A 57,671-nucleotide genomic window follows, 5' to 3' on the forward strand; every position below is an offset into this window, starting at 1 on the left:
ATTTTTATGGAATTGCACTGACCGAATGAGTCCCATAAATTAATAATGTTAGCAATAACTTTTCCCTTTGTAATTTGAGAATTTGTTTTTTGGGTTAGTAAAAAATTACCTATACATCTTTTGTTGCGAGAATTCTGCGACTCGACCAAAGCTCTTTTGCCATAGCCCTATTTTTTATGGAATGCATATTACGCTACTTGTATATTTTATATATTAGACCTCTTGCATAACCTAGAGACGGTTGGTAATTTTGTTGTCAAAACGCAGTCGAAGTTCCGCAACAAACAAGGGTACGCTACGGTACTCGATTTCGTTTTTCTTAAAAATTCCTCAACCGTCTCTAGGTTATGCAAGAGTCTAATGTCTTATCTAGATTCAATGCGGTTATGAGCTTTATTGCAAAACAATTTGATCTTGATCGATACCCTCGAAAATAGATCGCTTAAATGACCGAAGTTCGGTATGGGGATTTTTATACCGTATGCCTTCCATAAATCTTCTATATATCCGCTAATCTGTCTCAATCCCCAGTCAAATATACGATATAGCATGTAAATGAATTCTACATAAGCTTGTCATAGGTAGCCTGCCTCCCGGATAATCCTTGTTCATAAGGTCTGTCGTTGATAAATATCGATTCTATATCCTCCTTAGGAAAATAAAGACTAATTTTATCCCTTCCGAACAAAGCCTTTCTACGGAATAATCCTATTCGAGTTAGCTATAACGCTTCTCTAAAATTTTCTAGTAAAAAAATCTATAGTTGCATTTAAATTTTTATTGTATTAATTTGCACTCTCAATTATAACCCTAAACAGATAATCAATCTAAGGTTAAATTAAGATGAATTTTAATATAGATATAGATATAGCAATCTTTTTTATCTTCTTGGCTGTAAACCTCATAGCAGGATTGTGGCATGGTAGAGGAGTAAGAACTATAGAAGATTACTCACTTGGCGGTAGAAATTTTTCTACTGGTACTATTTCTGCAACTTTGACTGCAACCTGGATTGGTGGTGGTTTTTTTTCTTTCTTAATTTCTAAAACCTATAGTAATGGAATTTATTCTATAATCCCAATATTGATAGATTATTCAGTAACATTTTTTATTATTGGTTTTTTCTTATCTGCGCGAATGGGAGAGTTTTTAGGTAGTGTTTCAGTAGCAGAGGCAATGGGATCTTTATACGGCAAGGCTGTTAGAGTAATAACTGCAATAGCTGGGATATTAGCAATTAGCGGTTTAATTGGAATACAGTTTAAAATTTCCTCATCATTATTTAGTCATTTTCTAAATATATCGACTAATTGGGCAATGTTTGCTAGCAGTATGGTAGTAGTATTATATTCGGCTTTTGGTGGTATTAGATCAATAACCTTTACGGATATTCTGCAATTTTTTACTTTTGGCACGGTAATTCCAATAATTGGGCTAATAATTTGGCAAGATGTTGCCAGTATGGATGATATTTTAACGGTGCTAGCCGAGGATAAAAATTTCCATTTTACTAATATGGAGTTTACCAATCCACAATTTTTGGAAATGATTCAATTAAGTTTGATATTTGTGATTCCAGCACTGCACCCATCAATTTTTCAACGAATATCAATGGCTAAAAATGTTCGTCAAATAAAGAATTCTTTCGTTTTATCTTCGATTTCTGCAATGCTAATGGTGTTAGTGACGTGTTGGGTAGGTATTCTAATGTTGGTTGTGGATCCCAATTTAAAACCAGAGGGTTTATGGTTTCACATTATTGATCAATATACTAGTCCGGGTATCAGAGGATTAATTATTATTGGAGTTACAGCGATGATTATGTCTACTGCTGACTCGTATATTAATTCTTCTTCCATTCTTGCTTCTCATGATATTTATGCAGTTTTCTACCAAAAAATAACCAAAAAAAATGAATTATTGTTTTCTAAAGGAATGTCTTTTTTTATAGGTATCCTTTCTATTATATTGGCAATGACTACTACTGATATGTTGAGCCTTATGCTTTTAGCTAATAATTTTTATATACCGGTAGTGACAGTGCCACTGTTATTCACAGTTTACGGTTTTCGTAGTAGTACAAAATCTGTGTTAATAGGTATGGGAGCAGGGAGCGTTACTGTTATAATATGGCGCATATTTTTCATGGATAGTACAGGAATAGATAGTATTGTTCCTGGAACTTTAGCCAACGTATTGTTTTTATTGAGTACTCACTATTTATTAGATCAACCAGGGGGGTGGGTAGGGATAAAAGATCGTAAAGTATTAGATGAATTGAAAAAAGAACGTAAAAGAGCCTACTACAATATTTTTCATACTATTAAAAACTTTAATTTTATAACATTTTGTTGCAAAAATAGTCCTAAACAAGAAGTTACTTATCCTGTTTGTGGTTTATTCTATATAATTTCTACTTTTTCTTCAATGTACTCAATGCCACATGAATTACAGCAGGAATATGCTGAAGTATTAGAAATTATTTATCATTCTGTTTTGTTTGTTGCAAGTTGTTTCCTAACTTATCCAATCTGGCCAGTCACTTTTAAACAAGAAAAATTCATCTCTGTATTTTGGATACTAGGTACCTTTTATATTTTAGTTTTTAGCAGTACCTTGTTGATGATGATTAGTAATTTTGGGCAGTTGCAGCTAATGATTTTTATGGTTGATCTAATAATAATGGCGACTTTGTTAAGGTGGTATATAACTTTATTTATGATTATTAGTGGGATATGCATAAGTTTTGAGGTATATCAGTACGTATGTACCCATATTAGCATTGCTAACGGAACAACGCATATGGAGAACTTGCAGTTTAAAGTAATATATTTTCTGCTGTTAACTAGTAGTGTTTTATTAATTTTTCTTAAACCAAAAGAAGAAAAATATTTATTGACTGAAGAACAAAATTTACATCTTACAAAGAACGTAATGGATATCAAAGAAGAACTGTCGAAAATGATGGAAATAAGGAATGAGTTCTTGCGTAATCTGCAACATGAAGCTGTTACTCCTATTACAGGGATTACTAGCATGGGGCAGGTTCTGCATGAGAATTATGATAAATTTAATGAACAACAAAGACGCATAGCAGTAGCAGAAATATCTAAAAGCTCTGAAAGGTTAAATAGTCTTATTACTAACTTAGTTGATCTATCCAAATTATCTAGTATGGGATATCAGTTAAACCCAGAACAAGTTAATATTAGTAAATTGATCTATGAAAGAATAGATAAATGTAAGAAGTTATATGTGGAGTATAAAAATGAAGATTCACAAGAATTCATTACTGATATTGAAGATAATGTAAGTATAAATTGCGACCAGTACTACATAGCTAAAACAATCGATAATATAATAATTAACGCAATCCAGTATTGTAAAAGTGGTAGGATTACAATTAAATTAAAAAAAATAACAAATTTAGAAATAGAATTTGCTGTTTGTGACGAAGGTATAGGTATACCTAAAGAAGAATTATACGACGTTTTCGGTACTTTTGTTGTAAGTTCTAGAACAAAAACTTCCGCTGGAGGGCGTGGTATAGGTCTTGCAGTATGTAAAAAGGTAATTGAAGCTCACGGTGGTAGAATATGGGCAGAACAAAATATGAATGGTAAAGGAACTACCATTAAATTTATTTTGTCTAGCGTCTCTCTTTGAGTAGTTAATAAGTATAGTTAGTCAATGGTGATGACAGTAAATTTTAAAGATAAGAAAAAAGAAGCGCAGTTGGATTGCATAACTGAATCTTAAGAGCCTGTCAGATCAGTAGATATATAAGGGGTAATTTTGCTCACTCAAAACGCAGTCGAAGTTCCGAAACAAACCAAAAGACTGCTTGCGGTACTCGACTTCGTTTTTCCTAAAACTTCCTCTCTTATATCTACTGATCTGACAGGCTCTAAGAAATTGATTGTCATTATGTAATCATACGCATCAAGCTAAAGAAAGGAAACAATACGAACCGCCTTGCTTGGGCACTTTTTATCGGCTTTGAAGCAATCTAGAAAATAGCGAACTATTTATAAAAGCCCTTCTGGCTCTGTATTGCCACAGCAGCTATCTGCCTCGTAATGACAATTTTTAAAATTTGCGAACGCTCACCTTCTCTCGTAAAATCATTCTGGCTGGTGATTTTGTCGTTGAAACTTGTCTTCGATCCTCACGTACGTTTATGTACGTTGCAGTCCTTGCAAAAATATCTCAACCATTTTTGAGTTTGTGAGAGCCTATCAGATCAGTAGATGTAAGAGAGGAATTTTTAGAAAAAACAAAACCGAGTACCGCAAGCAATCCCTTTGTTTGCTGCAGAACGGAGACGAGTTTTAACGATAAAATTACCTCTTAGATGCGCGTGTCAGACAGGCTTCTGAGAGAAGTATATTATAAATTTAGTAGTAACCGCTCCGGATTCTCTATTGCTTCTTTTACTTTAATTAAGAAAGTTACTGCCTCTTTACCATCAATTATTCTATGATCATAGGATAGTGCAATATACATCATCTGTCTTATTTCTACTTTACCACCTATTGCCACAGGCCTTTCCTGGGTTTTGTGCAACCCTAAAATACCTGATTGCGGTGGATTAATAATAGGTGTAGATAATAATGAGCCATATACTCCACCATTAGATATAGTAAAGGTACCTCCAGATAAATCAGCCATTGATAACTTACCAGCTTTGGCTTTTTTACTTAAATTAACTATTTCGGTTTCTACTCCAGCAAAGCTTAAATCACTAGCGTTACGTACTACTGGAACCACTAATCCCTGTTCCGTGCCAACAGCTACTCCTATATCATAGTAATTCTTATAAACTATATCATCACCATCAATTTCTGCATTTACCGAAGGAATAGCTTTTAACGCCTCAACAGTAGCTTTAACAAAGAAAGACATAAAGCCCAGCTTTATCCCGTGTTTTTTTTCAAACTCTTCTCGATATTTTTGTCGAAGCGTGATGACATTGGTCATGTCAATTTCATTGAAGGTCGTTAGAATTGCGGCAGTATTTTGTGAATCTTTCAAACGTTGCGCTATAGTTTTACGTAGCCTTGACATTTTAACTCGTTCAACAGCTTTATTATTAGTAGTACTTGCTGATGATGGCATCGGTGATGAAGCAACTGGCGTAGGCACAGATAGAGCTTCAATAGCATCTCCCTTAGTAATTCTTCCACCTTTACCAGACCCACTTATATTTGCTGGATCAAGGTTATTTTCTGTAACTATTTTTTGCACAGATGGAGGTAAGGTATTTGCAGGATTTATTTTTTGCATGTTAACTTCAGCTATTTTATTATCGATATTCTGAGTTGTAACATTTTTAGTGGTAGCTGCTCCCACTGCACCCTCTGTAATATGTCCGACAATTTCTCCCATTGCTACCACATCACCCTGATTTTTGACAATTTTAGATAATACTCCTGATGCTGGACTACTAACTTCTAGGGTTACTTTTTCTGTTTCAAGTTCTAACAATAACTCATCGACGGCAACTGATTCTCCTGGCTGTTTATGCCATTTAGCAATTGTTGCTTCTGTTACAGACTCTCCTAAGCTTGGTACAATAATATTAATACTCATAAAACTCAACTCCTTATTCTTTCCTTGATTTTCTCTAAACATTGCACTAAAGCAGGGGTTAGTGTATGCATTATATTTAAATATTTAGCTGTAATTTCCGGCTGATCAGGATATTCGTGGGTTAGATGATTCCTAATCTCTGTCATCGATTGCCAATCATAAGCATTAGACCTTTCCCCAAACTCTACTTCTGCGGAAGATTTGTACGTCGAGCCGGTACTTAAATCCTCGCGTACCCAAAAGTACGCTGCGGTTTTGTGTTCCGTATCTCCTTCAAATCCTCTCTCAGAAGCGAGTTTTGAAAAAGGTCTATCTATAATCGCTAGTTTTTGTAACTCATTTATCTTATCGATAAGGCTCATTTGTTCAACATTTTTTCCCATTTGCTCTAAAAATAATGTAAAAATCTTATTACCTAGTATATACTTAGAATCGGCAATTCTTCTTCAGTGATATGCTCTAACAGCTTTACAGATATAGGAAAATATGAGGATAGCTTTAATCTGGCATAGTTTATTCTGATTACATGAATTTGGGCAATTTTAATACACTCAGTCAAAATCTTCATACTAGCTTTATACCTACCTTAGCAACTTCATATATGGGTAAATTATAATCCAACTTAAGTATATTGAGTATAATATCTATTTTTTGCTCACCTAGTAATTCCTGAAGTTCTGAGCAAAATGCAATTTTGCTATCAACAGCTATAGACACATCCTTATAAGTTGTTTCAATATAGAGATCAATATCACCACCACGTTTACTAGGATCAGCTCGTGAACCAAAAATCCATAAATGATCTTTATCAAGAAAATATTTAATAAATGATTGTTTTATAATCTCTAAATCTTGATCAGATAATCTGATACCTCTACTATTATGCATGTCTTACTTAACTACTTACATAACAAATTAAAGATGTAGACGAAGGTCAAAATTGAAGAAGTGCTAGGAGCATCGCAGATTCTTCAAGAACGACAACGCAATTCTCAATTTTAACCTAGTATACTTAATAGCTCTTCCTGCTGCTGATTATGCACTGATAAATAACCAACTGCCGGTGAAGAGGCTGGTTTGCGTCCAACATATTTAAACTGATGCATGATTTTCGCTTTGCGCAAACTATTATTCAAATACTCTTGGATATAATTCCAAGCACCCATATTTTGAGGCTCTTCTTGACACCATATAAATTCTGATACATTAGTATACCTACTTAAAATCGCTACTACATCTTCCTCTATAAATGGGTATAGCTGTTCCAATCTAATAATTGCTATATCTCTAATATTTTTTGCGCTGCGCCTTTCCAGTAAATCATAATATACTTTACCGCTACAAAATATCAGCCGTTTAATTTGACCATTTTTTATAGCATCATCAATTTCATCCAAAACCGGTAAAAATTTAGTGCCAGTATCCATATCCACAAACTTTGATACCGCTAATTTGTGTCTTAGTAGAGATTTTGGCGTCATCACTATCAATGGTTTACGAGTATTTCTTACTATTTGACGACGCAACAAATGGAAAAATGAAGCTGGCGTAGTAGGGTATGCTATAATCATATTTTCTTCAGCTGCCAGCGATAAAAATCTTTCTAGTCTGGCTGAGCTATGTTCTGGTCCTTGACCTTCAAAACCATGAGGCAGTAACACTACCAAACCACTAAACTGCAACCATTTAGTTTCACTACTAGAAATAAACTGGTCAAAAATAATTTGCGCACCATTACAAAAATCACCAAATTGCGCTTCCCATAATATTAAATGCTTTGGGTTGACTAAAGAATAACCATATTCAAAACCTAGCACCCCATATTCTGATAAATTACTGTCGGCAACAAAATACTTGCTTTGAGTTGCAGTTAAATTGTTTAATGGTATATACTTAGTGTCATCAACTTGGCTATGTAATACTGAATGACGATGAGAAAATGTGCCTCGTCCACTATCTTGCCCCGTTAGGCGTATCGGAATACCTTCAACTAACAAGCTGGCAAAAGCAAGTTGTTCTGCTGTTGCCCAATCTATATGAGTGCCATTATTTAAATTCGCTACACGTGCTTCAAACAATTTTTCTAATTTTGGATTTAAGGCAAAATCAGTTGGTATATTACATAATTTCAAACCCAACTCCTGTAACTGCTTGATCGCCACTCCTGTAGCTACCGGAGCAGCTCCAGTCCTAACATAGCCAGCCCACAACCCTTGCACCCACTTATTTTCTGGCTGATAATCTTTTACTAAGGAATATTCAAGATCAAGTTTAGTTTTAAATTCAGCTCGTAACTTGTCTGCATAACCTTGATCAATAATTCCTTGATCTATTAAAGATTGTGCGTAATAACTTGCTGGTGATTGTTTGTTTTTTATAATATTATACATAGCACTTTGAGTATACATCGGCTCATCGCCTTCATTATGCCCATATTTGCGGTAACATATTATCTCAATTACCACATCCTTACCAAAAGTTCGTTGATAATGTGTAGCAATATAAGTTGCGCGTAACACTGCTTCAATATCATCACCATTAACATGTAAAATTGGTGCGTCTATTAATTTTGCTATTTCAGTAGAATATCGACCAGTGCGTGTATCATCAGCATTTGCTGTAAATCCTACTTGATTATTAATAACAAAATGGATAATTCCACCGATCGTATAAGGGCGCAAGCTTGACATCGCTAAACATTCTGCAACTATACCCTGCCCACAAAAAGCAGCATCACCATGAATCAAAACCCCTAATACTTTCTTGCGTTCAAAATCGTTTATTAAATCTTGCTTTGCTCTAACTTTACCTGCTACTACTGGATTCACTGCTTCCAGATGAGAGGGATTAGGAGTTAAAGACAAATGTATTTTATTACCATTAATATCATGATCAGATGAATAACCCATGTGATACTTAACATCGCCTGAAACATCCATTCCTAGAGTAAAAGCACTATTACCCATAAATTCTGAAAATACAGCACGGTAAGGCTTATGCATCACTTTGGTTAAAGTACTTAACCTGCCGCGATGAGCCATGCCGATTACTACTTCTCTTACTCCGCAATTTGCTACGATATTTATTAGTTGATTTAAGGCTACTACTGAGCTATCACCACCTTCAATGGAAAATCTTTTGGCTCCTGGAAATTTAGTATGTAAATAATGTTCAAAACCTTCTACTTCTATCAACTCATTTAAAATGGATCGTTTATCTTGTGCCGTTATAGTAGAATTTAACTGACTATTTTCTATAGTTGTAAATAGCCACTGTAATTCTGATAGATTCTGTAGGCGTCCTATCTCAATAGCAATAGTGCTACAATAAATTTTATCTAGAGCATCAACAAATTCTTTTAAAGTACAATCAGGATAATTAATAACATTTTTATCAATATTAAGGTTATTTCCTAACTCTTCAGTAGTAAAACCAAAATGTTCAATATTTAAGTTCAACTCAGCTTTAGTACGAGCTTTTTCCATTCCTAGTGGGTCAAGTTTAGCAAGATAATGCCCTCGACTACGATAAGCATAAATCATAGCAGCTATCTTGAAATGATTATCACTTTTTGCTTCAATTATCTTCTTAGAGCTTTGACAATCTTGCTTTTTTTCTTCTGGTAAAATAACTTTTGCAGTAGTCTTAACTGATGATTGTGATAGATTTGATTCTTGAAAACTCTGAAAGAAACTATGCCAATTACTATCGACCGCAGTAGGGTTAGTCAAATAAATTCGATACAGCTCTTCTATGAATACTGCATTACCGGAAAATAATAGACTTGTTTGCGTAAAATCTTTGGTCATAATATATTCTCCTAACAAAAATCCAACTTGATTAGAGACCTAAATATTGAGAGTGTTCGCTGAATTGTGTATAAAATAAGATTTGTCATTGCAAGGACTGAAGCTCGAAATATAACCATAATTCAATCCGGCGATGGCCTAGTTCTATAGTCATGATTTTATAATTTAAGTTCGGGTTTTGGCGGAATAACTTTAATTTGCTCCATTAGACGATCTAACTCTATCTGACTACAGATGCCTAATAATACTGGATCACGTGGCCTAATATTTTTGATATTCCAATGACTACGGTCACGAATTGCAGCAATGGTAGATTTAGTAGTACCAAGTAATTTTATAATCTGATTATCTTGAATATCTGAACAATTTTTTAATAGCCAGTAAATAGCATCTGGTTTATCTTGCCGTCTGGCTATTGGAGTGTATTTGGATGGTTTCTTCTTTTTTGTTACCAACTCATACGCTACACTTGACGATATCTTCAACTTTGCATTTGGATCTTTGCTACAACGCTCGATTTCCTCTCTAGTTAATTGATTACTGACAGATACCGGATCAACTCCCATAATCCCTCCAGCTACGTCTCCATCAGCTATGCCTTTTACTTCAAGTTCATGAACTCCACAAAAATCAGCTATCTGCTTAAAAGTAAGAGTTGTATGTTCAACAAGCCATATAGCTGTTGCTTTTGGTAATATTGGTACTTTAGGATTTTGTTGCATGTGCATAACTTTAATTTTGAATATTTAAAACTTCAATAACGATATTCAGTTTCAATGCAAAAGTCAATAGACCTCTAATCTTCATGTAGTTGCTTAACAATCTCTTCTACTACTTTCTTAGCATCGCCAAACAACATTAACGTATTATCGTGGTAAAATAATTCATTTTCTATACCAGCATAACCAACAGCCATTGACCTTTTGATAAACAAAATAGTTTTTGCTTTTTCTACATCCAATATTGGCATACCGTAGATAGGACTATTGGGATCATTCTTGGCTGCTGGGTTAGTAACATCATTTGCTCCAATTACTAACACTATATCAGTATTAATAAAATCACGATTTATCTCTTCAAGTTCTAAAACTTTCTCATAATCAATATTTGCTTCAGCAAGCAAAACATTCATATGACCAGGCATTCTTCCAGCTACTGGATGTATTGCGAATCTAACTTCTATATTTCGACGCTCCAGTATATCCACCATCTCTTTAATTGCATGTTGAGACTGCGCGACAGCCATTCCATAACCAGGAACGATTATTACTGAATTTGCATTTTGCAGCATATAAGCAGCATCCTCTGGACTACTGCTTTTTGCTACTTTATCATGCTCTTGCTTAACATTACTATTTCCTTGTACTTGTAAAAATGCTCCAAAAATTACTTTAATCAACGAACGATTCATCGCTTTGCACATTATATAGCTAAGTATAGCACCACTACTACCAACTAAAGCTCCAGTAATAATTAATAAACTATTACCCAGAGTAAAACCAATACCTGCTGCTGCAAAGCCAGAGTAAGAGTTTAACATTGAGACTACAACTGGCATATCAGCTCCACCGACAGGTATAATCAACAACACTCCGAGCAACAACGACAAGAGTACTAACAAATTAAAATATAAAGCACTCTCTGTTTTTACAAAGAACATTATTAATACCAGTAATATTAGACCAAGGATCATACAAACATAATGTTGTCCTTTAAATTTCATTGGCGCAGATGTCATCAAACCTTGTAATTTCGCAAACGCTACTATCGAACCACTAAAAGTTACTGCACCAATTGCTGCCCCTAGTGACATTTCTATTAATGCAGCAGCTGCTACTTCGCCGCTAACGCCTACTCCAAAATTTTCAGGAGATAACATTGCTGCATAAGCAACCAATACTGCTGCCAATCCAACCAAGGAATGAAATCCTGCAACCAATTGTGGCATCGCAGTCATAGCAATCTTTTTAGCCATATATCCTCCGATTACACCGCCGGCTATAATTACCACCAACAAAGGAATCTTGTGAATAAAATTCGGTAAATAAAAAGTTACTAATAAAGAAACCGCCATCCCAAGGATGCCGATCATACTACCTTTACGTGCTGCTTTAGGCGAAGACAAACCTTTTAGCGCTAGGATAAAGCAGATCGCCGCTGCTAGATAAGATAATTGAATGAATTGTAATGACATATTATATTCCATCTGTTTCAGAATTATTTTTTCTTAAACATTTCTAGCATTCTTTCTGTAACAATAAAGCCGCCAAAAATATTTATTGCTGCCAGGAAAGCGGCAAAATATCCGCACACGCTGGACAAACTAAAACCTTCTGGGCTAGCTGCAATCATCCCACCAATAATTATAATACCCGAGATAGCATTAGTAATGGACATTAAAGGAGTATGTAATGCCGGAGTTACTTTCCAAACCACATAATATCCAACAAAACATGCTAATATGAATATCGTAATTGCAAAAACAAAAGGATCAACTCCAACATTGATTTGGTCGCTACCTTGCAACGCAATGTCTTTTAATATATCAGATAGATTTTGCGCTTGTTCAGCAATAGAGGATGCTTGTTTTACAGCTATAGGTAATTGGCTCATTTTAGGCTTTGCTCCAGTTAAGTGACTAAAAGTATTTTTAAAAAATATTTTAAAAGCGTTGTGTCATATAGTTCAGTTCTTTCGAGATAAATTTATAACTGTACAAAATAACAAACATTATGCATCTCAATGTCATCCTTGCATTAAACGTTACCGAACATCCCTAAGGTCATTCCGAACTTGTTTCGGGATCTCATCAGAACTTCATAAGATCCCGAAACAAGTTCGGAATGACCTTAGTTTATTCAGGATGATATTCTATGTTTGAGGACTGTAACTAGCCCTTCACCAACATTTGCTTTACTATCTCATCATCAAAATCAAATTTGCCATTTTTTATTGCATGTTCAAGAAAATTATAAAGATTTTTAGCATATAATTTCGAGCTATCAGCAGCAATTTTGCCGGCTAAATTAGACCAACCTATAATTTTCACTCCTTTACGAACCATAACTTCGTCTAGCTTCGATCCATCAACATTGCCTCCACTAGCAGTTGCCATGTCGACAATAACTGATCCTGGTTTTATCAAATCAAGCATCTCTGAGGTAATAAGACGTGGTGCCGGTTTTCCTGGTATTTGAGCAGTAGTAATAATAATGTCATAATTTCTAATAACACTAGCTAGAAATTGTTCCTGATCAACCTTATCCGCATCCGATCTTTCTTTGGCATAACCAGATTTATCTTCCATATCAGAGACCTGAATATCTGGAGCTATAAATTTCGCCCCTAAACTTTCTACCTGCTCACGAGTTGCACTTCTAACATCATAAGCAAATACCGCAGCACCTAGTCTCTTTGCTGTTGCTATAGCTTGTAGACCAGCAACACCAACTCCTAAAATCAAAACCTTAGCTGGTGATATAGTACCCGCTGCTGTCATCATCATTGGAAATATTCGATCAAAATTATACGCCGCTTCTAATACTGCCCTATAACCAGCAAGATTGCTTTGTGAAGATAGTACATCCATATTCTGAGCTCTGGTAATACGCGGCACTAATTCCATGGCAATTCCACACATCTCTTTAGCGGTCATTTTTTTTAAATAATCAAAGTTAGTGTGAGGTGATAACATTCCTAGAATAATTGCTCCAGCTCTTGCGTAATCTGTTTCGTTAATTTCACTTGATAATGGTGACGGTTGTACTTTTAGAATGATATCAGCATCCGCTAAAATCTCAAGTGCTGCTGATATTTGAGCTCCTGCATCAATATATGATTGATCAGCAAAGCCAGCACTAGTGCCTATATCTTTTTCTACTAAAACTACATGCCCTTTTTTAATGTATAATTTCGCTACTTCAGGCGTTATCGCTACACGCCTTTCTGATTTGGCACGTTCTTTTAATGCTACAATTTTCATATTATTTATTTTATAAAATTTTATCTAACAGTAGATTATGAGGTCTATTTGAAAAGAAGTCGATTGAAATTATAATTTTCTGCGACTAGTATGTAAAACAAAAAATATAACCAATGCTTAAACTAGTTTTATTTCAGTTGATCTTTTTGTATTTTGGTATAGCTACAGCTTGTGCCGGAAACAAAGAACAATCCACAATAAATCAATTTAAATCTTACTTACAGACAATAAAATCGATAGCAGTTGATTTCGATCAAACCGACTCAAATGGCACCAGTAGCAAAGGAAAACTACTAATTAGCAAACCTTATAAATTTCGCTGTAATTATTATCCACCATTTCCAATATTAATAATAGGCAACAAAAACTATGTTTCAGTTTATGATTATGACATGGAAACTGTTAGCCGTATTAAGCCCAAGGATAATATTTTTAATTTCTTACTAACTGATGATACAGATTTTGAGCAGCATTTTCAAGTATCGTCAGTTACTGAACAAGGTCGTCTATTGACTGTGAAACTTTATCATATAATTTCTGATCGTTACAGCAATATTACATTTAACAAAGATACTCAACAATTGCAGAAAATTGAGGTGTTTGAGGATGATAATATAATTACTTTAAAATTTGATCAAATGTATAAAGTATCAAATTTTGCTGAGGAATTATTTGAATTTAAAAATCCAGATATCTTTGGTCCACCTGATAGAATGACTAAAGATGAACTAGAAAAGCATATCGTACTACAACAATAAATATCATCCCTCAAATTTTATAACCCACTTAACCAATTTGTGATACTCTGACACTATGTCGACCGCCCTCAAATTTTGTACTTAGGAACTTATCAACCATTTCTAAAGCTAATTGCTCATCAGTGATTTTAGCGCCAAGTATAAGAATATTCGCATCGTTATGTGATCTTGCTCTTTCTGACATAAATAAATTAACACATAATGCTGCTCGAATACCAGAACTTCTATTGGCAGTAATAGACATACCAATCCCAGTGCCGCAAATCAAAATACCTAAGGAAGCAGTATCTTCTAGAATGCAAGTGACAACTTTTTTTGCATATATTGGGTAATCTACGGTATCTGTATTATGTGTACCAAGGTCATTTACTGAAATATTTTGATTAGTTAAATGATGAACTATTTTATCTTTTAGTGTATATCCAGAATGATCACTTGCAATTACAATATTATAAAGTTTCATGATAAAAGTTTTTGATAAAAATATGGTCAGATATATACTAAGGTTCTACGAATTCGTGAAACCTATAACAAACATTGTATTTGAATACTCTAATTTTTCTTTATTTAAACGCAAATAGGTGTTAAGTAAACTAAAACTCTTGTACATATATTTTATTCTTTAGAGATAGAGGTAATTTTGTTGTAAAAATTTAGTTGATAGCTGCAGTACTTTCAAAGTTGGTAAAAAAACTGATAAATAAAATAGCTTAAGGATAATAGTAATTATGAATAATATCTTGCTGTCATTACTTTTAATTTTCATGATTTGTGGTTGTGTCACTCAACAGCCAGCTCCTATTGAATACAAAAATACTAATAGTTATAATAAGGATAATCAAACTATTAATGCTAGTGATTGGAGTGGTGATCAAGACAAAACTATTGGAGCGATTAAAACTGAGAATGCAGTAATAAGCCAACCACTACCAATAAAACAAGAAGAATATGAGAAAATATCAGGTGAGTTGCATGACCCTTATCATGATGATGAAAGTATAGTCATGCCACAAAATTTGCCGGATCATAAACTTGATGGAACAGATAAACTTGCGCAAGAACAAAAACAGAATCTTACTAATAACGAATCTAATGATACTGGATATGACTATTTAAGGCCTGTAAAAGGTGAAATAATTACAAAATTTGGTGAAATTACTAATGGTAAGAAAAGTAACGGTATCGATATAGCGGCTGCACAGGGGAGTGCTATAGTATCTGTGGCTGCTGGAGAAATAGTATATGCAGGTTTCGATGAAAAGTTTGGTAATTTGGTGATAGTAAAATTAAATAATAATAATTTGTATGTTGCATATGCTCATATGAACGATTTGATGTTTAGTAAAGGAGAAATGGTAAAACAAGGTGATCTGATTGGTCATGTAGGTAGCACTGGTCATACTGATATGCCTAAACTTCATTTTGCAATAAGAGAAGGCAAGACGGCGGTAAATCCATTAAAATATATCCCTGAATAAAATCACAAGCTAATACTTGATTTTTTATTAAAATTATTTTATCATGGCAATGTATGTTAGAATATTTATGGTTAATCAATAAAATTAATCGTTAAGAGTTAAGCAAAAGGTGGGGTTAGCCCACCTTTTTTGTTTGTGTGGTATACTGGTAAAAATTGAGAATTGCGTTGTCGTTACTGGAAATCTGCGGTGCTCACGTATAAGCAACTGCTTGCGCTCATCGGTTCTATGACTCTTAGCACTTTTTCAATTTTGACCTTCATCTACTCAATATCTTTAACTTGTACGAAGTGTAAAAAAGTCTAAATTTTTAAGTTTGTTTGTATGAAATTTCAATGATGCAAAATCTAGAACAAAAATTATTTAATATCATTGAGGGTACAATAAACCAGCTTGGCTTTGAATTAGTGAAAATCACTTTGCAAAATCAGCCCAAAATGTTTGAAATTTTGATTGATAAGTATGATAATCAAAAAGTAAGTGTTGGTGATTGTCAATTGGTGAGTAAAAATATATCCATTTTACTTGATGTGCAGGATGTCATTAAAGATAAGTATTATCTAGTAGTCTCTTCTGCCGGTCTTGAAAGACCATTAATTACGTTTAAAGATTATCATAAATTTTTAGGTTCTGAGATTAAAATGAGGCTGAAATCAACGATTAGTGGCTGTAGTCATTATAGAGGCAAAATAATTAAAGCAGAAAATAATATAGTGTACTTAAAGAGTGATGATAAAGAAGTAGAAGTACCATTTGACTTAATTAAGAGTGCTAATTTAGTTCTTACTGACGATATGTTTAGAAAGTTATTAAACAAATGAAATATAGCTTCCCCAGTTGAATTATGGTACGCCAAATATGCTGCGCCTCGGCTGTGCGAAACAAAGTAATCACTGCTTGTGCAGCCGAAGCAAAAAATTAACGTACCATAATTCAACTGAGCGACGCTATAGTGTTTTGGTAGGAACGTTTAATAAACTGTCTATTAATAAACGCATACTCTGTGAACTACTTATTATGCTAGGCTTTTGAGCGTGACAAAGATCAATAAACTAGTGAATTACTTGATAATTTACAGATTTAACCAAGTATTATATACTTAGGTTGTTATTTAGAGGATTAAGGTATATGATTAATGTTGGTAATGTAAACGTAGAAATTTTACAAATAGTTGAAGCAGTATCGCGAGAAAAAGGTATTTCTAAAGATCATTTAATTACGGCTATGGAACAAGCGGTGCAAGTTGCAGGTCGTAGAAAATACGGTAATGAGCATAATATACGAGCAGAAATTAGTAGAAAAAATGGTGAAATTAAATTATTTAGAGTATTAGAGGTAGTGGAATTACCTGAGAATTATTTTACACAAATTTCATTGGCAGATGCACGTGAACGGAAGTCAGATGCTAAGCTAGGTGATGAAATTTATGAAAGTTTACCACCTATCGATTTAGGTAGAGTAGCAGCACAAACAGCTAAGCAAGTTATTATTCAACGGGTTAATGAAGCAGAGCGAGAAAAGCAATATCAGGATTTTAAAGATAGAAAAGGTGAGATTCTGAGTGGGACAGTTAAGAGAATAGAGTTTGGTAATGTTATAGTTGATCTTGGTGGCCGAGCTGAGGCAATCATCAAAAAAGATCAATTGATTAAAACTGAAAATCTTAAAGTTAATGACCGAATTAAAGCGTATGTGCAAGATGTTAAATTTGAACCAAAAGGACCGCAAATTTTTCTTTCTAGAGTAGATGATAACATGTTAGCCAAATTATTTGAGCTAGAGGTGCCTGAAATTTATGATGGTATTATTGAAATTAAAAATATTGCACGTGATCCTGGTTCAAAAGCAAAAATTGCCGTCTTTGCTGCGGATTCTAGCGTAGATCCTATTGGTTCATGTGTTGGTATACGTGGTGGTAGGGTAAGAGCAATCACTAATGAATTAGGTGGAGAAAAGATAGACATAATACTTTGGAGCAAAAATATCGCTCAATTTGTTATGAATGCTATGGCTCCCGTGGAAATTTCAAAAATTGTTATTGATGAAGATCGTGGTCGAGTCGAAATTGTAGTGCCAACCGAGCAGTTAAGTGTGGCCATTGGCAGACGAGGACAAAATGTACGTCTTGCGTCCAGGCTTACAGGATGGCATATTGATGTAATGACTGAGGAGCAAGAGTCAAAACGTCGTACTGATGAATTTAATTCGACTACAGAGTTATATATGGCGGCTCTAGATGTTGAAGAAGTGATAGCGCAGCTTTTATCGGTTGAAGGTTTTATTAGTATTGAACAAATAGCGGCTGCAGATATTAACGATTTAACTGCTATTGATGGATTTGAAGAAGAATTGGCCTCTGAACTTAAGAAGCGTGCAGTAGATTATATTGATGGAAAAAACAATGAAATCATTAGTAAATTAGAACAACTAGGGGTTGTACAGGAATTAATAGATATGTTGGCTCTCTCTCCAGAACACATATTAACACTTGCTGAGTATGGTATCAAAACTATTGAAGATTTAGCTGAAATGACAGTGGATGAATTTAAAGTACTAGTGCCAAATACAAATTTGTCGCATCAAGATATTGGAGTGTTAATTAAGATTGCTAGAGAGCAAAGCTAAAGATATAGACTATGCAACCTAGTTTATGATTATAATAGGTTACAGCTATTTTGAATGCTGCTCCTAGACCAATATATAGGTATTAAAGATTTATGACTGACATTCAAGACAATAAACCAAAGAAACTAACGCTTGATAGAACCAAATTATCATTTGGTAAATCTATTGATCATGCAAATGTTAGTCGTAGTGTAATTGGTTCTAAATCGAATACAATTGTAGAGGTTAAAAAAAGTAAAGTTATTGGAAGTACAACAAGCTCGCCTGTTGCTACAACAGATTCTGATCATGAAGAATTTAATAAGCGTTTAAGTTTATTAAAAAGAGCGGCGGATGATAAGATAAGAGATTCAGAATCTAAAATTAGTACTTTAAGTAAGCTTGTTGCAATGAATCAGCTTAAAGTTGAACAAGTAATAACCAATGAGCGGTCAGATAGCACACCAAAGCAGCCTGCAGTTGCTGCATCAATAGATGTTGAAGATAGTGGTGATAAAAAACTTCAAACAATAGCGCCTGAGCGTAGTGGTGGAATAGGGCGGCCTTTAGTTAATGAGGTGTTTGAAGAAGAAAATGGTGTTAAAAAGAAGATTGGTGATACTAAAGCAGCGCCACAAAAAGCTAAGGTTGAAGAACCAAAGAAACTGAAAAAGTCTGATATCTTTCATATGCTTGAAGGTGAAGAAGGAGCTGGAGCAAATAAAGGGCGTAGTCTAGCTTCAATTCGTCGAGCAAAAGAAAAAGCAAAGCGTAAGCAGGAAATACTGCAGAAACACGACAAAATTTATAGAGAAGTAATTATTCCTGAGGTGATTACTGTAAGTGAGTTAGCCGGACGTATGGCAGAACGCGTTGCCGATGTAATTCGTGAACTGATGAAACTCGGTGTCATGGCTACTGCGCTTCAGTCAATTGATGCAGATACTGCAGAATTGATTGTTACAGCTTTTGGTCACAGTGCAAAAAGAGTGCAAGAGTCTGATGTTGAAAATATCTTGATTCAAGAGATAGATACCGCTGAAAATCTTCAACCAAGAGCGCCAGTAGTTACAGTCATGGGTCATGTTGATCATGGCAAAACCTCATTACTAGATGCATTAAAATCAACCGATATTGTAAGTTATGAGGCTGGGGGTATTACTCAGCATATAGGAGCTTATCGAGTTACTTTAGCTAATGGTAAAGCCATTACTTTTATTGATACTCCAGGTCATGAAGCTTTTACTGAAATGAGAATCAGAGGCGCTCAGGTAACTGACATAGTAATTCTGGTAGTTGCTGCTGATGATGGTATTAAAGCTCAGACTATTGAAGCGATTAATCATGCTAAGGCTGCTGGTGTTCCTATAGTTGTAGCAATTAATAAGATTGATAAGCCGGATATTAACCTCGATCGAGTAAAAAATGAGTTATTAATGCATGAATTAGTAGCTGAAGATCTTGGAGGAGATACTATGGTTATCCCAGTATCAGCTCTTAAAAAAATTAATCTCGATAAACTAGAAGAAGCAGTGTTGTTGCTAGCAGAGATGCAGGATCTTAAGGCAAATCCAGCAGCACCGGCTTCTGGTATAGTCATTGAATCAAGAATAGATAAAGGTAAGGGTATAATTGCTACAATATTAATTCAACGTGGAACACTTAAGAATAGTGATTTGATGGTAGCTGGTAGTACTTATGGTAGAATAAAGCGTATTAATAATGATAAAGGCATCGATATACTGAGTGCTGGCCCTACTGAACCTGTAGAAATTTATGGATTGAATGAAGCGCCACGTGCCGGAGACCGATTTGATGTAATTTTGAATGAAAAACATGCTCGTGATATTACCGAGTATCGTATGCGTTTGCTAAAAGAGAAGAAGGTGGCGGTTACGAAAGGCAGTAGTTTAGAAGATTTATTTATGAAAGCTTCTGGCGTCGGAGGCATCAAAGAATTAGCGATAATAATAAAAGGGGACGTGCAGGGGTCGGTTGAAGCAATTGCTACTAGCTTATTAAAATTACCTAATGATGAAGTGCGTGTAAAAATTCTACATCAGGCTGTTGGCGGTATCACAGAATCAGATGTAACCTTAGCTAGAGCTTCAAATGCAATAATTTTGGGTTTTAATGTCAGGTCTAACGCTAATGCGGCAAGCATGGCAGAAAAAGATAAAGCGGATATACGTTATTATTCCATTATCTATAACTTAATTGATGACATGAAAGCAATAATGAATGGTATGTTATCGCCAATTATGCGTGAACAATTTATCGGTTCAGTGGTAATCAGACAAATATTTAATATTACTAAAATTGGTAAAGTGGCTGGTAGTTATGTTACCAAGGGGGTAATTAAGAGAGGCGCTGGTGTGCGATTATTGCGTGATGATATCGTAATACATGAAGGTAAACTTAAAACGCTTAAACGTTTTAAAGAGGATGTTAAAGAAGTTAAAGAAGGTTTTGAGTGTGGTATTGCATTTGAGAATTATGATGATATAAAAGTTACTGATACTGTGGAAGTGTTTGAAGTTATTGAAGAGAAGAAACAATTATTTTAAGCACATTGCCGGCAGCAAATTTAATCCAATTATTTGGAGTCGCTTATGGATAGATCAGAATCATATAGACAACAAAGAGTTGCAAGTTTAATTAATATGGCGATAGTTGAGTGTTTGGGGCGTGGTAAAAAACTGGATATCAGATTAATAGACTCTCCTCTTACTATTACTAAAGTAGTAGTAACTGGTGATCTTAAGCTTGCAAAATGTTATTTTATGCCATTTAATACCAAACTTAGTGAAGTTGAGCTTTTAGAAGCATTAAATAATTCCAAATATGCAATTAGAGATTTTGTAACTCATAAAATAGATCTTAAATATTCGCCAGATATTCGGTTTTTCTATGACCATGGCTTTGATAATGAACGTATAGTGAATCAGCTATTAGATAAGTTATAGATTAAAGAAGAGTGTTCGTTGAGCACCTCTCGGTTAGTGTTATAAGTTTAAAATATAGATATAATAAATAAGATTTATATTGATTAAAAAATATTAGTTAGATAAAAGAAATAGCAAAGAACTCTCGCGTCTCAGTTTTGTGCCCTTTATGGTGGTTCCTTTTGTCTAGACAAAAATTCAGCTATTTTGAGATGTAATTCTCATAAATTAAATTCTCAGAGTTAGGCTGTTATATTGTTTGCAAAATACACAAACTCTATACCAATCGATAATCGCGACTAAATAAACAAATCCTTGGCTAAGTCTTATATACGTTATATCAGCACTCCACACTTGATTTGCTGATATTATATCGAGCCCATTTAATAGATAATGATATACTTTATGCGCCTGATTCCTCTTGCTTAAATTCATTTTAGGGTAAACAGCTTCAAGTCCTATAATTTGGTAATAACATCTAACAGCTTTACGACCTACTACAAACCCTTGCTTTTGCAAATATTTTGCCATCCGCCACATCCCATAATATAGGTGCATAATATAAGTCTCATCGATTAGATGCATAATCTTTATCGTGCTCATCTATGACAGCAGGCTTATAATAATATGTTGATCTATTAACATTCAGCAGCTCACATTGCTTTATAACTGTTAACTACTCAAAATTGAGATCTATCATGCTACTGATCTTGTACTAGTTTACCGGACACTGAATCATGCGATTGATAATAAATTTTGTATGAATAATACAGGTATGTTGTAAGCGATAGTAGAGTGTCTACGTTTACGGTTATAATAACATTCGATATATTCGACAATTGAAGATTTGGCTATTTCTCTAGTTTGGTACCTCATATCATTAATTAATTCAACTTTTATGGTGTGAAAAAAAGATTCCATATCAGCATTATCATAACAACAACCTTTAGCACTCATGCTACACTGAAGGTTATAGCGCTTTATTAAAGCTTGGTATGCGCTGGAACAATACTGAGATCCACGATCAGAATGAACAATAACTCTTTGCGGCAACTTACGTCTAAACATCGCCATTAATAGAGCATCAGTGACAAGAGTTGCACGCAGAGTTTTGCTCATTGCCACCCTATTACTGCTTTGGAATATAAATCATATTCCTTTAGGCATCTTTTTTCTTACTCCTTTTTTTCAGATGCACTGTCCAGAAAACTAGTGCAAGATCAGAACAACAAGCACTACTAAGTGGATATACAAAGATATTAATGAATTTTAATATCCCATCGTCTGCTTATGAAGCAATTAAATCATTTAAAGAACTTACTCAATCTATGGGACGTAATTTTCAAGAAGAGTTAATAAAATGTGCAGAAAAAAAGGTCAAGGCTTAATTGCTGATGTGTTGTCCAATGCAATTTATAATGCTAGTACTGGTAACGATGAAGCCAGAGAATTAGCAATTGAAGTCATATCTACCGGTATAGTGGATTTAAAAAGTACGTTCTATAATCTGTATGCACCCAACGGGCAAGCAACGTTAAAGTTTTATGCAACTTTAAAAGGAGAGTACGGTGTTGTAGAAGCTATAGAGCGCCAAGAACATAATTTACATAATTTAGAAGTAGAAGTATCTGGTGACGCACTTGATATAGTATAATAGACTAAAAATTTGGATCAAAGAATTGCGCTGGATGGAGATGGAGTTTCCAAAATCCAGCGCATAATAATCTCCATAAAATTTGTATGCAATGCCTAGATATTGAAGTAAATCTTTTAGTACGATCAGAGCATGTTCAACTACTCAACTAAAGTCCAATTTTACGAGAGTGTTTGATGACGATTTGACGCAGTCCGTTGAACACCCTCAGTAATACCATTAATCAAAATAAATTAGCAGCTAAATTATTTCTAACTTAACGGTCTCGCAATGACAATTTGGTGTTTAGCATATGTGATACTACGTTAAGTAGTGTAGTAAAGGCTATTTTGTCAAAATTTTTCTTAGGAATAAAAATGAGGCCCAGATTGGCGTTTAAAGAATTAGAGCACGCAATAGTTCTTATTAAGTGTCTAACGCGACGTTTTATTTTGTTACGTATTACCGCATTACCTAGCTTTTTACTTACTTTCATGCCTAAGGAAATATGATCAGTATATTTAGGAAGAAATGCAGAAACATTTTCTAATATTACTATAGTACAGTAAGGAGAATGTAGCCTTTGACCTTTCTGATTTATTTTATCAAAAGCAGCTTGTTTTTTTAAAGAAGAGATGGCCAAGTTAAGCTGATAATTTTGTTCGGCCTTTAGCCCTGCGTCTTCTTAGTATCTCTCTACCACCGACGGTAGCCATACGTGCTCTAAAACCATGTCTTCTTTTTCTTACTAAATTGCTTGGTTGAAATGTACGTTTCATAACACTACTTGTATTTTCATTTTAAATGAACTACCATTTCTACTCAAATTATCTTTGATTGTCAATAATAAAAATGGATAAAGAGGGTGCCTAGATGATTGTCGTTTTAATATTAATTTGTTTAACAATGTTAGTTTTAGTTACAGGGGTAGTTTTAATGGCTGTAGGCGGCAATTTAAACAATAAATTAAGGACTAAACTGATGTTTTTAAGAGTAGCGTTGCAGGGAATGGCGGTGTGTTTACTTTTTATGCTATGTTTATTACATATACCTTTTTAATCTTAGGGAAAAGAAGCGAGCCAGTACTTGTCATTGTGACGGCATTGTTGAAGCAATCCAGAATAATCATTGACTGGATTGCTTTGACCACTAATGTGGTCTCGCAATGACGAGATTTATTTTTAATTGACGCGGTTCATTGAATACTATCTTATTTTTGGATTGCAAGGGCAGCCGCGCTCCTTCAAGCAATGACAGTTGGAACTGGCCTCTATGGTTTTAACAAAATATTTTAATTGGCAATTGGCGGTTGTTAGATATTGATATTATATGGCATCATAAATTGCAATCATTTCCGGTAAATGACCGCTACCGTGTAATACAAAATGACAGCCAGCAGCAAAAGATTGATGAGTAACTTCTATTAAGCTGTTAATAAATGTTTGATGTAAATGCTTATGTTGTTCATTGGTTAGCTCTTCAAGGTTTTTATGGGTAAGAGTTTGATTGATGCCAAGGTGACTATGCAAGGCAAACATACAAATATCATCTGAGACTAGCTTTCCAGAAAAACCTATTTCCTGTTTTATAAATTCTATTGCTGTATTGGATAATGTTACCGGTGCCTTGGAATCAAGAGCGTGAAATATTATATGAGCAGTCATTGCCCATTCTATTTTTGGATGTTTAGATAATTGTTGGAATACTGCGAAATCAGTATCCATTAAATCTTTGAGTGCAGTTGTAACAATAGGCAATTCCTGGTGACTATCACAAGTAGCTCTGCCGTGACCAGGTATATGTTTAATTATTGCTATACCACCAGCGTTAGCAATGCCGTCAATTGCTGCTGAACATAAATCTACCAACTGTTGTACGTCACTACCAAAGCTGCGATCTCCAATTACGGCATCAGTATACGGATAACGCAAGTCAGCTACAGGAGCACAAGGAGAATCAATGCCTAAGCGTTTAAGATCTTGCATTAATATAGTATAATTAGCTCGTACCGTCTGTAGTGCTAGAGCTTTGTCATGATGGTATAACTTGGCAAAATATTCTGCTGCTGGATATTTGGTATCAATGATTGGTGGCTGTAGTCTAGCTACTCTTCCACCTTCTTGATCAATAAAAATTATTGGTTTATAATTAGAATATAAATTTTTTAATTCAGTAATTAGTGATATTAATTGAGCAGTAGATACTATATTACGTTTAAATAAAATAAATCCTGAAATGGGGTGGTTGCTCAAAAATTCTTTTTCTTGTTGAGTTAATATAGGGCCAGAGATACCAAATATTAGTAGTTTTTTTTGCATTAGACCTCCTGCATAACCTATTCTGGTTGATAATTTTCTCGTCAAAATTTAACTCCGGTGCTCATGTGCTATAAGTATACTGCGATCCTCATTTGCATTTTTGTCTGAAAAATTCCTCAACCATTTTTAGGTTATGCAAGAGGTCTATTAAGACCTATGTAATTTATCTAGGTTACTAAATTTGGAATAATGACTATCATAATAAATACGGACATTACCAATGGGCCCATTACGATGTTTAGCTACTATAATTTCGGTAACATTTTTTATTTGCTCAAGTTTACTTTGCCAATCAAAATATTTCTCACTTCCAGGAGTCGGTTCTTGCCTAGTCAAATAATATTCTTCTCGATAAAGAAACATTACGATGTCGGCATCTTGTTCAATACTGCCTGATTCTCTGAGATCTGAAAGCATCGGTTTTTTGTCTTCACGTTGTTCTACAGCTCTTGATAATTGCGATAAGGCAATTACCGGTATATTGAGTTCTTTAGCAATTGCTTTTAAACCTTGAGTAATTTCTGAAACTTCAAGCACTCGGTTTTCAATTTTAGCCGAACCTCTGATTAATTGTAAATAATCTATAAATAATATGGCGAGATTATGTTTGCGTTTTAGCCGCCTTGCTCGAGTACGAATTGCTGAGATTGTTAGAGCTGGTGTATCGTCAATGAAGAATGGTAACTCAGATAGTGCAATAGCAGCTTTGCGTATGTCATTATACTGTTCTTCTTTGATAAATCCAGAACGTAAACTTGCGGAATCAATCGCAGTATAACTTGAGAGTAAACGATTAGCTAGTTGTTCTGAAGACATTTCCAGAGAAAAGAAGCCAACAGCTGCTTTTGATGCAGGATCATTAGCTTTGCTGTTCATGGCTTTACAAGCATTAATAGCTAGGTTAATTGCAAATGCAGTTTTACCCATTGATGGTCTGCCGGCTATAATAATCAGATCTGAATTATGAAAGCCAGAAAGTTTCATATCAAGATCAAGTAAACCGGTGGTAATTCCAGTGACATGACTGGCATTTTTCATGGCACGATTTATGCTAGCTAATGAATCTGACACCGAATTTGCGATTTTAACAAAACTACGCTCATTAAATCCTTCAGTCGCTAGATGATACAAGTTGTTTTCGGCTTGCTCAATTTGAGTGCTAGCCTCATTGGTGATAGCCTGGTCGTAGGCAGTATTAACTATATCTTCGCCAATTTTTATTAAATTACGTTTTATGGCTAGATCGTAGATTAGTCGACCATAATCATATGGATTAATCACCATAATAGCGAGTGTTGCCAATTTAGTCAGATATTCTGATCCTCCTGAGGTTTGAAAATCTTCTTCGCGATCAAGTATAGTTCTAATTGCTAATTGAGTGGGAGTTAAGCTTTTATCAGTAATAGCTATAATGGCTTGATAGATCTTTTGATGCAATATTTTAAAAAAATGTTCTGTTTTTAAAAACTCTACGACTTGGTTAAGCAAATCTGGATTAATTAAAATAGCTCCAAGCAGCATTTGTTCTGCTTGTAAGTTATAAGGTAAAGTACGATGAAGAATTTGCTTGTCTGATGGTTCGTTTGTCATGTTATAGGTTGTATGATTATGCTGCTTAACAATGAAGTCCACTCAGATATTTTTCGGCCTCAAGAGCAGCCATACAACCAGTGCCGGCTGCAGTTACCGCCTGTCTAAATATTTTATCCTGGACGTCACCAGCAGCAAATACACCTTCAATATTAGTTCTTGTTGAATCAGGTTGGGTAATAATATAACCCTCATTATCAATTGTAAGCTGCCCTTTAAATAAATCAGTATTTGGTTTATGTCCGATTGCAATAAAAATACCATCACAATTGAGTTCGCTAATCACTCCACTAATAGTATTCTGAATTTTTGCTCCGGTTACTATTTTAGGATTGGTATTACCTATAGCTTCAATTAATGTATGATTCCAGATTACAGAAATTTTAGGATGCTTAAATAAGCGTTCTTGCAAAATCTTTTCAGCTCTAAAACTATCTCTTCGATGAATAATGGTAACCTTACTGGCATGATTCGTTAGATATAATGCTTCTTCAACAGCACTATTGCCACCACCAACAACCAACACCTCTTTACCTTTAAAAAAAAATCCATCGCAAGTTGCGCAACCAGAAATGCCATGTCCTTGAAAAAATTTTTCTGATTCAATACCCAACCATTTTGCTGAAGCGCCAGTACAAATAATAACACTCTCTGCTTGGTAATGGTTGCCGGAATCGGTAATGGCAATAAAAGGCTTCTTTAATAAATCAATTTTGGTGACATGTTCATATATAACTTTTGTACCAACATGTTCTGCTTGTTTGGTCATTTGTTCCATTAGCCATGGTCCTTGAATAATATCGGCAAAACCGGGGTAATTTTCTACATCAGTAGTGATGGTAAGTTGTCCACCAGGTTGTGATCCTTGAAATAATATTGGTTCAAGCCCCGCCCTTGCTGTATAAATTGCGGCGCTAAGTCCTGCTGGTCCGGAGCCAATAATAAGTACTTTGGTTGAAATAGTCATAATCTTAATTTAATTTTTTAAAATAAAGAATTGTATAGACGAAGGTCAAAATTGAAGAAGTGCTAGGAGCATCGAAGTCTGCGAAGCACAGTGTATTTTTGTTTGTTTTGCATCGCGGATTTTTTAAGAACGACAACGCAATTCTCAATTTTCACCGAATATTATATAGTATTTTGTTAATCCATGATCTTATAACCAATATCTGATCATTTGTCATTAATGCTGGTGCATGCCCAGCATAATACACTGTATAAAGGTCAAAATCACGTGATTTTTGCATCTCTTTAATAGTACTATTTTGTAGAATATTTGATAGTGCTCCGTGAATAACTAGCAAAGGACATTCAATATTGTGCCATATTGGCCACATAGTAACATCTTTTAGTTTATTGGAATCAGTATCTACTCCATGCACTATCATAGGATCATAGTTCATTTGGTATTTGCCATCTATATTTAGTTTAAAACTATGCTGAGTTAAATAATCCCAATCTGCTTCATCAGAAATACCGAATTGGTCATAAATTATTTTTAAATGCTGTTTTGCGCTATCAAGATCGTCAAAATAAACCACCTGACTAGCATATTTAATAATCCGGAGTAAAACTTCAGCAGGCAGGAAAGGTCCGATGTCGTTAAGAATCATTCCTTTAAAAATATCTTTATATTTGCTTGCCAGAGTCATTCCTATAATGCCGCCCATGGAAGTGCCAAGCCATATAATATTATGAAGATTGTTTTTAATATTGAGTTTTTCTAGCACTAATAAAGTATCTTGCATATATACTTGGTAATTATAGTGATTTTTATCAGTAAAAAAATCACTGTCACCACGACCTGGATAGCAGAGAGCAATTACGCGGTAAGTATCTCCTAAAGCAGTCCCTAATTTAGCAAAGTCATAGGCATTTCTGGTTAAACCATGAGCGCAAATTAAAATATTTTGGTTGTTTGGATCGCCAAATTCAAGGTAAGATATTCGGTGTTTAGGAATTGATTGCGGGTTGAGCCAAGTAGTGTACGGACCAATTTCAACTGACTGTTTTTGTAATTTCATCTGATTTTAATTATTTATAGTGAGTCACTAACCATTTACATATCTTATTTTAATTTAAATCACCTAAGAAGATACCAACCATCACCGGCATGTATATTAATACAAATAATAATGATAGTAGCACAGTAGCAGCAACTCTTTCGGGATGAAATTTTTGTAAACTAGCAATTACGATTATATTGGCAGCCATTGGTGCTGTGGATAGTAATTGCAAGGCATTATAATAGTTTTCATCATACCACTTCATTATAAATCGATCTAAAACAATAAAAATATTGATTGCAATTGGATAAAAAACAAATTTTGCAGTAAAAGTAGCCAGAGTAAATTTTAAATCTATTTCAAATTTATGCAATTTTGAAATACCTAGTCCTACCATAATCATCCCTAGTATTGAATATGCACCACGCATACTATAGATAAAATCATCGAGGAAGTCTGGTAGTTCAAGGTTAGCAAAGCTAAAGCAACATCCCAGAAAAAAGCTGTTTAAAGTAGGTAATTTAAATATTTTTATAATACTGTCTTTAGTTGAGCTGAAGCTTCTGGCGCAAAAATAATAACCTATAGAAGATTCATAAATAGTTATACCGATGATAGCCATCATATAAATACTTAAGGTATAATCGTCAAAAAGTGCTGCAGCAATTGGTAACATAAAATATCCGACATTGGCATTGCCAGCTGAGAATGCAATGATATTTTTAGTATGATCCTGCCAATATCTACCAAAAAAATGATAAGAAAATACAGAGAGCCCGCTAGCTATCAGGAATGTTACTAAAGTTATACTTAAAGCAGAAAAAGTAAGAGTGGTGCTTGCCGGAATTGCAAAAAATACTATTGGCGAGATAAAATAAAATAAAAGTGAAGCTATGCTTTCTTTTTCAACATTGGAATATCTTCCTGCCAAAAATCCTATAACTACACTTAGTAATACAGAAACAGTTTTTAAGAAAACTATGCTTATAATTGACATGAAATAGGTAGCTTTTGCAAAAAAGTTTAAATTGCTGATTAATCTATTTAATATATCTGTACCATAATAGCAATCAAATTCTTTTTGATGGAATTTTTATGATTAAATTTAAAGAAATCAATCTCATGTCCGCTTGATTTTAACAATAAAATCATCTCTCAAGAACAGTAAGGCAAGAAGTCTATTGAACTTAGGATGATTTAATATTATAATGCGCTTTTAAAACTGGAGAAAATGATGAGTGAGATCTTAACTCTCCCGGCTGAAACCCGAGAACAACTTGGTACTGGTGCAGCTAGGGCGTTACGTAGGAATGGAATGGTTCCTGCGATTATTTATGGTGTTGGTAAAAAAAACCTGGCAATAGCAATTCTAGAAAAAGAAATTACTAAACTTTACCGAAAACCTAATTTTATCTCAACGGTTATTCAGCTTGAAGTGGGTGGTAAAAAACATAAAATTTTACCTAAAGCAATTGAACTGCATCCCGTAACTGATATGGTTAGACATGTGGATTTTATCTATCTGGATAGCAAGGTACAAAAATTGGAAGTGCCGATAGTATTCGAAGGAAAAGAACGTTCTGTGGGTGTTAAGCGCGGAGGATTTTTCAATATAGTTAAAAGAACAATTACTTTAGAGTGTGAAGTAAATCATATCCCAGCTTGTGTTACTATTGACGTAAGCGAGATGAGAGTAGGAGCTTCTTTGAAAGCCAAGAATATTGAATTGCCGAAAGGGTGTAAGTTATTTTGTAAGCCAGACCTGATCATAGCTTCGATAATTGGTAATAGAGGTGCTAAGGCTGATGATGAGAATGCTGCCGCCGCCAAGGCATAGTCTGAAATGCGGCTAATTGTAGGGCTTGGCAATTATGGTAGAGAATATTTGAATACTCGCCACAATGCAGGTTTTATAGTGGTTGATTATTTAAGTGATAGTTTAAGGTTTTCTTGGAGTGGTGATAAAAAAATGCAAGCTAATATAGCTTGTGGCATATTTGATAATAGCAAGTTAATTTTTTGTAAGCCTAATACTTATATGAATTGTTCTGGTGTTGCGGTGCTTGCTATTGTAAGTTACTACAGGATTAGGCCAGAAGATATATTAGTGATTCATGATGATATAGATCTGGAGTTAGGGAAGATCAAAGTAAAATTTGCTGGTGGTAATGGTGGCCATAACGGATTAAGATCGATAGATCATTTGTTAGGTAAAGATTATTATCGCTTACGAATAGGTATAGGCCGACCAGGCAATAGCGAATTTTCAGTATCTGATTATGTATTAGGTAATTTCACTAATGATGAATATAATTGTATTCTTAACTCTACAAAAATAGTTAGCGATAATTTTAGTTTATTAGTGCATGGCCAGATCGAGGATTTTAAACACAAAATTTGATATATATTACATGCCAAAATTTATGCTGATTTAAGTTTCTCTATAATCTTTTACAGAAATTTGTTGTTATCCCGAACTAATGATGGTCATCTTGGCTAACAATGGTTAGCTCGAACTAACGATAGTCATCCCGAACTTGTTTCGGGATCTAGTCAGGATTTTACAAGATCTTGAAATAAATTCAGGATGACGGTTTGTGTTATCTCTTTTTCTTAACTTGACCTGTATGGCTTGATATTAGTTCGAAATGACTATTTCAGTTCAGGATAACTAAAGATTTAAGGTCTATCAAAAATATCTGAGAATAAACTTATGACATTAAAGTGCGGTATTGTTGGACTACCAAATGTGGGTAAATCAACTTTGTTTAATGCTTTGACTGCCAGTCAAGCAGCTGCAGCAGCTAATTACCCATTTTGTACTATCGAACCAAATACTGGCATTACAGTTGTTCCAGATGACCGCTTGGAGCAACTAGCTACTATTGCTGGTTCAGGTAAGATAATTCCTGCTTATATAGAATTTGTTGATATTGCGGGACTAGTAAAAGGGGCTAGTAAAGGAGAGGGGTTAGGTAATAAGTTTTTATCTCATATTAGGGAGGTTGATGCAATTTTACACGTACTACGTTGTTTTGAGGATGATGATATTACTCATGTACACGGTGCAATTGATCCGCTGCATGATGCAGAAATAATAGAAACTGAGCTTATACTTGCTGATCTTGAGTCAGTCGAGCGTCGTTTAGCTGCTACTCAAAAACGTGTGAAAACAGGTGATAAAACTTTGAACGCAGAACTAGATTTACTGCAGGCTGTATACCAGCTTTTAAGCTCAGGAAAGCCAGCACGAGATTTGATAGGCAAGGGGTATGACAAGGGTGAGATCAGTAGATTGCAATTATTAACTGCAAAACCAGTATTATATGTTTGTAATGTTTTAGAGCAGGAAGCGTGTAGTGGTAATGAATTTACCAATAATATTGCTGATAAAACGAAAAAAGAACAAGCAGAATCTATTATTATTTCATCAAAGATTGAAGCAGAAATAGCGAATCTTACTAGTGTGCAAGAAAAAATTGAATTTTTAGATAGCATAGGATTAGCTGAAACAGGATTAAGCAAGATTATCAAAGCTTCATATAATCTACTAAATTTACAAAGTTTCTTTACTGTTGGCCCAAAAGAGGTGCATGCTTGGACTTTTAAGATTGGTACGTTTGCACCAGAAGCTGCTGGAATTATTCATACTGATTTTGAAAAAGGTTTTATCCGTGCGGAGGTGATATCATATAATGATTATATCTCTTGTAAAGGAGAGGTACGAGCTAAAGAAACTGGTAAAATGCGTTTAGAAGGTAAAGAGTATAGAGTACAGGACGGTGATATAGTGCATTTCAGATTTAACCTCTAATATGATATACTCGGTGAAAATCTGCGTATTGCATCGTCATGTCTAAAGATCTGCGCTCCTCGCGTATTTAAGTATACGCTACGGTGCTTGACTTTGACAATTCCTAGCACTCCTTGATTTTGACCTTCGTCTATCTCGAACCCAAATTTGTTCAATGAACTAATTAAAGTAAGATTCGTCATTGCGAGACTACGATAGTAGTCGAAGCAATCCAGTAAAACGTGTTCGTTTATTCACGGAATATATATGAAAATTATTGGGCAGATTCCACTTTGGATGCTACTTTGTTTATTTGCGTTATCGCATACTACTGAGCTGGTGTATACGGCTGCGCTTCCAGATATCTCCAGTTACTTCAATATTAGTGGTGGGGTAGCGCAAGTTAGTTCAAGTATATATTTTTTAGGTTTTGCTTTAGGTATATTATCGCTAGGCAGAGTGTCTGATATTTTTGGTAGGAGACCTGTAGTGCTGGGTGGTATGACCTTATATTTGATGTCAATAATTTGTAGTATTTTTGTAAGTGATATTCAGACATTAATGGTATTGCGATTTACTACCGCATTTGGAGCGAGCGTCGGTTCGGTGATAGGTCAGGCCATGGCTAGAGATTCTTACGAGGGAGCTGCTTTATCGTATGTTTATGCTAGCGTATCAATGTGGTTAGCATTGGCGCCATCGCTTGGTTCTGCAATTGGCGGATATGTAGTAGAATATTTTGGTTGGCGTTATATTTTTGTATTTTTGAGCATGGTATCTTGTTCATTACTATTATCTTATATCAAATATTTACCGGAAACTAATCCTTATATTGGGGTTGCGCAACGTAGTAAATATTCTATGGTGTTTAAGGTAGTTATAAGAGACCGAATAGTATTATTATACGCTTTTATTATTGGTGCTTTTAATGGCATGGCTTTTGGTTTTTATATGGAAGCACCGTTTGTATTTATCAATAAAATTGGCATGTTACCATCACAATATGGGTGTTTAGCATTCTTGCTTAGTTTTGCAATGGCATTTGGTAGTTTTAACGGTAAATACTGGATCAATAAGGGAGTTGGCGGTACTAAAATTATGGTTATCGGCTTATTTTTAAGTATTGTTGGTTGTGGGTTGCTGATAATATCGTCTTATTTAATTTTAGATAAAACCACAAAGTATTTTGTGATACTTATAATCTTTATGCCAATGGTACTACATATGATAGGTCATGGATTACTGATGCCAATGACTTTGCGATATGCTTTAGAAGATTACGCCAAAGTTACGGGAACAGCTGGTTCAATTTTTGGTTCATTATATTACTTGCTTGTCGCTATAATTAGTTTTACAGTATCAAAATTACATAGTGAAGATATTAATAAATTTAGTATATTACTATTTAGTTTGAGTGCTTGTTGTAGTTTATCTTTTTATCTAATTCAAAGATGGAGTTTGAATAAACAGAAATATAACTTTAACTAGACTCTATGAATATTTTTCTTGAGTTTAGTTTAGCCGGTATAGCTCAGTTGGTAGAGCGGCACATTCGTAATGTGTAGGTCGGGGGTTCGAGTCCTCTTACCGGCACCATTTGTAAATTATTGTAAATAAATAGGAACCTTATTATGATCTATTCAATACATTCTAATCAAAATTCATATCCGTTCATTTTACCGAAATTACCTTTTAATCGCGAAGATTTTCTCCCACATTTTACTGCAGAAACGTTTGAATATCATCATGGTAAACATCACCAAGCTTATGTAACAAATTTAAACAATTTACTACAGAATAACCAGGAATTACAGGATAAGAGCTTAGAAGAATTAATAAAGCTAACTTACTCTAAAAATCAGACGATATTTAATAATGCTGCTCAAGTATGGAATCATAGTTTTTTTTGGCATTCAATCAAACCAAATGGTGGCAAGATTCCGGGCGAGAAGATGCTAAATCACATTAACAAAGATTTTGGTAGTTTCGAGAATTTTGTGACTGAATTTAAAGCTGCAGCAGTAAGTCAATTTGGCAGTGGATGGGCTTGGTTTGTCTGTGAACAAGGAAAGCTAAAAATAGTTAAAACTACTAATGCTGATACACCAATTACTCAAGATATTCAGCCTTTACTGGCTTGTGATGTGTGGGAACATGCTTACTATATTGATTATCGAAATAAGCGTCCTGATTATGTTACAACCTATATTGAACATATGATTAATTGGGAATTTGCTGAACTTAATTGTAAAGAATTGCTAAGGTAACGTTGTTATTATTAATATTTATAAATAAAATATTGCTATATTTGTAAATAAATGCTAATATAATATTATAAATATAAATATTGGTATAAGTTATGAAAAGCATTTATGAATATAATCAAGATATAGTTAAGAAAGTACAAGCTGACTTACAGATACAAAAAGCACAGTTGGTTAGTGGTGCTTCTAATGATGATAAGAAAAAAGGATCTTTGCCATTAGATTTTCTAAGTATAAAACATGGTCTAGATGAAGGAGTAGGGCAGAGTAACTTCAATCAGTATAATGCTCAAGGGTTTACAAATTTTGAATTTAAAAAACCTGAGACTACAAAGTCATTTGTTCTGCAACCATTAAGTCAAGTGAATAGTGGATTACTGCAAATTGTTGCCGATGCTTATAGAAGAGGAGATAAGACGATAAAGTTAACAGAAAGTACCTTAAATCAAATAAGAATTGCAGTCCAGGATTCTTCAACTTCAGCAGCGCAGGATGCAATTTTTATCATAAGTAAAGCTGTTGAAAAAGGAGAAAATATTCCTGCAGATTTAATGAACGTAGCATCAATTACTAATAAATTAAATTATGGTAGTAATAATATAATCCCAACTCAAAAGTCATACAATCCTCAGATCATTGCAGCAATAGCTAGTGGTTTTCAAGATGATGAAATTGGTGTTACTAAATTCAATGAAATAACTCTTAATCAACTAAGAGCGGTGTTAACTGATCCATCTGCTGGTTCTAAAGTAAAGCAAGATGCTATTTTTATTGTTACTGAGGCTTTAAAGAAAGCGGGAAAGCCAGGTGCAGAAGAATTAGTAGTTCCTAATGATTTGGTTAAATTAGCTGGTATAGCACCACAAGAACAAAATATTCAAGCACCAATTAATATATATAAGAATTTAGAATCTATAGCAAAGCTATTTGAAAGTGGTAAAAACATCAAATTGACTGCAAAGACTGTGGAGTTAATAAAATCTGCATTACAGCAGAATGCTTTACCACAATCTAAACAATATGCAGCTGATATAGTATTTGCAGCATTTGGTGAAGAAGGGCAAGAGCTGATTACAGAGGAACTGGTAGAACTTGCTCAAAATATTGCATAAAAGCATTTTGGCTATTTTTTAATCAGATTCCAGCTGAAGATACAAGGCGTCATCACGAGCTGATATATCTCCACAAATTTAAAGTGGCTAAAAACATTCCAAAAGCCCGTCATTGCGAGGAATGTGCGTAAGCACACTACGAAGCAATCCAGAAAAAAAATCATAACAGTGACACAGCTTTTACTGTGTTAATCTTTCTGGATTGTCACGGTAGCTGCGCTGCCTCGCAATACAGTTTTAATTGGCAACTTGCTTTATATTTTAACTACACAATTTTTAAATATTCAAAATAAACTTTTCTTACAGCGTAAATCCAAGAAATACATACTAATGTAAAAATTACCATTAATATTGGTGAAATAGAAGTAAAAGTAGCGGCTGGAAAGATTGTAAAGATGATAGATTGTATCAAACCACTTGATGATTTTCCTATTTTGGAACTAACAACATCTACAGCAGCCTTACCTTTGGTTTTTAGCTCATCATCTAAGGGTATATAAAGCATTTGTATGGAGGTATCCCAGATCGAGTATTTGCTACCTTTTGCTAATATATTTTGTAATGCTCCAATTGAGACAGCAAGCGCTAATGGGGTCATTATTATCGCGCCATCAAAAAAGCTCAATATTTGATGATCGAATACTACCAGAAGAAAAAAAGCAATTCCTGTAACCATGATTATAATTGGAGATATTACCGCTGCAGCAAACCAGCTATGGCTACGCATAATATTATTACTGATGATAGTCATGACAATGATTGCAACACCAGTCCAAAGAATATATAAGCTGTTAAATTCAGCATAACTATTTACAGTAGGATATAATTCTTTAATTTTTGCTTTCCACACAGCTTCAACTAGGTTGATTGCAAAGCCAAAAGCTGCCGAACAAATAAGCATTAACCATAGATATTTTGATTTTGCAATATAGCTAAAACTATGCATAATGCTCATTTTTTCTTTTGTAGATCTTGGAGCTTTAGCTCTATTATAAAATGTTGGATTGGTCATTACATTATTGCCAATAAACCTTACCAACAAACATGATAATAGTGCAAAGATTACTACACAAAACACTGATACCTGTATTAAAACTACCTTACTGTTTGCAACATGGATAAAATATTGCATGATTGTACGTTCAGAAGATAAATTCATCATTAATAATCCTACAAATATTAATGATGAATTACCAAATAAAGAAAACAAGGTATAAAATCTTTTTGCTTCTTCGGTAGTAGTAATTTCATTAGCAAACTGCCAAAATAATAAAACATAAAAAATATTCGGCCATAATTCAGCTAAAGTATAAAAAATGATATAGCTCCAATTTCCAGCTAATGCTATATACCACTTTAAATGAGGATGAGCAGACATTATCTGATCTAGTGCAGTGGCATCCATATGAAAGTAGTTAATATTAGGATATAATATAAATGCAAAAATAGCAAAGAACCCTATAAAAACACTAATAAGGTAGTAATAGATTTTTTCAAAACTTAAATGATTAACTAGTTTTGCGTAAATAATTACAAAGATAGCTGCTGTTGGAGTGACACAATAAACTTTAGCAAAACTGGCGACTTCAGCGCTAATTTCAGAGATCAAGATACTGTCCTTAAGAATTCTGAGTATATTTTGATTAAATAAAATACAAAACATTAGCCCAGAGATTGGTATAAATTTTCCAAGTTCATGATGGTGTATTGGCCAAAAAATCTTTCTGAATCGATTTTTAAATAAATATGAATGTACATCCACTGTGAATACGTTCCTTTGTGAGCAACTTAAAGCCTGTCGATCAGTGTATATAAGAGGTGATTTTGCTCACTCAAAACGCAGGCGAAGTTCTGAAACAAACCAAAATACTCTACGGTACTCGATTTCGTTTTTGTCTGAAAAATTCCTCTCTTATATCTAACTGATCTGATAGGCTCTTAAATTAACGGATGTTAAAAAAGATTAGCTATTTTTAGCAGTCGCTTTATAATCTAAAGCTCACAGAGCTCAGTAAAACTAAGCTTCTTCTATGATACCATGCTATCTTTGTCAACAGCAATTTAACTTTACTAATAAAAAAGAATTATGGTACAAGCGGTTTACTATTTTTAATCTTTGTTAAGGCTAAACGTAGTAATGGAGTAATACCGTTTTTGCTAATCGCTGAAATAGCAAATATATCTTTTTGGTTAGTTATTTTTTGTAATAATACAATCTTCTGCTGAATTTCATCATCTAGTAAAGCATCGCATTTATTTAAACAGATAATAGTATCTTTATTCTTAATGGACTCTGAATAAGAAGCTAGTTCATGTCTAATAATTTGGTAATCATTTGCTATATCTTCACTTATTGCATCAATTAAATGAATTAATACACTACAGCGCTCTATATGTTTTAAAAACTTATCTCCTAGACCATAGCCAGTATGAGCTCCTTCAATTAAACCTGGGATATCAGCCAATATAAATTCTTCATCGTCTAGATAAACTACTCCAAGCATTGGCATCAAAGTCGTAAATGGATAGTCGGCAATCTTAGGAGACGCAGCAGTAACTGCCGATAAAAATGTCGATTTGCCGGCATTAGGTAGTCCAACGATGCCTACATCAGATAATATTTTAAGTCGAAGTTGGACAGATAGTTCGCAACCGGCTTCTCCTTCAGTTCTTCGGCGTGGTGCTTGATTGATTGAAGATTTGAAATGACTATTTCCTAATCCTCCGATTCCGCCTTTTAAGATCTCAAAATATTGATTAGTAGTTACTAAATCATATAATAACAAGCCATCATCAGTAAAAATTTGAGTACCTATCGGTACTTTAAGTATTAATGGTTGACCTGATTTACCTGTTTTGTTTGCGCCTTTGCCGTTTTTGCCGTCTTCTGCTTTAAAATGCTGTTTATAGCGAAAATTTACTAAAGTATTTAAATGAGAATCAGCTTCAAATATAATACTGCCGCCATTACCACCATCACCGCCATCAGGCCCGCCCATATCAACATATTTTTCTCGACGAAAACTAACGCAGCCATTACCACCGTCGCCTGCTTTTAAATATATTTTAGCCTCATCAATAAAATGCATAACTTTGTTGTTTCTAGGTTTTTATTTATAATAAAGCTTTTAGATTTTATGTAGTTCTTCATGTCTAGCATTACTTATGACACTATACATCAATAACTGAAAATACTTCAAATTATAATTTCTAATTTTTTGCTTATATCATTACTTTTATCGCTGTGATCTTTGCTCTTTCTGTAGTATTGCTGATTTTTAGGCGATTTAGTTTGGGATTTATGTAATTTAATAATCTTTTTAGCTAATTTAATTACAAATGATGGTTCTATACCGGCTTCAATACATAATTCTTGAAAATATTCACTTCCTCCAAAAATCCAGGCTTTTGCTTCCATTTCTAGTTTTTTTGCTTCGCGAAGATTTGAAGTATTAGTAGCGTCGATGATTGCTTGAGTAATAATTGCTTTTCGCAAACTAATATCAGGGGAAACTTCATATGATTTTAAGCGTTCGAAAGGAGCTTGGAATTTGATTACATTTGACATAATAATATCCGATAATAAATTTAAACAACATTATAATATAGAATCTATGTAATCTATAATGTATTTTTTTAAAAGCAAAACAATCTTTGGTTGTATTGTTTGATAAGATTGAAGTTATAATATAACGATTTTTAGCTTAATGCTAAGAGGATAGATGTATGTAAATAGATGTCTGAGCTTTAATCTTGAGTTAAAGTTGAAAACCTAACTGGTGGTGTTTTGGTAATTGGAGTAAAGAAAAGATAAAAATAGCATGGCTTAAATCGTGAGGTACTAGCTTTTTGATCTGTTTATACGTTAGACCTCTTTCAGAGCTTGTCAGATCAGTAGATATAAAAGGTAATTTTGCTCACTCAAAACGCAGGCGAAGTTCCGAAACAAACTAAAAGACTGCTTGTGGTACTCGAATCAAAGTACGTTGCGGATACTAATACGATATTTTAAACTTTTTTCTTGGAGGAATAAAGACAGTTTTATTTTCTGTTGGCACATCATCATTACTTGGTGCTTTTTCCATAATTCCAACATACCAGTTTGTATTGCGTACTAAACTAATGATATTCCAGCCGTCATCCATATCTTTTTTAATACGTTCTAAATCAGCGGGATTATCGACAAAAGAAATTAATTTTTGTGCAGCACGATTTTTTGATGACATAGGTTTAATCAGTTAAGTTAATTATTATTTAGATATTATCTGCAAATCTTGTTTTTGTCACTTGTTAAATAAAAATAAAAGGCTCTGCCTTTAGCAGCAGAACCTTTTATTTAATAGAGTATTAAATTAATATTCAATAATTAATCTAGTAATCTACCTGTTTCTTGTACTAGTCTATCTGCTAATACTACAGTAGCAATAGCGCCTTTAATACGAGCTACTGACTCTTTAAAGTTATTTGAATCATCTTCGTAATTGGTGTTCAAATAACCATTAGCTGCGTCATCCTGTACTTGAATAGAGTTTGATAAAGCAGCAGAAGCATTTTTCAAGCTTTCAATTTGTCCACCAATTGATGATAAACCATTGGTTACTATGTCACCTACTGTAGTTGCAATAAGAGTTTGAGCTAAAACTTGGTTAGCAGCAGTAGTTAAGTCACCTGCGTTACCAGCATCTAACTTTGTGGTAGCTGCTTTTAGAGCAGGAGCACTGACTTTAATAATATCAGTCATTAATATCCCAACTCTAACGTCTAGTGGAGCAGCTGCTACAGAGGCTGCAACGTTATCATCAAAGAGAATTCTACCATCAAAAGTAGCTCCTACAAACTGACGGTTAAGGTCAGTAGTATTAGCTTGATATAATGCATCTAGAGCAGCTAAAGTTGTAGGGTTTGCGGTATTAGCTTGAGCAATAATATCCTGTAGTCCTACAAGCTGTTGCTTTCCTGCTAATAATATTGACTGAGCAACTTTAAGCAGATTAATACCATAAGAAGCACTTTTAGAAACGCTTTTAAGCACAGATGCTGTATCACGTAACTGAGCACCTACCACATAATCTACGATATTAGCTTTACTTCTATCGCCAGTAGCTAAACGCTCACCGCTTTCACGTAATTTTACGGTAGCTGATTTCATTGCATAGCCAGCGATTTGGCTAATTGGATTAATAAAATCGGTCATATTACCTATTCTCCTTTTAAAGATTTATAATTAAGCTTATTGAGCCATTATAAATTTATTATTATATTTAATAATGAATTTATATTAACTCACTAAGATATATTTGCACTTTCAGTAATCTAAATGATTTTAGATTCTGAGAATGCGTAAATATCTTAATTAATATATTAAGCAAAACTCGTGCCAAACTTCATTATTTTTCGACTAATGATGAAAAGATTTATCCTCAATGTAGTATTTTAGCATACTCATTGTTGATATAAGGAGATAGGGATTATGTGAATGACTATTGTAAGTGAGAGCTATCTTAACTTACCACATTACACCCAGTCATTAACTATAATTCTAATAAAATTTAAATAATCTAGGTTTAAACTTTATCGCTATGAATTGCATTAAATAGTAGGTCAAAAGTAGGTGATAACTTATAAGCAGCCCGCTGTGCTTAACTTTAACTATTTTTTCGACATTTTAATAACCTTTTGAATTTTTTATAATTATGAATATATTTTTCTATATATTTCCATATACATAACATATTTTATTATAAATATCAATAGTTTTTTATATAAATATATAAATAATTTCAAATATTCTTATTTTAATACCTAATGCATGCCAAAATCTTGTGAATTGTGAATGAAGAGTTGGAAGGGGATACTGTAAGGAGTATATTATGATGGTATGAGTTGAGGTGATCACTTTGTCTATACAAAGTTATCACCTTAACTTTAGTCATAGCAGACATAGCTGTTCTATCATCGACATTACCTTTTGTTGGTACTACAGCTTGTATAGTTCAGTCAGTAAGCTTGGGGCGATAAATTTTTATTGAGATAGAATGTTTTTTGCTTGCAGCAATGCGGTGAGTTCGTTGGTATCGTACATTTCCTTGATAATATCGCAGCCGCCGATAAATTCACCTTTAATGTATATTTGGGGGATAGTAGGCCAATTGCTAAAATCTTTGATTGCTTGACGTAAAGCTGGGGAAGTGAGTATATTAATACCTTTGAATGGTACGCCAAGTTTTTTAAATATCGATACTACTACATTAGAGAAACCACATTCTGGAAAATCTGTGGTACCTTTAATAAATAATACTATATCGTTGTTGGTAATTTCATTTTGGATATAATCAAAATTTTCATTTGTTGTCATAATTAAAACCATGATAAAGATTATATCTAATTGCCAGAAATTTTATCATTATGCAAGCTAAAATCGTTGAGCAAATATTTAGTAAGCTCCATGAACATAACCAAAACCCGGCTACAGAATTAAAATATAATAATAATTTTACATTATTAGTTGCAGTGGTATTATCAGCACAAGCTACTGATGTGAGTGTTAATAAGGCGACTAGTGATTTATTTTTATATTATAATAGCCCAGAAAAAATGTTGGCTTTGGGTGAAGATGGACTCAAAAATTATATCAGAACAATAGGTTTGTATCATACTAAGGCGGCAAATATTATAAAAACTTGCCAAGCGCTGATTGAAAGGCATAACGGACAGGTGCCGGCATCATTTGAGGAATTAATAAAATTGCCTGGTGTCGGAGTTAAAACCGCAAATGTAATTTTAAATTGTGCATTTGATCAACCAACTATTGCGGTGGATACTCATGTATTTCGTGTGTCCAAGAGGCTGGGGTTAACACATGCAAAACAGCATAAGCAAGTGGGAGTAGAGTTATTACAAATAATTCCACTAAAATGGCAAAAAATTGCCCATCATTTATTGATTTTACATGGTCGTTATATTTGCAAAGCACGAAGTCCTGACTGTAAGAATTGTTGTATACAGGAATATTGTGAGTATTATAAAAAAATTTACGGCAAATAATAGACTTCTCTCACAAACTCATTCTGGCTGGTGATTTTGTCGTTGAAACTTGTCTTCGGTCCTCACGTACTTCTGTATGCTGCGGTCCTCGACTGCGTTTCGCCTAAAAATCCCTCAGCCATTTCCAAGTTTGTGAGAGAAGTCTAATTTAAAAAATAAAGGATCGTATGAAACATCTCGAAATTTTGCCATATCCAGAAGTTAAACCTATAACAGATACTGCGAAAAGATTGGTGGTATTTTTGCATGGTCTTGGTTCTGATGGGCATGATCTGATTAGTTTGACACCTTTAATGCAAGATATTTTGCCTGATTGTCATTTTATTTCACCGCATGCAGTACAACCGTTTGACATGGCGCCGTACGGCAGGCAGTGGTTTAGTTTGAATGATCGGACGCTAGAGAAAATGCAGCAATTAATTATTCCTAGTGCTGAATTATTGACAAAAATAATTATTGATAAACAACAACAACTAAATTTAACTAATCGTGAGACCATAATCATTGGTTTTTCGCAAGGTACAATGATTGGTCTATATCTTACCTTAATACAAGAGCAACCTTTTGCCAGCATGATTGGTTTTTCAGGGAAGTTAATCAATCCTGCTGCTTGCATTAATAAAAAAACTCCGATCTGTTTAATTCATGGAGATGCTGATGAGGTAGTAGATATTAGCGAGATGTCAAATATTGTTGATTATCTAGCGCGGCATAATATAAAATACTCAAGCTTAACAGTGCCAAATCTAACGCATTCAATTGATGCTAGTGGGATTGAGTATGCCCTAAAATTTATAAGCGATAGTACGGAAGTATAAATATGAATAACATAAACCAGACTTTACTTGCAGTGGATCCAGCCATTGCTGCGATCATTGATTCAGAATATGCAAGACAGCGTGATTGTATTGAGCTTATCGCTTCAGAAAATTTTGCCAGTGCTGCGGTAAGAGCTGCACAAGGTTCAATCTTAACTAATAAATATGCGGAAGGGTATCCCGGTAAACGTTATTATTGTGGTTGTCAAGAAGTTGATAAAATTGAAAGATTAGCAATTGAACGAGCGAAAAAACTATTTGGTTGTGAATATGCAAATGTTCAGCCGCATTCCGGTTCACAAGCTAATCAAGCAGTATTTTTGGCGTTATTACAACCGGGAGATACAATACTTAGCATGTCTATGGATAGTGGTGGGCATTTAACTCATGGGGCATTGCCTAATATGTCCGGAAAATGGTTTAAAGCAGTCCATTATGGAGTAGATCCTGAATCTGAATTAATCGACTATGATCAAGTCGAGATTTTAGCAAAGCTTCATCGCCCTAAATTAATAATTGCTGGCTATTCTGCTTACACACGTAAATTAGACTTCGCTAAATTTAGGGCTATAGCTGATCTAGTTGGAGCATATTTTATGGCTGATATTGCGCACATAGCGGGATTAGTAGCGGCTGGTTTTCATCAAAGTCCGTTAACTTATGCTGATGTGGTGACTTCTACTACTCATAAAACTTTGCGTGGTCCACGTGGTGGAATTATTTTATCAAATGATCAGGAGATTGCTAAAAAGATTGACTCCGCACTTTTTCCTGGCTTGCAAGGAGGTCCATTGATACATGTAATTGCAGCTAAGGCTGTAGCTTTTGTTGAGGCGTTGCATGATGATTATCGCCAATATATCCAGCAAGTTTTGCTTAATGCAAGAATTTTGGGTGAAACTTTACAAAAGAATGGTTATAAAATATTGACTGGTGGTACTGATAATCACATGGTTATTGTCGATTTACGGAAACAGAATATTACTGGTAAAATTGCCGCTGAATCATTAGATCGAGCTGGAATTGCTTGTAATAAAAATAATATTCCCTTTGATACTACTTCACCCTTTGTTACCTCAGGTATCAGGTTAGGTAGCCCTGCTTGTACGACTAGAGGATTTAAAGAACAGGAATTTATCCAGGTTGGTGAGTTGATTAGCAATATTTTACATGGAATAACTAATAATACTCAGGATAATTCTGCAATAGAACGTCAGGTGCTGGAAAAAGTTTTAACACTTACCAAACAGTTTCAGTTATAGTTTTGGAGAGTGTTTTATGATAGGTTAGAAGTGTTTATAAATTATGATATATGATAATTTAAATTAGTTATTACGATTTAACAGACGCGACATTACTTAAAATCACCAAAATCATCTCGGACTTGGCGTTACTTGAACTCGATCCTCTCCTGGACTTGATCGTCATCCCGAACTGACGATGTTAGTTGAAAATGATAGCATCAGCAATCTATTTAATATATTAAATTATGAAATGTCCATTTTGCCATCAACCAAATACATTTGTTAAAGATTCTCGCGATACTGAAGAAGGAAAAACAGTACGTCGTCGACGTTATTGTGAGTTTTGTAAGGGACGGTTTACTACGTTTGAAAGAATACAATTGCGTGAATTATTAGTAGTCAAAAGAACGGGAGCAAAAAAACCTTTTAATCGTCACAAAATAGAACAATCTATTACTACAGCATTACGTAAACGTAATATATCAAATGACCAGATTATTGCTCTTGCTGATAGAATAGTCCTGGAGCTGGAAAGTAGTAATTTGAGAGAAATTCCAACTCGTAAAATTGGTGAAATTATTATGAATGAGCTAGCTAAAATTGATCAGGTAGCTTATATACGTTTTGCTTCAGTATATAAGGATTTTAGTAGTGCTCGTGATTTCGCCATGTTCATTAGTAAAATAAAACAGAAAACACCTTGAATAATAGTTTTGTATCAGGGCTCTATTGACTATTTTCTGTGATTTTGCTATTCTATAAGCTCCAATGGTGCCTGAAAAACACCATAAGATACACCGGTTTATTCCGAACCGTTACCCCGGACTCCTTAGGCTTTAAGCTGGGAGTCCCTCTACTATACAATAGTGCCTTGAGCATAAAGGTAGCGGGGCATGAGTGTATCCATGGTTTTTCAGCTCCCGGCACCAGATTTTATCAAGATTAGTAAAGGAGTTTTGGGTATGGAGTATAATTTTATTGCTGATTTGTTAGCCAAGTTTGTCATTTGTTCTGATTTTATCAAAGCCGCTATTATTATTGATATTGGAATTATTTCAGTCAGTCTGTTTTATTTTATAAAACAGACTATTACTGAGTCAATTAAGTTAATTAGAATTTCTAACACTCCTGTGACTAGCAAAATTAATTAACGGTTGTCAAAATAATTTTGTATGCAATGCCTAAATATATGGCTTGATTCTTTTGAAAAATTAGTGCATATTCTCTTGTTGTTTATATAGGGCGATTAGCTCAGTTGGTAGAGCGCCTCGTTTACACCGAGGTGGTCGGCAGTTCGAGTCTGTCATCGCCCACCAACCCTATTTAATTTTAGTTATATATTATGAAAACTCAAATAAAACAGTGGCTATTTATTGTTACAGGACTCGCTATTATAGGTGGAGGCGTGTTTTTTGGTAAATTTCAGGTGGTCAACGCTGCCGTCAAAGAAGCCCAGAAATTTGAAGATTGGACTGTTGTTTGTAATAAAGATGAGCAAAAAAAACAGCTTTGTTTTCTGAGTCAGCAAGTAAGTATTACTAAGGATGATAAAGCGCAAGTTATAGCTGTATACCAAGTCGGTTATTTTGACAAAGAAAAGAAGCTGAAAATGATTCAAATATTGCCGTTGGGAGTAAACTTACAAGCTGGTACTTCAATTATTATTGGTAAGGAGAATCTAGTTGCTCCAGGCAAATATAGTTTATGTACTGCTGTTGGTTGTCACGCTGTAGCAGAGTTATCGGATAAAGATTTAAATACCATATTTGGTAGTGCTACTAATATGCTAGGGTTTATGAGTGAAGGTAAACAGGTTAATTTACCTATTTCAATTAAAGGCTTAAAAGATGGCATAGAAGCTTTGAAGAAATAATAAAGTTACAAAGCTTTTAAAGAAGAGCGCCGTTATAAAAATAGAGCACGTCTTACTTGAGACCATTTATGGTCTCGCAATGACGATTTTTGACACAGCTCATTGAACACTCTCAAAAAATTACCGCGAATAAAATTTTCCGAAGAAGTCTAATGAAGGAACCAAGTTCTCTGTGGTATCCATAAATCAGTTGTAGTAAGTGAAGAGTGTGGTATCTCTATTCACGTCCCTGGTAAATCTTTACCGTATCAGGTATACAGATGGTGAGTTTGACAACAAACTGCTTTCACGATGTTCATTCCCAGCAACGGCGGAAATCTAGCGTACATCTAAGAGGCTGTCAGATCAGTCTATATAAGAGAGGAATTTTTAGGAAAAACGAAGTCGAGTACCGCAGCGTACCCTTTGTACGTGAGGAACGGAGACGAGTTTTGACAACAAAATTACCTCTTATATAGACTGATCTGACAGCCTCTAAGCATTTGAGGCTTTTATTCCTAGATTCCCGCCGTTGCTGGGAATGACATCGAGTGCGTTAATAAGACTAGTGTATATAATATCATACATCTGGCGTTTGCCAGACCTCTAAATAGATACGGAGCGTGCCTTATTATATCCAATTTTTAACTTACAACAGTCACGGGTTGCTTAGATTTTTAACATAATCTCAAGCAAGACAACTTTTTCTAAAAACCGTGAACACTTACTTGTAAAATCATAGCAATGCTTACAGAAAGATCAGCATCTTTTTATAGATTACCTGCTTCTATTTCAAGTTTTTCAAAGTGAGATACCGCAAATCCAAATCCGATGCATACTGGAACCATAATGACTAGTAATCCCCAATGACCAAAATATTCTATTAAATATACAAGGCCAAAAGAAGTAATAACATGCATTACAGCACGTGATAAAGCAAACATTAAACCAGCATAAGTAAAACGTCTGAAAATAGGAATATGACTATACATAACAGACATCGCTGAAGCAGCGCTAAGAACGAATAGCATGATAAATGACTGAATTAAAAACAAATCATCAGCACTTTTGATATTAGATAACAAGTATGGACAAATTAAGATAAATATTGAAAAGATGATTAGTTTTACTTTAATAATTTTTAATGGATGAATAATATAGCTTAAATAAGTTATTATTAAATAGCCTAATAAATTCATCATTGAAACTATAAAATTTTGATGAATAACTTGTTCAGCACTATAGCCAAAAGAATCTTTAAGGATATGTCCACAGTGAATATATACAAAATAAAAGCAGACAGGCCAGCTACATTGTATTAGAAACAAGGAAAGCAGTGTGATTTTATTAGCTTTTTCTTGAAAAGTAGGATAATTTAAAACAGCCTCTATATGCTCAGGTGTTCGATTAAGTTCTTCAAGATATTTTTTAGCTTTTCGTTTAAAATCAACAAAATCAGGAGTTTCTCTTAAGCGAGTTCTGGCTATGGCTCCAATAACGGCAACACCTGCTCCAATCCAGAAAGCAATCCGCCAATTAAAACCAAAAGAAGTGACTAAAGAAGCAACTCCTAATGCAACATTTCCTCCTATAACAGAAAAAACCGCAATTATGGTTGTAACCGGATATTGCACTGGCGGTTTAGTAATCTCAGTCATGTAAAGTTCAGCTCCTACTATTTCTCCCATTGAAGACATACCTTGAACAACTCGGCATATCGTTACTATCCAAGCAGCACTAATACCAATTTGTTCGTAAGTTGGGAGATTAGCCATAACAATACACGAACAAGCCATCATTGTTGTTGTGATAATAACAGTGGCTCTACGCCCGATATTGTCTCCTATATAACCAAATAATAGTGCCCCTATTGGTCTGGTAACAAAAACAGAACAAAAAGCAAAAGCTGAGATTAATTTAGCTGCATGAGCATCTGTGGTTGGAAAAAATAGTTCATTTAGAAGGACTGCCATATGTACATAAAGCATGAGATCAAAATATTCTAGAAAAGTACCTATTGATAATAATCCAATACATTCTTTTTGTTCTTTATTTAAACCCAACATATATATGTATTTTATTGGTTATTAAATCATGAGTTTAATATATAAGAAAAAAATAATCTAGAGTAAAAACACATAATGTTAAAAAAGTTAAATAAAATATTGGTACTCTTCCTTGGATAGCAATTAGAGCTGCCTATTCTACAACTTTAAACCATGCACAATATAAAGCTGGTAAAAATACTAACGTAAGTATGGTAGCTACAGCAAGTCCACCCATGATTGCATAGGCCATTGGTCCCCAAAATACCGTAGGAGCAATTGGAATCATTCCTAGAATGGCAGCTGTTGCCGTCAAAATTACCGGACGAAAACGATGCATTGTTGCAGCAACAACGGCATCCCAGCGTGGCAAGCCATGAGCAATTTCAGTTTCAATTTGATCGATAATGATGACTGAATTACGTATAATCATACCAATCAGGGCAATAACTCCTAAAATAGCTACAAATCCTAATGGCTTGTCAGCTACCAACAATATAGCAACTACTCCAATTAAGCCTAGAGGTACCACGCTTAAGACTAGGATGACACGTTGGATACTTTGTAGCTGTATCATCAAAAGAGTCACCATAATTATTGACATTAATGGTACCACAGCTGCAACTGAAGCCTGCGATTTAGCACTCTCTTCAGTTGAACCACCGGTTTTAATATAATATCCAGCTGGCAATTGATCATTAAGTTCTGCAATCTTAGGGTGTAGTCTTTTTACCACAGTTGCCGGTAAAACTGCTGCGGTAGTGTCAGCTTGCACGGTAATAGTAGGTAGACGATCTCGACGCCAGATTAAAGGGTACTCCTGTTCATATTCGACTTTGGCAACTTGCATTAATGGTACTTTGCGTCCACTTGGAGTGGAAATCTGTAATGTACTTAAAGAATCAAGCGAGACACGCTGTGAAGCTTCTGCTCGAATTACTACATCTATTAAATAAATACTATCGCGTATTTGAGTAATTTTCATTCCAGAAACTACGGCATTTAATGCAGTAGCTAGATTTTCTGAACTAATACCAAGAAGTTTGGCTTGATTCTGATCAACTTTAATTCGTAACACTCGAGCTGGTTCGATCCAATCAAAATTAATATCTTGAACTTGTGATTCTGAGCCAATAATTTCAGCAAGGCGATATGCTATATCTCTGACTTGTTCTAAATCATGGCCACTAACTCGATATTGCAATGGCCAACCAATCGGTGGTCCCATTTCCAGAGGCATGATTCGGCTATTTATTGCTGCAAATTTTTCTTTAAATTCTTTTTGTAAATAACTTCGCACACGTTCACGTGCTTCGATATTTTTAGTTACAACTACTGTTTGAGCAAAAGATGGATTTGGTTGAGCGGCATCTAGCGGTAAATAAAAACGGATTGCACCGCGACCAATATAAGAGCTCCAACGCACAATATCAGAATTATTTTCTAATAATTGTTCCAATTTTGCTACTTCTGCAGTGGTAGCAAATATAGAAGAATTTTGTGGTAGTTGCATATTTACTAGTAGTTCCGGGCGATCAGATGATGGAAAAAATTGTTGAGGAATATGTTTCATGCTCGCAATTGAGATTATAAATAATGCTACTGTGATGCAGATGGTTTTTTTAGGAGCGCGCATTGCTAGTAATAAAACAGTATGAAAAAATTGCGATAATTTACTTTGCTGTTGAGCATGGTGTTGCAGTTTATCCGGAAGGATAACCAGACCAATTAGTGGAGTAAATACGACTGCCACAAACCAAGAAGCAATCAAAGCAATGCCTATCACTGCAAATAAAGAGAATACATATTCACCAGCAGAGCTACGAGAAAAACCAATAGGTATAAATCCTACTACTGTAACAAGCGTGCCAGTAAGCATTGGAAAAGCAGTAGAAGTATAAGCAAAAGTAGCCGCGCGAACTTTATCCCAGCCTTCTTCCAGTTTCATAATCATCATTTCAACGGTAATCATTGCATCATCAACAAGTAATCCAAGAGCAATAATCAATGCTCCTAAGGAAATTCTTTGCAGATCAATAGCCATAAATTCCATCACTAGAAAGACTATAGCTAATACTAGTGGAATCGAACAAGCAACTACCGCTCCTGCACGCAGGCCAAGGCTTAAGAAACTTACAAATAGTACGATCATGAAAGCTTCTTCTAATGCTTTCATGAACTCAGCTATGTTTTCTTCTACTACTGTAGGTTGATTAGCGACCAACTGATGTTCGATACCAATTGGGAGGTCGGCGCTAATTTTTTCCATTGCTTCTTTTACATTTTCACCAAGAGCCAAAATATCTCCACCTGCAGTCATAGAAATAGCAAGGCCGATAGCAGTTTTCCCATTAAATTTAAATAAAGTTTGAGGAGGGTCGATATAATCTCTTTTAATTGTTATAATATCACTTAATGGAAATAATTTGCCGTTTATATTAATATTTACCTCACGTAGATCTGCTTCTGACTGGAATCCGCCGGAAACTCGTAATAAGACAGTTTCATTTTCTGTTTGCACTACCCCCGCTGGTTTTACAGAATTTTGTGCTTGCAACATTTGGATAAATTCTATTGGTTTGAGACCAAGACCAGCCAGTCTCCTAGTAGAAAATTCAAGATAAACCTTTTCATCCTGATTCCCTAGAATTTCTATTTTTGATACATCTGCTATTTGTAAAAGTTTGGAGCGTACATCTTCAATATAATCTGTTAGTTCGCGTCCAGAAAAACCATCGGCAGTAAAAGCATAAATAATGCCATAAGTATCACCAAATTCATCATTAAAGAATGGCCCTACTACTCCTTGTGGTAAGGTAACTGCAATATCGTTAATTTTCTTACGCACTTGATACCAGCAATCAGGTACTTTGGCTGCTGGAGTAGAGCCTTTTAAATTAACAAATATAGTTGACGATCCTGGAGTAGTAAAGCTCCGTACAAAATCTATATTAGGAGTTTCCTGTAGTTTTTTTTCTAAACGCTCAGTAATTTGATTCATAGTTTCATCAATAGTGGCTCCAGGCCACTTCGCCTGGATCAACATGGTTTTAATCGAGAAAACAGGATCTTCATTACGGCCAAGACGCTGATAGGACATAATCCCGGCGATTGTTAACATAATCATCAGGTACCACACCAGTTCACGATGATTAATAGCCCACTCTGAGAGATTAAAGCGCTCTTTCATTATATTACTTACTACTGTATAATAATTTAACTTGTTGACCAGGGTATAGTGAGTGAACTCCTGCAGTTACCACGACTTCACCATTTTGTAGACCTTCAGAAACTATAATAGAATTCTGGGTATAACCAATTATTTTAATATTTCTTAAGAGTACTGTGCTAGTTTTAGGATCAACTACCCATACAGCTGGACTTGCATTAGATTTATTCAAAGACATTACTGGCAGCTCAATAGCTGAACCTTTGCTTAACACTACGCTACCAGTAACCGTTGAACCAAGTTTCATTGCTTCTGGGGGATTAGTTAAGCCTACTTTAACAGTAAAGGTGCGAGTAATAGAATCTGCTTGTGGAGAGATTTCTCTGACATGTCCAATAGTTTTAATACGAGGGTCAAGGCTTAAAGATACTTCTACTGATAAATCACCATCAGGCTTACTTTGAAATAATTGTTCTGGCACGTTAAATACAGCGTCTCGTCCTTCATCGGTAGCTACACGCATTATGGCTTGTCCGGTTCTCACTACTTCTCCAGCCTCGGACATAACTGCCGTTATTACCCCAGCTACATCTACTTGTAGGTTAGTATATTCAAGACGGCTCTGTACTTGGTTTAAATTCGCTGTTGCTGCTTCAACTTTTGCCTGTGCAGATTGTAACTGAGTGGCAGCATCTTCGTATTTTGCATTGGTGACTACACCTTTGCTGAGCAAAGTTTTTTGTCGTGCTTCATTGCTAACAGCTTGTGCTAGTAAAGCTTGAGCTGCGCTAAGATTTGATTTAGCGGCAATAAGATTATCTTTGGCATCTTGCGGATCAATACGAGCAACGGTTTGCCCTGGAGTAACCATATCGCCAACTGACACTAAGCGTTCTATTAATTTTCCATCAATACGAAAACCAAGTTCTATTTCATTTTTTGCTAAAATTTCGCCAGTTAAAGATAATGATTGTCCTGCAATTTTATGTTCAACTTTAATAGTACGTACCGGGCGTACAACTTTTATATCAGTTGATTTAGGATTATTATTATTTGAATAAACTATAGCCATTATTATACAAACGAGGAGTATAATAATTTTACGCACGCCTATTTTTTGTACTAACTCATTATTAGTGAATTTATGAATTAAGCTGTAGCCATATTGAAGTAGTGGCATTTTGATAATGATTTTTTGATGATTAACTGATAAAGATATCATTCTGGGGTTGAATTTCATCTTATTTTTTAGTTATATGGGGGTAATTAATAATTTAGGTAAGATAATGGTGGCAGAATTATTACAATAATAACTATTGAAAAGTGGAATCAAAATTTATGCGGTTTTTAAATCTAAGCTTATTTTTAATGTTTGTCTTTAATGCTTTTTATATTAACGCTGCTGACAAATCATACAAAGTAAAAGGATTAGAGTATAAAAAACTACAGCCTCTTACTCATGTAATTCATACTCTTACAATTGATCCAGCTCTTTATCGTCTTGAGTTGGTTAAGGCTCATAATGGGGTATTCGGCAGAGAAACAGTTCCGGCAATAGCGTTGCGCAAAAATGCTGTTGCTGCGATAAATGCAGGATTTTTTGAAATAGGTAATAGTGAAGATGGGCGTCCCAGTGGTAATTTGATTATTAATAATAAAATCTTGAGTGTAGCCAAAAATCCTCATGGTTCACTGATATTAGCTAAGAATGGTATTGATATTGTATTTATCCACTCTAATGTGAGGGTTAAATTTGGTAATCAAGAAATAAAAGTCGATAAAGTAAATCAGTTTGTTAAAAGTAATGATGAAATAGTTTTATATAATTCCCTATGGGGCTTTAGTACGCTAACGCCATATGACCGTAATGAATTTTTAATCAGTAATGAAAATATTATCACTGAAATCTTTAAGCACGGAGATAGTATCATTCCTTCTTCTGGGTGGGTATTATCACTACCTAATACTTATCATTTACCTTTAGTTAAGGTTGGGGATAAAATTGAGTTGAATATTAATTTTGAGCAAGAACAAGAACAAGTTTATTTTACTGACAGTGTTATGGGAATTCCTATATTAATCAATGAAGGAAAAATTGTAGCTGAATTAGAGAAATTTGGTAGTGAAAGCTTTACTTTACGCCCTCATGCTAGAACAGCTATTGGTTTGCGTGCCGATGGGACTATTGTCATAGTGGTAGCAGAACATTTATATGCGCAACCACTGCGAGAAGTTACTTTGGGACAAGTGCAAGATATGCTGAGAAGAGAAGGGTACTATGGTGAAAAATTAGCAACTACAAATGTACTTCAGGCTTTGGCCGTAGTGGAGCAACAACTACAGAGTAAAACAATGGTTATTGGCCTAACTTTGCCAGAATTAGCAAAATTAATGCTAGAATTAGGATGTATTAAAGCGCTTAATCTTGATGGTGGCGGTTCGTCGACAATGTTTTTAAATGGAGCGGTAGTGAATGCTACAGTTGGAGATAGTGATGAAGGAATAGGTAAAGCAGTACTGAGATCTGTTTCAGATGCTTTGGCTATCCTTAAGAGATAAAAGTTCTGTTCGGCTTTGAAAGGTAATTTTGGTGACCCCTACGGGAATCGAACCCGTGTTTTCACCGTGAAAGGGTGACGTCCTAACCGCTAGACGAAGGGGCCTTTAAACACTAAAAAATCAAGATAGTTTTTAGTGAAGGAAAAATATGTTATACATAATTATCAAATTTTTGCAAGCACCAATTTGTTTGTTGAATTATTTTATTTTGGAGAAGAGTAATTGAGATAGCAATATTTTTCTTTAATTCTTGACATATAAAGATAATTGAATAAAATTGGCTCACTCATTGAAAAGACACATATATATTAGCCAGCTTAATGCTATATTTGTTAGGTGTTATTTTTTATAGCTGTGTATATTTATAACCTATAGCTAGAGTCAGTGAGCTAGTTACTTTTAAATTTTAGTGTGAACCTGCGCAAGCAGTATTATAATACGTGAGCACATGTGACACAAAATTTGAGAGTAACTAGCTCACTGACCGACACTATACAGAAGCTATACGATGGGCTTGTAGCTCAGCTGGTTAGAGCGCACGCCTGATAAGCGTGAGGTCGGAAGTTCAAGTCTTCTCAAGCCCACCATTATATAAGAGGTCTATTGACTAATATATAATAATCTTATATAAGAGCTGGTATATGTAATTTCGCTCATTTTAAAACTTAGCTAAATTATAGTTTATGGGGATGTAGCTCAGGGGTAGAGCATCTGCTTTGCACGCAGAGGGTCGGGGGTTCGATTCCCTTCGTCTCCACCATTACCGTTTTTAGGCAGATTTATCAACTAATTGAACGGTAAACGCAAGGTTGGACGGTACTGTCAAGTTGTTTAGAACAGTTAAACGGTGGGAATAATCTTGAGAATTTAGGTGCACTGGTCTTGGGTATTAAGTATATTGTTGTAGATATCGATACTCTTTTTTAATTTTGTCTATAGATAGCGGCTGAATGTTTATAAAGGTTAATCTTGAGTAAGTTATTGCAAGAACTCATAAAAGATAGTAACTTTTGAACTGAAGTAACTGATTTAAACTTACGCATCTGTCGTTCTTTCTCTCTGGTAAGTTGGTAAGATTTTTCAATTAAATTATTAAGTCTTTTGTGCAACCTATGTTCAGTAGACTTCATTAGACTAGTGTATATATCATACATCTGCGGTTTGTCAGATCCCTGAATAGATACCCTTTCCATAGCTTCTGAGCTTATCGATAACCATTGCTCTAGGAGCCTTACCTACAAGCTTTAGAGCCTTTTTAGAAATCTTTTAGCTGCTTTAGCATTTCGGTGTTTTTGCAGTAATATTTCAATCTTCGCTTAGATCTCTTAAGTTAAGCTTATACCTGAAATACTTACTGCGAACCAATAACAGACTTTGGGTACCTATAAGCCTTTATAACACTCTATCATATCACACCTCACTTCTCCTAGGAAACTTAAAATATAATATTGCGTTATAATTCTTATAACAACTTGACGGTACCGTTTTACCTCAAAATCCGATTCATGCAACAAAGCCACCAAAAACGCATACCCCAGGTTAAAGCTCTGAAGAATTTGAAAGGATTACCTTTAGATGCGTTTAGACCAGTATATAAGAAATAATATACATCCTTAAACCTGAATTTAAATAAATTTTTAAAAAAGGCAACACAGCAAAAATCATAGATAGAGCCATTCAGATATTCACTATATTTGGGATATTTTTTTTGTAAAAGCTTAATAGCTTCTATATGCTCTCTTCTATAGCCAGTCATCGTCACAGTAATATTAGTATCATGCTTCTGATATTTATATACAAGTTCTGGCAAGTAATATATTGTGCCGTGCGGCGCTGATAATATCATGATTTCTTTATAAAAAGCTAAATCGGCAGCATGTCTTATGCCTATAAAACTATTTTCTTTTGGAACTAGACTCTTACGAAACATCATTGTTGGAGAATAATAGATGGAGTCACTAAGAGCGACTTCAATCCCACCAGATTTGCTAGGTGATTTATCACTTAAACGATAGAGTTCTTTCTGGGTAGGTGTATAAAAAACAGAAGCATCAGCATAGCAAATGGCAATATCTGGATTATTTTCCATTATAGCAACTTGCCTGGAGATCATATTAGGATAAAACTCATCATCACCACCAAGTCCTATTATATATTTGCCGCTGCAAGCACGTACACATTTAAACCAATTGGCTACAGCTCCCATATTTTTTGCAGCTACTAATAACTTAATCTTATCAGGGTGGCTTTTGGTATATCTTGTAACAATTTTTATTGTATCATCAGTAGATGCATCATCAGAAATTACAATTTCAATATTGGAATAATCTTGTGCAAAAACACTATTAATAGCGCTGCCGATGAATTTTTCGCTATTGCATGTAATTATTGCAATTGATAAGAGCGGTATATCATTTTGCCACATGGTCTTTTATACTTAATAAAAAATAATAGGCTTTTCTTCGTATAGGTTTTGGAATAAGTCTCAATAGACCTATTACAATGTTCCGCAATATAGTTGATTCCTGTATTTGTTTTAATGCCATAAATTGGATATTATGAGTAGGTTTAATAAAGTCTTTAGATTGCAAAAATATTAAATATTTTTTCTGATTATCTACCTGGTTGTGGAGTAAGTTAACTCCAAGAATTTCTGCTAAATTTTTAAACATATGTTCAAATCGACCATGTTCTTCTATTGCCTGCTGAGAAGCTGCTACGATATCTTTACGCCATTCCTCATCTTTTAGTAAATTCTTACATAATTCTCTAGCTTCTTCTGGTGTTTCAAATGTCGGCATCTTGATATAAGGACTCAATTTTGCCAAATCTGCTTTATTTGGCGAAATAAGACATGCATTTGAAGCCATAATATCTGCAACCCGCCAACTGAAACCTGTAACTGCTTGAGAATGATAAAGATTAACACCTATTTTGGTGGAGTTAAATACATTTTCAGTATCAGCCATTGATATTATAGGTGTATAGTCAAAACAAAAGGCCAAATCCATTGAATATGGCACTACATCAAAAAAGTTATTTGGATAGCCGTGTAC

Annotated in this window: 51 protein-coding genes, 5 tRNA genes and 1 pseudogene (1 of these 57 cut by a window edge); 26 read left to right on the forward strand and 31 right to left on the reverse strand. The window is 34.5% G+C overall.

The genetic code is table 11. From position 1 onward, the window contains the following. Window positions 1-843 precede the first annotated feature (843 nt). A complete protein-coding gene (locus tag Trichorick_RS04810) occupies window positions 844-3,666 on the forward strand; it encodes a sodium:solute symporter family transporter (protein WP_323737888.1) in 2,823 nt (940 codons plus the stop codon). 723 nt (window positions 3,667-4,389) lie between these two features. Here the strand turns inward: Trichorick_RS04810 and odhB are convergent. The 8 genes from odhB to Trichorick_RS04850 all read right to left on the reverse strand — a co-directional run bounded on the left by odhB (window position 4,390) and on the right by Trichorick_RS04850 (window position 13,383). Continuing rightward, on the reverse strand, window positions 4,390-5,592 hold the full coding sequence (odhB, locus tag Trichorick_RS04815; protein ID WP_323737889.1) for a 2-oxoglutarate dehydrogenase complex dihydrolipoyllysine-residue succinyltransferase: 1,203 nt from the start codon (window positions 5,590-5,592) through the stop codon (window positions 4,390-4,392). Window positions 5,593-5,597: 5 nt separating this feature from the next. Further along, window positions 5,598-5,975 carry a palindromic element RPE1 domain-containing protein gene (locus tag Trichorick_RS04820; protein ID WP_323737890.1) on the reverse strand — a complete coding sequence of 126 codons (378 nt, stop codon included), beginning with the start codon at window positions 5,973-5,975 and terminating at the stop codon, window positions 5,598-5,600. A 181-nt stretch (window positions 5,976-6,156) separates the two neighbouring features. Beyond that, window positions 6,157-6,480, reverse strand: coding sequence for a hypothetical protein (locus Trichorick_RS04825; protein ID WP_323737891.1), 324 nt, complete (start codon window positions 6,478-6,480; stop codon window positions 6,157-6,159). A 110-nt stretch (window positions 6,481-6,590) separates the two neighbouring features. Continuing rightward, the gene (locus tag Trichorick_RS04830) at window positions 6,591-9,401 is read right to left on the reverse strand and encodes a 2-oxoglutarate dehydrogenase E1 component (protein ID WP_323737892.1); all 2,811 of its coding nucleotides are present in this window, start codon (window positions 9,399-9,401) and stop codon (window positions 6,591-6,593) included. A gap of 158 nt (window positions 9,402-9,559) precedes the next feature. Continuing rightward, window positions 9,560-10,123 (reverse strand): cell cycle transcriptional regulator TrcR, encoded by a 564-nt coding sequence (locus Trichorick_RS04835; protein ID WP_323737893.1) that lies wholly within the window; start codon window positions 10,121-10,123, stop codon window positions 9,560-9,562. Between the two features lie 74 nt (window positions 10,124-10,197). Next, the gene (locus Trichorick_RS04840) at window positions 10,198-11,595 is read right to left on the reverse strand and encodes an NAD(P)(+) transhydrogenase (Re/Si-specific) subunit beta (RefSeq protein WP_323737894.1); all 1,398 of its coding nucleotides are present in this window, start codon (window positions 11,593-11,595) and stop codon (window positions 10,198-10,200) included. A 23-nt stretch (window positions 11,596-11,618) separates the two neighbouring features. Further along, the gene (locus Trichorick_RS04845) at window positions 11,619-12,014 is read right to left on the reverse strand and encodes an NAD(P) transhydrogenase subunit alpha part 2 (RefSeq protein ID WP_323737895.1); all 396 of its coding nucleotides are present in this window, start codon (window positions 12,012-12,014) and stop codon (window positions 11,619-11,621) included. 277 nt (window positions 12,015-12,291) lie between these two features. Beyond that, window positions 12,292-13,383 carry a Re/Si-specific NAD(P)(+) transhydrogenase subunit alpha gene (locus tag Trichorick_RS04850; RefSeq protein ID WP_323737896.1) on the reverse strand — a complete coding sequence of 364 codons (1,092 nt, stop codon included), beginning with the start codon at window positions 13,381-13,383 and terminating at the stop codon, window positions 12,292-12,294. 113 nt (window positions 13,384-13,496) lie between these two features. Between Trichorick_RS04850 and Trichorick_RS04855 the strand changes: the two genes are divergently transcribed. Further along, complete coding sequence (locus tag Trichorick_RS04855) at window positions 13,497-14,141, forward strand: outer-membrane lipoprotein carrier protein LolA (protein WP_323737897.1); 645 nt, start codon at window positions 13,497-13,499, stop codon at window positions 14,139-14,141. 28 nt (window positions 14,142-14,169) lie between these two features. Here Trichorick_RS04855 and rpiB read toward each other — a convergent pair whose 3' ends face one another. Further along, window positions 14,170-14,604, reverse strand: coding sequence for a ribose 5-phosphate isomerase B (gene rpiB, locus Trichorick_RS04860; RefSeq protein WP_323737898.1), 435 nt, complete (start codon window positions 14,602-14,604; stop codon window positions 14,170-14,172). A 265-nt stretch (window positions 14,605-14,869) separates the two neighbouring features. Here rpiB and Trichorick_RS04865 point away from each other — a divergent pair, with 265 nt between their 5' ends. The 5 genes from Trichorick_RS04865 (at window position 14,870) to rbfA (ending at window position 21,189) form a co-directional block, all read left to right on the forward strand. Continuing rightward, window positions 14,870-15,619: a M23 family metallopeptidase gene (locus tag Trichorick_RS04865; protein WP_323737899.1), complete on the forward strand. Its 750-nt coding sequence runs from the start codon at window positions 14,870-14,872 to the stop codon at window positions 15,617-15,619. Between the two features lie 338 nt (window positions 15,620-15,957). Then, the gene (locus Trichorick_RS04870) at window positions 15,958-16,440 is read left to right on the forward strand and encodes a ribosome maturation factor RimP (RefSeq protein ID WP_323738879.1); all 483 of its coding nucleotides are present in this window, start codon (window positions 15,958-15,960) and stop codon (window positions 16,438-16,440) included. 307 nt (window positions 16,441-16,747) lie between these two features. After that, window positions 16,748-18,244, forward strand: coding sequence for a transcription termination factor NusA (nusA, locus tag Trichorick_RS04875; protein ID WP_323737900.1), 1,497 nt, complete (start codon window positions 16,748-16,750; stop codon window positions 18,242-18,244). A 92-nt stretch (window positions 18,245-18,336) separates the two neighbouring features. Then, on the forward strand, window positions 18,337-20,790 hold the full coding sequence (gene infB / locus Trichorick_RS04880) for a translation initiation factor IF-2 (RefSeq protein ID WP_323737901.1): 2,454 nt from the start codon (window positions 18,337-18,339) through the stop codon (window positions 20,788-20,790). A 45-nt stretch (window positions 20,791-20,835) separates the two neighbouring features. Continuing rightward, window positions 20,836-21,189 carry a 30S ribosome-binding factor RbfA gene (rbfA, locus tag Trichorick_RS04885; protein ID WP_323737902.1) on the forward strand — a complete coding sequence of 118 codons (354 nt, stop codon included), beginning with the start codon at window positions 20,836-20,838 and terminating at the stop codon, window positions 21,187-21,189. A gap of 207 nt (window positions 21,190-21,396) precedes the next feature. Here rbfA and Trichorick_RS04890 read toward each other — a convergent pair whose 3' ends face one another. Both Trichorick_RS04890 and Trichorick_RS04895 read right to left on the reverse strand, forming a co-directional pair. Then, on the reverse strand, window positions 21,397-21,726 hold the full coding sequence (locus tag Trichorick_RS04890) for a hypothetical protein (protein WP_410250236.1): 330 nt from the start codon (window positions 21,724-21,726) through the stop codon (window positions 21,397-21,399). A gap of 177 nt (window positions 21,727-21,903) precedes the next feature. Then, window positions 21,904-22,319 (reverse strand): annotated as a pseudogene (locus Trichorick_RS04895) (IS3 family transposase); the annotation flags it as partial. 209 nt (window positions 22,320-22,528) lie between these two features. On the opposite strand from Trichorick_RS04895, the gene Trichorick_RS04900 reads away from it, so the two are divergent. Then, window positions 22,529-22,822 (forward strand): hypothetical protein, encoded by a 294-nt coding sequence (locus Trichorick_RS04900; RefSeq protein ID WP_323737904.1) that lies wholly within the window; start codon window positions 22,529-22,531, stop codon window positions 22,820-22,822. A 256-nt stretch (window positions 22,823-23,078) separates the two neighbouring features. On the opposite strand, the gene rnpA is transcribed toward Trichorick_RS04900, so the two are convergent. Together rnpA and rpmH are read right to left on the reverse strand one after the other, a co-directional pair. Continuing rightward, window positions 23,079-23,444: a ribonuclease P protein component gene (gene rnpA / locus Trichorick_RS04905; protein WP_323737905.1), complete on the reverse strand. Its 366-nt coding sequence runs from the start codon at window positions 23,442-23,444 to the stop codon at window positions 23,079-23,081. A 1-nt stretch (window position 23,445) separates the two neighbouring features. Further along, the gene (gene rpmH / locus Trichorick_RS04910; RefSeq protein ID WP_316354491.1) at window positions 23,446-23,580 is read right to left on the reverse strand and encodes a 50S ribosomal protein L34; all 135 of its coding nucleotides are present in this window, start codon (window positions 23,578-23,580) and stop codon (window positions 23,446-23,448) included. Window positions 23,581-23,674: 94 nt separating this feature from the next. Between rpmH and Trichorick_RS04915 the strand changes: the two genes are divergently transcribed. Then, complete coding sequence (locus Trichorick_RS04915; protein WP_323737906.1) at window positions 23,675-23,860, forward strand: hypothetical protein; 186 nt, start codon at window positions 23,675-23,677, stop codon at window positions 23,858-23,860. 266 nt (window positions 23,861-24,126) lie between these two features. Here the strand turns inward: Trichorick_RS04915 and Trichorick_RS04920 are convergent, their stop codons facing one another. From Trichorick_RS04920 to Trichorick_RS04940, 5 genes are all read right to left on the reverse strand, one after another. Next, window positions 24,127-25,119 (reverse strand): glycoside hydrolase family 3 N-terminal domain-containing protein, encoded by a 993-nt coding sequence (locus Trichorick_RS04920; protein WP_323737907.1) that lies wholly within the window; start codon window positions 25,117-25,119, stop codon window positions 24,127-24,129. Between the two features lie 147 nt (window positions 25,120-25,266). After that, window positions 25,267-26,709 (reverse strand): replicative DNA helicase, encoded by a 1,443-nt coding sequence (locus tag Trichorick_RS04925; protein ID WP_323737908.1) that lies wholly within the window; start codon window positions 26,707-26,709, stop codon window positions 25,267-25,269. Window positions 26,710-26,734: 25 nt separating this feature from the next. After that, window positions 26,735-27,676 (reverse strand): thioredoxin-disulfide reductase, encoded by a 942-nt coding sequence (gene trxB / locus Trichorick_RS04930; protein WP_323737909.1) that lies wholly within the window; start codon window positions 27,674-27,676, stop codon window positions 26,735-26,737. A 151-nt stretch (window positions 27,677-27,827) separates the two neighbouring features. Beyond that, window positions 27,828-28,733: an alpha/beta fold hydrolase gene (locus Trichorick_RS04935; RefSeq protein WP_323737910.1), complete on the reverse strand. Its 906-nt coding sequence runs from the start codon at window positions 28,731-28,733 to the stop codon at window positions 27,828-27,830. Window positions 28,734-28,782: 49 nt separating this feature from the next. Continuing rightward, the gene (locus Trichorick_RS04940; protein ID WP_323737911.1) at window positions 28,783-29,712 is read right to left on the reverse strand and encodes an AEC family transporter; all 930 of its coding nucleotides are present in this window, start codon (window positions 29,710-29,712) and stop codon (window positions 28,783-28,785) included. A gap of 237 nt (window positions 29,713-29,949) precedes the next feature. Between Trichorick_RS04940 and Trichorick_RS04945 the strand changes: the two genes are divergently transcribed. The 7 genes from Trichorick_RS04945 (at window position 29,950) to Trichorick_RS04975 (ending at window position 35,884) form a co-directional block, all read left to right on the forward strand. Continuing rightward, complete coding sequence (locus Trichorick_RS04945) at window positions 29,950-30,552, forward strand: 50S ribosomal protein L25/general stress protein Ctc (protein ID WP_323737912.1); 603 nt, start codon at window positions 29,950-29,952, stop codon at window positions 30,550-30,552. Between the two features lie 6 nt (window positions 30,553-30,558). Then, the gene (gene pth, locus Trichorick_RS04950; protein WP_323737913.1) at window positions 30,559-31,116 is read left to right on the forward strand and encodes an aminoacyl-tRNA hydrolase; all 558 of its coding nucleotides are present in this window, start codon (window positions 30,559-30,561) and stop codon (window positions 31,114-31,116) included. Window positions 31,117-31,428: 312 nt separating this feature from the next. Continuing rightward, the gene (gene ychF / locus Trichorick_RS04955) at window positions 31,429-32,529 is read left to right on the forward strand and encodes a redox-regulated ATPase YchF (protein ID WP_323737914.1); all 1,101 of its coding nucleotides are present in this window, start codon (window positions 31,429-31,431) and stop codon (window positions 32,527-32,529) included. A 246-nt stretch (window positions 32,530-32,775) separates the two neighbouring features. Continuing rightward, a complete protein-coding gene (locus tag Trichorick_RS04960; RefSeq protein ID WP_323737915.1) occupies window positions 32,776-33,996 on the forward strand; it encodes a Bcr/CflA family efflux MFS transporter in 1,221 nt (406 codons plus the stop codon). 32 nt (window positions 33,997-34,028) lie between these two features. Next, a tRNA-Thr gene (locus Trichorick_RS04965) sits at window positions 34,029-34,104 on the forward strand. A 35-nt stretch (window positions 34,105-34,139) separates the two neighbouring features. Continuing rightward, complete coding sequence (locus Trichorick_RS04970) at window positions 34,140-34,775, forward strand: superoxide dismutase (RefSeq protein WP_323737916.1); 636 nt, start codon at window positions 34,140-34,142, stop codon at window positions 34,773-34,775. Window positions 34,776-34,867: 92 nt separating this feature from the next. Continuing rightward, on the forward strand, window positions 34,868-35,884 hold the full coding sequence (locus Trichorick_RS04975; RefSeq protein WP_323737917.1) for a hypothetical protein: 1,017 nt from the start codon (window positions 34,868-34,870) through the stop codon (window positions 35,882-35,884). Between the two features lie 265 nt (window positions 35,885-36,149). Here the strand turns inward: Trichorick_RS04975 and Trichorick_RS04980 are convergent, their stop codons facing one another. The 6 genes from Trichorick_RS04980 to grxD all read right to left on the reverse strand — a co-directional run bounded on the left by Trichorick_RS04980 (window position 36,150) and on the right by grxD (window position 42,239). Then, window positions 36,150-37,646, reverse strand: a complete 1,497-nt coding sequence (locus Trichorick_RS04980) for an Npt1/Npt2 family nucleotide transporter (RefSeq protein WP_323737918.1) — start codon at window positions 37,644-37,646, stop codon at window positions 36,150-36,152. A 322-nt stretch (window positions 37,647-37,968) separates the two neighbouring features. Further along, window positions 37,969-38,973, reverse strand: coding sequence for a GTPase ObgE (gene obgE / locus Trichorick_RS04985; protein ID WP_323737919.1), 1,005 nt, complete (start codon window positions 38,971-38,973; stop codon window positions 37,969-37,971). 107 nt (window positions 38,974-39,080) lie between these two features. Continuing rightward, window positions 39,081-39,452 carry a hypothetical protein gene (locus Trichorick_RS04990; RefSeq protein WP_323737920.1) on the reverse strand — a complete coding sequence of 124 codons (372 nt, stop codon included), beginning with the start codon at window positions 39,450-39,452 and terminating at the stop codon, window positions 39,081-39,083. Window positions 39,453-39,879: 427 nt separating this feature from the next. After that, window positions 39,880-40,110, reverse strand: coding sequence for a DUF2674 domain-containing protein (locus Trichorick_RS04995; RefSeq protein ID WP_323737921.1), 231 nt, complete (start codon window positions 40,108-40,110; stop codon window positions 39,880-39,882). Window positions 40,111-40,250: 140 nt separating this feature from the next. Continuing rightward, window positions 40,251-41,078 carry a hypothetical protein gene (locus tag Trichorick_RS05000; RefSeq protein ID WP_323737922.1) on the reverse strand — a complete coding sequence of 276 codons (828 nt, stop codon included), beginning with the start codon at window positions 41,076-41,078 and terminating at the stop codon, window positions 40,251-40,253. A gap of 828 nt (window positions 41,079-41,906) precedes the next feature. Next, entirely contained in the window at window positions 41,907-42,239 is a 333-nt protein-coding gene (grxD, locus tag Trichorick_RS05005; RefSeq protein ID WP_323737923.1) for a Grx4 family monothiol glutaredoxin, read from the reverse strand. Between the two features lie 50 nt (window positions 42,240-42,289). Here grxD and nth point away from each other — a divergent pair, with 50 nt between their 5' ends. From nth to Trichorick_RS05040, 7 genes are all read left to right on the forward strand, one after another. Beyond that, on the forward strand, window positions 42,290-42,928 hold the full coding sequence (gene nth / locus Trichorick_RS05010; protein ID WP_323737924.1) for an endonuclease III: 639 nt from the start codon (window positions 42,290-42,292) through the stop codon (window positions 42,926-42,928). Between the two features lie 167 nt (window positions 42,929-43,095). Then, complete coding sequence (locus Trichorick_RS05015; protein ID WP_323737925.1) at window positions 43,096-43,746, forward strand: alpha/beta hydrolase; 651 nt, start codon at window positions 43,096-43,098, stop codon at window positions 43,744-43,746. A gap of 2 nt (window positions 43,747-43,748) precedes the next feature. Beyond that, window positions 43,749-45,008 (forward strand): serine hydroxymethyltransferase, encoded by a 1,260-nt coding sequence (gene glyA, locus Trichorick_RS05020; protein ID WP_323737926.1) that lies wholly within the window; start codon window positions 43,749-43,751, stop codon window positions 45,006-45,008. Window positions 45,009-45,235: 227 nt separating this feature from the next. Beyond that, window positions 45,236-45,694 (forward strand): transcriptional regulator NrdR, encoded by a 459-nt coding sequence (nrdR, locus tag Trichorick_RS05025; protein ID WP_323737927.1) that lies wholly within the window; start codon window positions 45,236-45,238, stop codon window positions 45,692-45,694. Between the two features lie 189 nt (window positions 45,695-45,883). After that, on the forward strand, window positions 45,884-46,141 hold the full coding sequence (locus tag Trichorick_RS05030; RefSeq protein ID WP_323737928.1) for a hypothetical protein: 258 nt from the start codon (window positions 45,884-45,886) through the stop codon (window positions 46,139-46,141). Between the two features lie 89 nt (window positions 46,142-46,230). Further along, a tRNA-Val gene (locus Trichorick_RS05035) sits at window positions 46,231-46,306 on the forward strand. Between the two features lie 26 nt (window positions 46,307-46,332). After that, window positions 46,333-46,863, forward strand: a complete 531-nt coding sequence (locus Trichorick_RS05040) for an invasion associated locus B family protein (RefSeq protein ID WP_323737929.1) — start codon at window positions 46,333-46,335, stop codon at window positions 46,861-46,863. Between the two features lie 749 nt (window positions 46,864-47,612). On the opposite strand, the gene Trichorick_RS05045 is transcribed toward Trichorick_RS05040, so the two are convergent. From Trichorick_RS05045 to Trichorick_RS05055, 3 genes are all read right to left on the reverse strand, one after another. Beyond that, window positions 47,613-48,908 (reverse strand): MFS transporter, encoded by a 1,296-nt coding sequence (locus Trichorick_RS05045; RefSeq protein ID WP_323737930.1) that lies wholly within the window; start codon window positions 48,906-48,908, stop codon window positions 47,613-47,615. A 133-nt stretch (window positions 48,909-49,041) separates the two neighbouring features. Further along, window positions 49,042-52,077, reverse strand: coding sequence for an efflux RND transporter permease subunit (locus Trichorick_RS05050; protein ID WP_323737931.1), 3,036 nt, complete (start codon window positions 52,075-52,077; stop codon window positions 49,042-49,044). A 4-nt stretch (window positions 52,078-52,081) separates the two neighbouring features. Then, complete coding sequence (locus Trichorick_RS05055; RefSeq protein ID WP_323737932.1) at window positions 52,082-53,278, reverse strand: efflux RND transporter periplasmic adaptor subunit; 1,197 nt, start codon at window positions 53,276-53,278, stop codon at window positions 52,082-52,084. Window positions 53,279-53,394: 116 nt separating this feature from the next. Here Trichorick_RS05055 and Trichorick_RS05060 point away from each other — a divergent pair, with 116 nt between their 5' ends. Next, window positions 53,395-54,615 (forward strand): phosphodiester glycosidase family protein, encoded by a 1,221-nt coding sequence (locus Trichorick_RS05060; RefSeq protein ID WP_323737933.1) that lies wholly within the window; start codon window positions 53,395-53,397, stop codon window positions 54,613-54,615. Window positions 54,616-54,644: 29 nt separating this feature from the next. Here the strand turns inward: Trichorick_RS05060 and Trichorick_RS05065 are convergent. Next, window positions 54,645-54,719: transfer RNA gene (locus Trichorick_RS05065), tRNA-Glu, on the reverse strand. 406 nt (window positions 54,720-55,125) lie between these two features. On the opposite strand from Trichorick_RS05065, the gene Trichorick_RS05070 reads away from it, so the two are divergent. Then, a tRNA-Ile gene (locus tag Trichorick_RS05070) sits at window positions 55,126-55,202 on the forward strand. 98 nt (window positions 55,203-55,300) lie between these two features. After that, window positions 55,301-55,375: transfer RNA gene (locus tag Trichorick_RS05075), tRNA-Ala, on the forward strand. 163 nt (window positions 55,376-55,538) lie between these two features. On the opposite strand, the gene Trichorick_RS09280 is transcribed toward Trichorick_RS05075, so the two are convergent. The 3 genes from Trichorick_RS09280 to Trichorick_RS05085 all read right to left on the reverse strand — a co-directional run. Then, entirely contained in the window at window positions 55,539-55,808 is a 270-nt protein-coding gene (locus Trichorick_RS09280) for a DDE-type integrase/transposase/recombinase (protein WP_410250237.1), read from the reverse strand. Between the two features lie 293 nt (window positions 55,809-56,101). Beyond that, complete coding sequence (locus Trichorick_RS05080) at window positions 56,102-57,040, reverse strand: glycosyltransferase (protein ID WP_323737934.1); 939 nt, start codon at window positions 57,038-57,040, stop codon at window positions 56,102-56,104. Further along, on the reverse strand, window positions 57,027-57,671 hold the end of the coding sequence (locus Trichorick_RS05085; RefSeq protein WP_323737935.1) for a glycosyltransferase. The gene runs 732 nt beyond the window's last position; only the last 645 of its 1,377 coding nucleotides appear in the window; its start codon lies off the right edge, out of view; its stop codon occupies window positions 57,027-57,029. The genes Trichorick_RS05080 and Trichorick_RS05085 overlap by 14 nt, the downstream gene beginning before the upstream one ends.

Source organism: Candidatus Trichorickettsia mobilis (genome assembly GCF_034366785.1).
Lineage (GTDB): Bacteria > Pseudomonadota > Alphaproteobacteria > Rickettsiales > Rickettsiaceae > Trichorickettsia > Trichorickettsia mobilis_A.

What these genes read in the sequence shown, in the direction of transcription:
- Trichorick_RS04925 (WP_323737908.1), bottom strand. Translation starts at nt 26,709, where the DNA reads ATGACAAACGAACCATCAGACAAGCAAATTCTTCATCGTACTTTACCT.
- Trichorick_RS04870 (WP_323738879.1), top strand. Translation starts at nt 15,958, where the DNA reads ATGCAAAATCTAGAACAAAAATTATTTAATATCATTGAGGGTACAATA.
- Trichorick_RS05040 (WP_323737929.1), top strand. Translation starts at nt 46,333, where the DNA reads ATGAAAACTCAAATAAAACAGTGGCTATTTATTGTTACAGGACTCGCT.
- Trichorick_RS04850 (WP_323737896.1), bottom strand. Translation starts at nt 13,383, where the DNA reads ATGAAAATTGTAGCATTAAAAGAACGTGCCAAATCAGAAAGGCGTGTA.
- Trichorick_RS05080 (WP_323737934.1), bottom strand. Translation starts at nt 57,040, where the DNA reads ATGTGGCAAAATGATATACCGCTCTTATCAATTGCAATAATTACATGC.
- Trichorick_RS04970 (WP_323737916.1), top strand. Translation starts at nt 34,140, where the DNA reads ATGATCTATTCAATACATTCTAATCAAAATTCATATCCGTTCATTTTA.
- Trichorick_RS05030 (WP_323737928.1), top strand. Translation starts at nt 45,884, where the DNA reads ATGAGTGTATCCATGGTTTTTCAGCTCCCGGCACCAGATTTTATCAAG.
- Trichorick_RS04940 (WP_323737911.1), bottom strand. Translation starts at nt 29,712, where the DNA reads ATGTCAATTATAAGCATAGTTTTCTTAAAAACTGTTTCTGTATTACTA.
- Trichorick_RS04840 (WP_323737894.1), bottom strand. Translation starts at nt 11,595, where the DNA reads ATGTCATTACAATTCATTCAATTATCTTATCTAGCAGCGGCGATCTGC.
- infB (WP_323737901.1), top strand. Translation starts at nt 18,337, where the DNA reads ATGACTGACATTCAAGACAATAAACCAAAGAAACTAACGCTTGATAGA.
- rpiB (WP_323737898.1), bottom strand. Translation starts at nt 14,604, where the DNA reads ATGAAACTTTATAATATTGTAATTGCAAGTGATCATTCTGGATATACA.
- nth (WP_323737924.1), top strand. Translation starts at nt 42,290, where the DNA reads ATGCAAGCTAAAATCGTTGAGCAAATATTTAGTAAGCTCCATGAACAT.
- Trichorick_RS04915 (WP_323737906.1), top strand. Translation starts at nt 23,675, where the DNA reads ATGATTGTCGTTTTAATATTAATTTGTTTAACAATGTTAGTTTTAGTT.
- Trichorick_RS05045 (WP_323737930.1), bottom strand. Translation starts at nt 48,908, where the DNA reads ATGTTGGGTTTAAATAAAGAACAAAAAGAATGTATTGGATTATTATCA.
- nrdR (WP_323737927.1), top strand. Translation starts at nt 45,236, where the DNA reads ATGAAATGTCCATTTTGCCATCAACCAAATACATTTGTTAAAGATTCT.
- Trichorick_RS04945 (WP_323737912.1), top strand. Translation starts at nt 29,950, where the DNA reads ATGAGTGAGATCTTAACTCTCCCGGCTGAAACCCGAGAACAACTTGGT.
- Trichorick_RS05055 (WP_323737932.1), bottom strand. Translation starts at nt 53,278, where the DNA reads ATGATATCTTTATCAGTTAATCATCAAAAAATCATTATCAAAATGCCA.
- Trichorick_RS04975 (WP_323737917.1), top strand. Translation starts at nt 34,868, where the DNA reads ATGAAAAGCATTTATGAATATAATCAAGATATAGTTAAGAAAGTACAA.
- Trichorick_RS04855 (WP_323737897.1), top strand. Translation starts at nt 13,497, where the DNA reads ATGCTTAAACTAGTTTTATTTCAGTTGATCTTTTTGTATTTTGGTATA.
- Trichorick_RS04990 (WP_323737920.1), bottom strand. Translation starts at nt 39,452, where the DNA reads ATGTCAAATGTAATCAAATTCCAAGCTCCTTTCGAACGCTTAAAATCA.
- obgE (WP_323737919.1), bottom strand. Translation starts at nt 38,973, where the DNA reads ATGCATTTTATTGATGAGGCTAAAATATATTTAAAAGCAGGCGACGGT.
- Trichorick_RS04810 (WP_323737888.1), top strand. Translation starts at nt 844, where the DNA reads ATGAATTTTAATATAGATATAGATATAGCAATCTTTTTTATCTTCTTG.
- Trichorick_RS04935 (WP_323737910.1), bottom strand. Translation starts at nt 28,733, where the DNA reads ATGAAATTACAAAAACAGTCAGTTGAAATTGGTCCGTACACTACTTGG.
- Trichorick_RS04900 (WP_323737904.1), top strand. Translation starts at nt 22,529, where the DNA reads ATGTGCAGAAAAAAAGGTCAAGGCTTAATTGCTGATGTGTTGTCCAAT.
- Trichorick_RS04830 (WP_323737892.1), bottom strand. Translation starts at nt 9,401, where the DNA reads ATGACCAAAGATTTTACGCAAACAAGTCTATTATTTTCCGGTAATGCA.
- rpmH (WP_316354491.1), bottom strand. Translation starts at nt 23,580, where the DNA reads ATGAAACGTACATTTCAACCAAGCAATTTAGTAAGAAAAAGAAGACAT.
- nusA (WP_323737900.1), top strand. Translation starts at nt 16,748, where the DNA reads ATGATTAATGTTGGTAATGTAAACGTAGAAATTTTACAAATAGTTGAA.
- Trichorick_RS04845 (WP_323737895.1), bottom strand. Translation starts at nt 12,014, where the DNA reads ATGAGCCAATTACCTATAGCTGTAAAACAAGCATCCTCTATTGCTGAA.
- trxB (WP_323737909.1), bottom strand. Translation starts at nt 27,676, where the DNA reads ATGACTATTTCAACCAAAGTACTTATTATTGGCTCCGGACCAGCAGGA.
- Trichorick_RS04960 (WP_323737915.1), top strand. Translation starts at nt 32,776, where the DNA reads ATGAAAATTATTGGGCAGATTCCACTTTGGATGCTACTTTGTTTATTT.
- Trichorick_RS04865 (WP_323737899.1), top strand. Translation starts at nt 14,870, where the DNA reads ATGAATAATATCTTGCTGTCATTACTTTTAATTTTCATGATTTGTGGT.
- pth (WP_323737913.1), top strand. Translation starts at nt 30,559, where the DNA reads ATGCGGCTAATTGTAGGGCTTGGCAATTATGGTAGAGAATATTTGAAT.
- odhB (WP_323737889.1), bottom strand. Translation starts at nt 5,592, where the DNA reads ATGAGTATTAATATTATTGTACCAAGCTTAGGAGAGTCTGTAACAGAA.
- Trichorick_RS04835 (WP_323737893.1), bottom strand. Translation starts at nt 10,123, where the DNA reads ATGCAACAAAATCCTAAAGTACCAATATTACCAAAAGCAACAGCTATA.
- Trichorick_RS04820 (WP_323737890.1), bottom strand. Translation starts at nt 5,975, where the DNA reads ATGGGAAAAAATGTTGAACAAATGAGCCTTATCGATAAGATAAATGAG.
- Trichorick_RS04920 (WP_323737907.1), bottom strand. Translation starts at nt 25,119, where the DNA reads ATGCAAAAAAAACTACTAATATTTGGTATCTCTGGCCCTATATTAACT.
- Trichorick_RS05060 (WP_323737933.1), top strand. Translation starts at nt 53,395, where the DNA reads ATGCGGTTTTTAAATCTAAGCTTATTTTTAATGTTTGTCTTTAATGCT.
- Trichorick_RS05000 (WP_323737922.1), bottom strand. Translation starts at nt 41,078, where the DNA reads ATGACCGATTTTATTAATCCAATTAGCCAAATCGCTGGCTATGCAATG.
- rbfA (WP_323737902.1), top strand. Translation starts at nt 20,836, where the DNA reads ATGGATAGATCAGAATCATATAGACAACAAAGAGTTGCAAGTTTAATT.
- Trichorick_RS05015 (WP_323737925.1), top strand. Translation starts at nt 43,096, where the DNA reads ATGAAACATCTCGAAATTTTGCCATATCCAGAAGTTAAACCTATAACA.
- ychF (WP_323737914.1), top strand. Translation starts at nt 31,429, where the DNA reads ATGACATTAAAGTGCGGTATTGTTGGACTACCAAATGTGGGTAAATCA.
- Trichorick_RS05050 (WP_323737931.1), bottom strand. Translation starts at nt 52,077, where the DNA reads ATGAAAGAGCGCTTTAATCTCTCAGAGTGGGCTATTAATCATCGTGAA.
- Trichorick_RS04825 (WP_323737891.1), bottom strand. Translation starts at nt 6,480, where the DNA reads ATGCATAATAGTAGAGGTATCAGATTATCTGATCAAGATTTAGAGATT.
- Trichorick_RS09280 (WP_410250237.1), bottom strand. Translation starts at nt 55,808, where the DNA reads ATGGAAAGGGTATCTATTCAGGGATCTGACAAACCGCAGATGTATGAT.
- glyA (WP_323737926.1), top strand. Translation starts at nt 43,749, where the DNA reads ATGAATAACATAAACCAGACTTTACTTGCAGTGGATCCAGCCATTGCT.
- Trichorick_RS04890 (WP_410250236.1), bottom strand. Translation starts at nt 21,726, where the DNA reads ATGCACCTATATTATGGGATGTGGCGGATGGCAAAATATTTGCAAAAG.
- grxD (WP_323737923.1), bottom strand. Translation starts at nt 42,239, where the DNA reads ATGACAACAAATGAAAATTTTGATTATATCCAAAATGAAATTACCAAC.
- Trichorick_RS04995 (WP_323737921.1), bottom strand. Translation starts at nt 40,110, where the DNA reads ATGTCATCAAAAAATCGTGCTGCACAAAAATTAATTTCTTTTGTCGAT.